This is a genomic window from [Clostridium] clostridioforme AGR2157 (assembly GCF_000424325.1).
GTDB classification, from domain to species: domain Bacteria; phylum Bacillota; class Clostridia; order Lachnospirales; family Lachnospiraceae; genus Enterocloster; species Enterocloster clostridioformis_A.
Map to the genome: position 1 here is coordinate 1 of NZ_AUJR01000038.1, position 55,156 is coordinate 55,156.

Annotated in this window: 58 protein-coding genes, 2 tRNA genes and 1 pseudogene; 51 read left to right on the plus strand and 10 right to left on the minus strand. The window is 49.7% G+C overall.

Annotated features, from left to right (window positions below; genetic code table 11):
• The 5 genes and pseudogenes from G614_RS34490 to G614_RS30140 all read left to right on the plus strand — a co-directional run.
• Positions 1 to 306 (plus strand): annotated as a pseudogene (locus tag G614_RS34490) (IS630 family transposase); the annotation flags it as partial.
• A 269-nt stretch (positions 307 to 575) separates the two neighbouring features.
• Positions 576 to 863: a hypothetical protein gene (locus G614_RS31350; protein WP_155245063.1), complete on the plus strand. Its 288-nt coding sequence runs from the start codon at positions 576 to 578 to the stop codon at positions 861 to 863.
• Between the two features lie 209 nt (positions 864 to 1,072).
• Complete coding sequence (locus G614_RS27690) at positions 1,073 to 1,288, plus strand: hypothetical protein (protein ID WP_049948068.1); 216 nt, start codon at positions 1,073 to 1,075, stop codon at positions 1,286 to 1,288.
• A gap of 254 nt (positions 1,289 to 1,542) precedes the next feature.
• The gene (locus G614_RS0116010; protein ID WP_027642764.1) at positions 1,543 to 1,824 is read left to right on the plus strand and encodes a DUF503 domain-containing protein; all 282 of its coding nucleotides are present in this window, start codon (positions 1,543 to 1,545) and stop codon (positions 1,822 to 1,824) included.
• A 348-nt stretch (positions 1,825 to 2,172) separates the two neighbouring features.
• The gene (locus tag G614_RS30140; protein WP_080664523.1) at positions 2,173 to 2,382 is read left to right on the plus strand and encodes a DUF2442 domain-containing protein; all 210 of its coding nucleotides are present in this window, start codon (positions 2,173 to 2,175) and stop codon (positions 2,380 to 2,382) included.
• A 78-nt stretch (positions 2,383 to 2,460) separates the two neighbouring features.
• Here the strand turns inward: G614_RS30140 and G614_RS0116015 are convergent.
• Positions 2,461 to 2,533: transfer RNA gene (locus G614_RS0116015), tRNA-Val, on the minus strand.
• Positions 2,534 to 2,693: 160 nt separating this feature from the next.
• Here G614_RS0116015 and G614_RS0116020 point away from each other — a divergent pair.
• Positions 2,694 to 3,041: a hypothetical protein gene (locus tag G614_RS0116020; RefSeq protein WP_027642765.1), complete on the plus strand. Its 348-nt coding sequence runs from the start codon at positions 2,694 to 2,696 to the stop codon at positions 3,039 to 3,041.
• Between the two features lie 141 nt (positions 3,042 to 3,182).
• On the opposite strand, the gene G614_RS0116025 is transcribed toward G614_RS0116020, so the two are convergent.
• Positions 3,183 to 3,255: transfer RNA gene (locus tag G614_RS0116025), tRNA-Ala, on the minus strand.
• 136 nt (positions 3,256 to 3,391) lie between these two features.
• On the opposite strand from G614_RS0116025, the gene G614_RS31970 reads away from it, so the two are divergent.
• Positions 3,392 to 3,544, plus strand: coding sequence for a hypothetical protein (locus G614_RS31970; protein ID WP_002584761.1), 153 nt, complete (start codon positions 3,392 to 3,394; stop codon positions 3,542 to 3,544).
• A 222-nt stretch (positions 3,545 to 3,766) separates the two neighbouring features.
• On the opposite strand, the gene G614_RS30145 is transcribed toward G614_RS31970, so the two are convergent.
• A complete protein-coding gene (locus tag G614_RS30145; protein ID WP_080664524.1) occupies positions 3,767 to 3,940 on the minus strand; it encodes a DUF1540 domain-containing protein in 174 nt (57 codons plus the stop codon).
• Between the two features lie 300 nt (positions 3,941 to 4,240).
• Between G614_RS30145 and G614_RS0116040 the strand changes: the two genes are divergently transcribed.
• The 3 genes from G614_RS0116040 to hslO all read left to right on the plus strand — a co-directional run bounded on the left by G614_RS0116040 (position 4,241) and on the right by hslO (position 6,516).
• Positions 4,241 to 4,750, plus strand: coding sequence for an SEC-C metal-binding domain-containing protein (locus tag G614_RS0116040; protein WP_002569708.1), 510 nt, complete (start codon positions 4,241 to 4,243; stop codon positions 4,748 to 4,750).
• A 114-nt stretch (positions 4,751 to 4,864) separates the two neighbouring features.
• The gene (locus G614_RS0116045) at positions 4,865 to 5,632 is read left to right on the plus strand and encodes a class I SAM-dependent DNA methyltransferase (protein WP_027642766.1); all 768 of its coding nucleotides are present in this window, start codon (positions 4,865 to 4,867) and stop codon (positions 5,630 to 5,632) included.
• Positions 5,633 to 5,637: 5 nt separating this feature from the next.
• Positions 5,638 to 6,516 (plus strand): Hsp33 family molecular chaperone HslO, encoded by an 879-nt coding sequence (gene hslO / locus G614_RS0116050; protein ID WP_027642767.1) that lies wholly within the window; start codon positions 5,638 to 5,640, stop codon positions 6,514 to 6,516.
• Between the two features lie 172 nt (positions 6,517 to 6,688).
• Here the strand turns inward: hslO and G614_RS0116055 are convergent, their stop codons facing one another.
• Positions 6,689 to 6,886 carry a cold shock domain-containing protein gene (locus G614_RS0116055; RefSeq protein ID WP_002569705.1) on the minus strand — a complete coding sequence of 66 codons (198 nt, stop codon included), beginning with the start codon at positions 6,884 to 6,886 and terminating at the stop codon, positions 6,689 to 6,691.
• 262 nt (positions 6,887 to 7,148) lie between these two features.
• Here G614_RS0116055 and G614_RS0116060 point away from each other — a divergent pair, with 262 nt between their 5' ends.
• Positions 7,149 to 7,694: a DUF5662 family protein gene (locus G614_RS0116060; protein ID WP_002569704.1), complete on the plus strand. Its 546-nt coding sequence runs from the start codon at positions 7,149 to 7,151 to the stop codon at positions 7,692 to 7,694.
• Positions 7,695 to 7,799: 105 nt separating this feature from the next.
• Here the strand turns inward: G614_RS0116060 and G614_RS0116065 are convergent, their stop codons facing one another.
• Positions 7,800 to 8,582 carry a YwaF family protein gene (locus G614_RS0116065; protein ID WP_027642768.1) on the minus strand — a complete coding sequence of 261 codons (783 nt, stop codon included), beginning with the start codon at positions 8,580 to 8,582 and terminating at the stop codon, positions 7,800 to 7,802.
• A 120-nt stretch (positions 8,583 to 8,702) separates the two neighbouring features.
• On the opposite strand from G614_RS0116065, the gene G614_RS0116070 reads away from it, so the two are divergent.
• From G614_RS0116070 to rlmH, 5 genes are all read left to right on the plus strand, one after another.
• A complete protein-coding gene (locus G614_RS0116070) occupies positions 8,703 to 9,128 on the plus strand; it encodes a DMT family transporter (RefSeq protein WP_027642769.1) in 426 nt (141 codons plus the stop codon).
• Between the two features lie 96 nt (positions 9,129 to 9,224).
• Entirely contained in the window at positions 9,225 to 10,052 is an 828-nt protein-coding gene (locus G614_RS0116075; RefSeq protein WP_027642770.1) for a helix-hairpin-helix domain-containing protein, read from the plus strand.
• Between the two features lie 61 nt (positions 10,053 to 10,113).
• Positions 10,114 to 10,821, plus strand: coding sequence for a response regulator transcription factor (locus tag G614_RS0116080; protein ID WP_002584753.1), 708 nt, complete (start codon positions 10,114 to 10,116; stop codon positions 10,819 to 10,821).
• A gap of 32 nt (positions 10,822 to 10,853) precedes the next feature.
• Positions 10,854 to 11,345, plus strand: coding sequence for a GNAT family N-acetyltransferase (locus G614_RS0116085; protein WP_027642771.1), 492 nt, complete (start codon positions 10,854 to 10,856; stop codon positions 11,343 to 11,345).
• A gap of 3 nt (positions 11,346 to 11,348) precedes the next feature.
• Positions 11,349 to 11,828, plus strand: a complete 480-nt coding sequence (gene rlmH, locus G614_RS0116090) for a 23S rRNA (pseudouridine(1915)-N(3))-methyltransferase RlmH (protein WP_027642772.1) — start codon at positions 11,349 to 11,351, stop codon at positions 11,826 to 11,828.
• A 161-nt stretch (positions 11,829 to 11,989) separates the two neighbouring features.
• Here rlmH and G614_RS27695 read toward each other — a convergent pair whose 3' ends face one another.
• Positions 11,990 to 12,571, minus strand: coding sequence for an Nramp family divalent metal transporter (locus tag G614_RS27695; RefSeq protein ID WP_080664525.1), 582 nt, complete (start codon positions 12,569 to 12,571; stop codon positions 11,990 to 11,992).
• 96 nt (positions 12,572 to 12,667) lie between these two features.
• Positions 12,668 to 13,639, minus strand: a complete 972-nt coding sequence (locus G614_RS0116100; RefSeq protein ID WP_027642773.1) for a dihydrodipicolinate synthase family protein — start codon at positions 13,637 to 13,639, stop codon at positions 12,668 to 12,670.
• A 357-nt stretch (positions 13,640 to 13,996) separates the two neighbouring features.
• Between G614_RS0116100 and G614_RS0116105 the strand changes: the two genes are divergently transcribed.
• The 11 genes from G614_RS0116105 (at position 13,997) to G614_RS0116155 (ending at position 24,392) form a co-directional block, all read left to right on the plus strand.
• Positions 13,997 to 14,989 (plus strand): LacI family DNA-binding transcriptional regulator, encoded by a 993-nt coding sequence (locus G614_RS0116105; protein WP_027642774.1) that lies wholly within the window; start codon positions 13,997 to 13,999, stop codon positions 14,987 to 14,989.
• Positions 14,990 to 15,129: 140 nt separating this feature from the next.
• Positions 15,130 to 16,977: a DUF6320 domain-containing protein gene (locus G614_RS0116110; protein ID WP_027642775.1), complete on the plus strand. Its 1,848-nt coding sequence runs from the start codon at positions 15,130 to 15,132 to the stop codon at positions 16,975 to 16,977.
• Between the two features lie 42 nt (positions 16,978 to 17,019).
• A complete protein-coding gene (locus G614_RS0116115; protein ID WP_027642776.1) occupies positions 17,020 to 17,985 on the plus strand; it encodes an alpha/beta hydrolase in 966 nt (321 codons plus the stop codon).
• Positions 17,986 to 18,150: 165 nt separating this feature from the next.
• Complete coding sequence (spoIIIAA, locus tag G614_RS0116120) at positions 18,151 to 19,224, plus strand: stage III sporulation protein AA (protein WP_027642777.1); 1,074 nt, start codon at positions 18,151 to 18,153, stop codon at positions 19,222 to 19,224.
• Complete coding sequence (locus G614_RS0116125) at positions 19,211 to 19,744, plus strand: stage III sporulation protein AB (protein ID WP_027642778.1); 534 nt, start codon at positions 19,211 to 19,213, stop codon at positions 19,742 to 19,744. Before spoIIIAA ends, G614_RS0116125 begins: the two co-directional genes overlap by 14 nt.
• 94 nt (positions 19,745 to 19,838) lie before the next feature.
• Positions 19,839 to 20,033, plus strand: a complete 195-nt coding sequence (gene spoIIIAC / locus G614_RS0116130) for a stage III sporulation protein AC (RefSeq protein ID WP_002569682.1) — start codon at positions 19,839 to 19,841, stop codon at positions 20,031 to 20,033.
• Between the two features lie 27 nt (positions 20,034 to 20,060).
• Complete coding sequence (locus tag G614_RS0116135; protein ID WP_027642779.1) at positions 20,061 to 20,447, plus strand: SpoIIIAC/SpoIIIAD family protein; 387 nt, start codon at positions 20,061 to 20,063, stop codon at positions 20,445 to 20,447.
• Positions 20,444 to 21,967: a stage III sporulation protein AE gene (locus tag G614_RS0116140; protein WP_027642780.1), complete on the plus strand. Its 1,524-nt coding sequence runs from the start codon at positions 20,444 to 20,446 to the stop codon at positions 21,965 to 21,967. The genes G614_RS0116135 and G614_RS0116140 overlap by 4 nt, the downstream gene beginning before the upstream one ends.
• A gap of 100 nt (positions 21,968 to 22,067) precedes the next feature.
• Positions 22,068 to 22,811: a stage III sporulation protein AF gene (locus G614_RS0116145; RefSeq protein ID WP_027642781.1), complete on the plus strand. Its 744-nt coding sequence runs from the start codon at positions 22,068 to 22,070 to the stop codon at positions 22,809 to 22,811.
• Positions 22,765 to 23,517 (plus strand): stage III sporulation protein AG, encoded by a 753-nt coding sequence (locus tag G614_RS0116150; RefSeq protein ID WP_027642782.1) that lies wholly within the window; start codon positions 22,765 to 22,767, stop codon positions 23,515 to 23,517. The genes G614_RS0116145 and G614_RS0116150 overlap by 47 nt, the downstream gene beginning before the upstream one ends.
• A 17-nt stretch (positions 23,518 to 23,534) precedes the next feature.
• Positions 23,535 to 24,392 carry a SpoIIIAH-like family protein gene (locus tag G614_RS0116155; protein ID WP_027642783.1) on the plus strand — a complete coding sequence of 286 codons (858 nt, stop codon included), beginning with the start codon at positions 23,535 to 23,537 and terminating at the stop codon, positions 24,390 to 24,392.
• A 967-nt stretch (positions 24,393 to 25,359) separates the two neighbouring features.
• Here the strand turns inward: G614_RS0116155 and G614_RS30150 are convergent.
• The 3 genes from G614_RS30150 to G614_RS0116175 all read right to left on the minus strand — a co-directional run bounded on the left by G614_RS30150 (position 25,360) and on the right by G614_RS0116175 (position 28,017).
• Positions 25,360 to 25,476 (minus strand): hypothetical protein, encoded by a 117-nt coding sequence (locus tag G614_RS30150; RefSeq protein ID WP_080664526.1) that lies wholly within the window; start codon positions 25,474 to 25,476, stop codon positions 25,360 to 25,362.
• Positions 25,428 to 25,991 (minus strand): hypothetical protein, encoded by a 564-nt coding sequence (locus G614_RS32830; protein ID WP_027642785.1) that lies wholly within the window; start codon positions 25,989 to 25,991, stop codon positions 25,428 to 25,430. Before G614_RS32830 ends, G614_RS30150 begins: the two co-directional genes overlap by 49 nt.
• Before the next feature lie 88 nt (positions 25,992 to 26,079).
• Positions 26,080 to 28,017 (minus strand): LysR family transcriptional regulator, encoded by a 1,938-nt coding sequence (locus tag G614_RS0116175; RefSeq protein WP_027642786.1) that lies wholly within the window; start codon positions 28,015 to 28,017, stop codon positions 26,080 to 26,082.
• 320 nt (positions 28,018 to 28,337) lie between these two features.
• On the opposite strand from G614_RS0116175, the gene G614_RS0116180 reads away from it, so the two are divergent.
• The 24 genes from G614_RS0116180 to G614_RS30155 all read left to right on the plus strand — a co-directional run.
• The gene (locus G614_RS0116180; RefSeq protein ID WP_027642787.1) at positions 28,338 to 29,414 is read left to right on the plus strand and encodes a tripartite tricarboxylate transporter substrate binding protein; all 1,077 of its coding nucleotides are present in this window, start codon (positions 28,338 to 28,340) and stop codon (positions 29,412 to 29,414) included.
• 96 nt (positions 29,415 to 29,510) lie between these two features.
• Complete coding sequence (locus G614_RS0116185) at positions 29,511 to 29,975, plus strand: tripartite tricarboxylate transporter TctB family protein (protein ID WP_027642788.1); 465 nt, start codon at positions 29,511 to 29,513, stop codon at positions 29,973 to 29,975.
• 21 nt (positions 29,976 to 29,996) lie between these two features.
• Positions 29,997 to 31,526 (plus strand): tripartite tricarboxylate transporter permease, encoded by a 1,530-nt coding sequence (locus tag G614_RS0116190; protein ID WP_027642789.1) that lies wholly within the window; start codon positions 29,997 to 29,999, stop codon positions 31,524 to 31,526.
• Entirely contained in the window at positions 31,519 to 32,649 is a 1,131-nt protein-coding gene (locus G614_RS27700) for a dienelactone hydrolase family protein (RefSeq protein ID WP_080664527.1), read from the plus strand. The genes G614_RS0116190 and G614_RS27700 overlap by 8 nt, the downstream gene beginning before the upstream one ends.
• Positions 32,642 to 34,738, plus strand: a complete 2,097-nt coding sequence (locus tag G614_RS32835; RefSeq protein ID WP_242828109.1) for a glycoside hydrolase family 28 protein — start codon at positions 32,642 to 32,644, stop codon at positions 34,736 to 34,738. The genes G614_RS27700 and G614_RS32835 overlap by 8 nt, the downstream gene beginning before the upstream one ends.
• 55 nt (positions 34,739 to 34,793) lie before the next feature.
• Positions 34,794 to 35,915, plus strand: coding sequence for a glycoside hydrolase family 88/105 protein (locus tag G614_RS0116205; RefSeq protein WP_027642791.1), 1,122 nt, complete (start codon positions 34,794 to 34,796; stop codon positions 35,913 to 35,915).
• Entirely contained in the window at positions 35,903 to 36,748 is an 846-nt protein-coding gene (locus G614_RS0116210) for a sugar phosphate isomerase/epimerase family protein (RefSeq protein ID WP_027642792.1), read from the plus strand. Before G614_RS0116205 ends, G614_RS0116210 begins: the two co-directional genes overlap by 13 nt.
• A 951-nt stretch (positions 36,749 to 37,699) precedes the next feature.
• Positions 37,700 to 38,083, plus strand: a complete 384-nt coding sequence (locus tag G614_RS0116225) for an Asp23/Gls24 family envelope stress response protein (protein ID WP_002584729.1) — start codon at positions 37,700 to 37,702, stop codon at positions 38,081 to 38,083.
• Positions 38,084 to 38,302: 219 nt separating this feature from the next.
• Positions 38,303 to 38,920: a transcription antitermination factor NusB gene (gene nusB / locus G614_RS27705; RefSeq protein ID WP_080664528.1), complete on the plus strand. Its 618-nt coding sequence runs from the start codon at positions 38,303 to 38,305 to the stop codon at positions 38,918 to 38,920.
• Between the two features lie 9 nt (positions 38,921 to 38,929).
• Positions 38,930 to 40,216: an exodeoxyribonuclease VII large subunit gene (gene xseA / locus G614_RS0116235; RefSeq protein ID WP_027642793.1), complete on the plus strand. Its 1,287-nt coding sequence runs from the start codon at positions 38,930 to 38,932 to the stop codon at positions 40,214 to 40,216.
• 3 nt (positions 40,217 to 40,219) lie between these two features.
• Positions 40,220 to 40,453 (plus strand): exodeoxyribonuclease VII small subunit, encoded by a 234-nt coding sequence (gene xseB, locus G614_RS0116240; RefSeq protein ID WP_027642794.1) that lies wholly within the window; start codon positions 40,220 to 40,222, stop codon positions 40,451 to 40,453.
• Positions 40,446 to 41,357, plus strand: coding sequence for a polyprenyl synthetase family protein (locus G614_RS0116245; RefSeq protein ID WP_027642795.1), 912 nt, complete (start codon positions 40,446 to 40,448; stop codon positions 41,355 to 41,357). The genes xseB and G614_RS0116245 overlap by 8 nt, the downstream gene beginning before the upstream one ends.
• Positions 41,358 to 41,376: 19 nt before the next feature.
• A complete protein-coding gene (gene dxs / locus G614_RS0116250) occupies positions 41,377 to 43,287 on the plus strand; it encodes a 1-deoxy-D-xylulose-5-phosphate synthase (protein WP_027642796.1) in 1,911 nt (636 codons plus the stop codon).
• Between the two features lie 139 nt (positions 43,288 to 43,426).
• Entirely contained in the window at positions 43,427 to 44,314 is an 888-nt protein-coding gene (locus G614_RS0116255) for a TlyA family RNA methyltransferase (protein ID WP_027642797.1), read from the plus strand.
• Between the two features lie 61 nt (positions 44,315 to 44,375).
• On the plus strand, positions 44,376 to 45,218 hold the full coding sequence (locus tag G614_RS0116260; protein WP_027642798.1) for an NAD(+)/NADH kinase: 843 nt from the start codon (positions 44,376 to 44,378) through the stop codon (positions 45,216 to 45,218).
• Between the two features lie 51 nt (positions 45,219 to 45,269).
• Positions 45,270 to 45,722: an arginine repressor gene (argR, locus tag G614_RS0116265; RefSeq protein WP_002569663.1), complete on the plus strand. Its 453-nt coding sequence runs from the start codon at positions 45,270 to 45,272 to the stop codon at positions 45,720 to 45,722.
• Positions 45,723 to 45,739: 17 nt separating this feature from the next.
• Entirely contained in the window at positions 45,740 to 47,398 is a 1,659-nt protein-coding gene (gene recN, locus G614_RS0116270; RefSeq protein WP_027642799.1) for a DNA repair protein RecN, read from the plus strand.
• Between the two features lie 149 nt (positions 47,399 to 47,547).
• Positions 47,548 to 48,825, plus strand: coding sequence for a SpoIVB peptidase (gene spoIVB, locus G614_RS0116275; RefSeq protein WP_027642800.1), 1,278 nt, complete (start codon positions 47,548 to 47,550; stop codon positions 48,823 to 48,825).
• A 185-nt stretch (positions 48,826 to 49,010) separates the two neighbouring features.
• Entirely contained in the window at positions 49,011 to 51,281 is a 2,271-nt protein-coding gene (locus tag G614_RS0116280) for a CRISPR-associated helicase/endonuclease Cas3 (RefSeq protein ID WP_027642801.1), read from the plus strand.
• A 40-nt stretch (positions 51,282 to 51,321) separates the two neighbouring features.
• Positions 51,322 to 52,029, plus strand: coding sequence for a type I-C CRISPR-associated protein Cas5c (gene cas5c, locus G614_RS0116285; RefSeq protein ID WP_027642802.1), 708 nt, complete (start codon positions 51,322 to 51,324; stop codon positions 52,027 to 52,029).
• Positions 52,016 to 53,824, plus strand: coding sequence for a type I-C CRISPR-associated protein Cas8c/Csd1 (gene cas8c, locus G614_RS0116290; protein WP_027642803.1), 1,809 nt, complete (start codon positions 52,016 to 52,018; stop codon positions 53,822 to 53,824). Before cas5c ends, cas8c begins: the two co-directional genes overlap by 14 nt.
• Complete coding sequence (gene cas7c / locus G614_RS0116295; protein WP_002594036.1) at positions 53,814 to 54,647, plus strand: type I-C CRISPR-associated protein Cas7/Csd2; 834 nt, start codon at positions 53,814 to 53,816, stop codon at positions 54,645 to 54,647. The genes cas8c and cas7c overlap by 11 nt, the downstream gene beginning before the upstream one ends.
• A gap of 27 nt (positions 54,648 to 54,674) precedes the next feature.
• Positions 54,675 to 54,884, plus strand: a complete 210-nt coding sequence (locus tag G614_RS0116300; RefSeq protein WP_207637850.1) for a hypothetical protein — start codon at positions 54,675 to 54,677, stop codon at positions 54,882 to 54,884.
• Positions 54,885 to 54,970: 86 nt separating this feature from the next.
• On the plus strand, positions 54,971 to 55,156 hold a 186-nt coding region (locus tag G614_RS30155; protein ID WP_027642806.1), incomplete at its 3' end, for a transposase.

Here is a 55,156-nt window from a genome sequence, read left to right on the forward strand (position 1 = left end):
TCCTGGCTGAATATGGTGGAAGGCTTTTTCAGCAAAATGACCCGCCAGATGTTGTCCGGGATTCGTGTAGGCTCGAAAGAGGAACTAAAGGAACGGATTTTGAAATACTTTGAAGAAATCAATGAGGTTCCCGTCCCCTACAAATGGAAATACCGCTTGGACACGATTGATCTTTCGGAAGAGGATGTGGGCACAATCGTCTATGAAGTTGTAAATGCGAAAGCAGCAAGTCCTGAAAACCAAGGGAAACGTGCGCCCAAAGCACGGACACGTAAGCCAAGAAATCAGATTACTACCAATGCTTAAATTGTAAGCTTATTTAAATCGAGTTGTACTAGATAATATATCCTAATCATGCTACATTATAAATCATGAGGCAATATTTTGTGGTGATAAATAAAATGCAGCAGATAAATTAAATATGGATGGAAGAATCGTAAAAAAGGAAACAGTTTGCATCCACATTCAATCCACGGGTTATCAACATGCTTATCCACAATATCCACTAGAAACACAAGATAATCATGATTAATATTGTGTTTATCTATATATAGTGGTATTATAATTGTGGATAAGTGGCAGAGAGGGGAGTTTATTCTCAAATAAAACCTGTGCTTGCAGCTAATTCTTATGTAAAGGATATCACAGACAGTGTCTGCAAATCAATAACTCCAGCGTGTATAGGGGAGTGGAATGCTCTTGCTAAATGCATCCGTACATTTCCATATGACCAGCTTGATTATAATAAAATGTTTGGCATTGCATCTCAAATATCACCAGTTATAGATAATTTGAATATAGCAGGGCTAACATCCAATATTGAGCGAATCTATGACCATGGAAAACATCAGAGGAAGAAATAAACGCCCGCAGTCATGCCAAGGGCTGGGACAAAATGTTTAATACCTATTGGGTAAAATTTGAGTATATGATACCAGATGGGCAGACAGTGGAAGCCTGGGTGGCTACATGCAATCTTATCTGTTATGATAAGCTGCAGAACAATCATATGGCACTGTTGGAAGATGATTAATAAGATTTATGCTGTCAATTATAGAGAGGTTTAACAGTTATGGCCGTCAGGACGAAGAATCCTGCTTCCTATGCAGTCAGCAAGGGGCATGTATTCCAGGGAAAAATTACGGATGGATGCTGGAAGCGATATCTGTCGCCTGGTTTGAATCAAGCTGCTGTCACTCCGGCATTTGTGTCAGAGCTAATCGCATGGGCAGTGGATGGAAGTGACGCTGTAGAAATAAAGTGGGATGGTAATAATATTTGGCTTTAAGGTATAAAGGGGATATATAATCACGACGCAAGAAATTTCTTTCCATGTATCTTCTCAAATTCGGCAGCATGGTTTTTATTAATGTATAGACGGTATAATGCTGGCTGGACTGGAGATGAAGTTTAAAGAGGAATGTGTTGCTATGATGGGATGAGAAATTGAAAAGTGATGTATCAGATGTATGGTGAACTGTTTTCTTACCGGAGGGCGGTTCTTTATTCGGTTCTAAAAATACTATTATCGAGGTAAATACAATGCTAATATTATCATTAAAAATCAAGCTCCACGCGCCCTGGGTTCATTCATTAAAAGAAAAACGTATGGTTGTTAAAAGCTTACTATCTAAAATGCGGAACAAATTTAATGTGGCTGTGGCAGAGGTGGGAGAGCAGGATATACACCAGACGATTGTCATTGGTGTGGCTGCTATCGTACCGCATAGCGCCCAAGCTGATAGTGTTATGGAAGAGATACGATATTTTATTGAAGAGAGTACGGAAGCGGAGATTACAGATATTGAAAGAGAGATATTTTAGTCAGCATATTTGGGACTAAAGACAAATAAGAATGGCTAAATCTGTTTATCGGATATAAATGATTGGAACGAAGGTCATAGAATTGCTGGACAGCGAACATTTGGTAAAAACCGGAAAAGGAATGTTTTTAATGAAACACACCTTTAATAATCTGGAAACGGCAATTAGTCCCATGAGGCTAACGGCTGAATCCCGTCACCTTCTTTATTGGAACTGTTCTCCCACAGATAATCTATATCCATAGCTGTTGTGTGGTATCTGGATGGATGGCAATACATGAAGATGAATTATATGCGGCCTGGAATAATTCAGTAAGACAAATTCCGTTTAGTAAAATAGAACCTTGATATGATGATGATAATCACATTTTCTACGGGTGAGCAAAGGTTATTTGATGCATCTATATTAGATGGACCAGTATTTGAACCGCTAAAAAATACGGATGTATTCAAATGTGCAGAAGTTGAACATGGTGTTGTGACTTGGCAGGATGGCGAGATTGATTGCGCGCCAGAATTTATGTATGAAAATAGCTACGAATATTCAATGGTGTCTTGATTAGAGGGGGAAGTTTATGCCGTCATAAAAATGTGCCAAAACCCCTGTAAAATCAAAGGTTCCAGCACAAATATCCAGTGGAGACAACAGGACTCGAACCTGCGACCCTCTACACGTCAAGCAGATGCTCTCCCAGCTGAGCTATGTCTCCAACGAGACTAATTATACCATATAGACAGGGAAGATGGCAAGCAGTTCTTGCAATGAACCATAAAATGTACCATAAACAATAATATATCAAAAAAGCATACTGACCGAACAAAGGGAATTATTATACACTTCTCCGTTCTATAGGTAATGGAGGGGGAGAAATGAAAAAAATATGGAAATATTTAGCCGCAGTAGGCCTGATGATAGTATTATTGGTTCTGGCGGCCTATTATATTCGGCTGCCTGATTACAGCGTCTATACAGTATTCTCCTATGGTGGTTCGGATTTCAGGGAAACGGACCTGTATGTTATCGTATATAAACCGTGGAAGATTGACCATAAGGTTCAGGACATTGTTTCCCGGCATAATGAGATGAATGGAACACCTGACAGATTGACTGTGTGGCTCTATTACAGTAAATATAATCTGGACCAGGGGAAGGATTTTTATAAGGTGATATTCGAGTATGGTAAAAGTCAGGTGACGGATCCGCCTGAGGCATGGTAGGAAATTGGAATATACCAGGTTTTAGAATATACTGGATGCCATGGGTGCGCTGCGGATTGCGGAGGAGTGCGACATGGTAAATCACAATCAAAAACCCACGCTATTACGTTGTTTCTCGCAATTACGTGGGTTTGAAAATAATGGAGACAACGGGATTCGAACCCGCGGTCTCTGCGTTGCGAACGCAGCGCTCTCCCAGCTGAGCTATGTCCCCATTGATTTGATTATAGCACGGCTGGAAAAAAATACAAGTTAAGTTTGAAACTTTTTACATATTTTTCTTCTTTTCAGGACATACTGTTGTCAGAGAAAACAGAGCCGTGTAAACAGGCGGCGGATGGGAGATGGATATGGACAGATATGAAGAAGAAAAGCAGGCCAGAAAGAAGTCAAATGAAATGTTTAACAGCATTACAGAAAAGGTGAAGCCGGAAAACCAGAACCAGACCCATAATTCCAGGCGGGAAGGAATGGGACCAAATACAAAGAGAAAACCATGTTAACATATTTAGCATCCACTGTGATTGATAATATCATATCACTGCGGATGCTTTTCTTTTTGACTTTTTTCAAAGACTTGTGGATGATTCTTCGAGTTTACCTGGTTATCCACAATGTTGTGGAAAAGATTGCGGGTAATGTATTATTATCTGATAAATGGAAGAAAAAAGGGACTGTGACAGACAGCGGTATGTCCTGTCTGAGCACAGTCCCTGGGAATGGAATTACTGAGCCTTATTTACAAAAGACTCGCAGTCTGTACATTCCTTCTTGGTTGGGTTCATTTCATGAGTCCCGACCTTGATGGTGTCAAGGGTACAGTAATCCTCAGACTGTGCATTGTAAGCACAATTCTTGATGGTACATTTGATGCTCTCGTTTTTTCCATTTACTTTCATGGTAAAACCTCCTTTTGAATTGATTCAGGTATATTATTTGCAGAAAAGCAGAAAAAATACCCTTTATCCGCAGGGGAAACAAAAACAGCGGAATTGGGATATAAGGGAAATGGTTTAAGATTCAGGTGTATTTGGCTGTATAAAATAAAATATGTTTGAAAAATCTTATGTTTTGTTATATACTAAAGGTTATGGGCGGCCATGGACAGGCAGCGGAGCGGTCCGGCAGACAAGATGAGGCATGGCGCCCGGGACAGGAAGCCCCTGGAACATAAATAATACAAAAAGGATGGTTTTACTATGGCACTGTTAGAGACATGGAGAAATCTGGCTTACGGCGACGGCCTGGATGATAAAAAGAAAGAAGAATTGTGGGCTGGATATTTTCAGATTGAGAAGGGAATCTATGAGCAGATTCTCTCTAACCCAACAGAGGTTATCACAGGCACTGTAAAGGACCTGGCAGAGAAGTACAATACGGAAATCCTCATCATGACCGGTTTCCTGGATGGAATCAATGAGAGCCTGAAGGGCTATGAGAACCCCATTGATACCATGGAAGAGGACACCGAGGTTAAGATTGAGATTGACCCGGAGAAGCTGTACTACAATATGGTAGAGGCAAAGGCTAACTGGCTGTATGAGCTTCCCCAGTGGGATGAGATTCTTACACCGGATAAGCGCAAGGAACTGTACAAGTCCCAGAAAGCTTCCGGTACAGTACGCAAGGGCAAGAAGATTTTCCCAAATGATCCCTGTCCATGCGGAAGCGGCAAGAAATATAAGAAGTGCTGCGGAAAGAACGCATAAAGCCCATGATTTTACCCGCCTGCCCGGAATTGTTCCGGACAGGCGCTTTTGTAGTTTGATGATTCAGTGATGGCTGCGGGAATGAGACGCAGTGCCATTGGGAAGGATGAGGACATGGAAGCTTACAGCAGTTTTGCGGAGGTCTACGACATTTTCCAGGACAATGTGCCTTATGAGGAGTGGTGTTCCTATGTAACCGGACTGCTCCGGGAGCAGGGGGTGGAGAACGGTCTGGTGCTGGACCTGGGCTGCGGCACGGGAAGCCTTACCGGGCTCCTTGCAGAGGCCGGGTATGATATGATTGGAATTGATAATTCCGGGGAAATGCTTCAGATGGCAATGGATAAACGGGCGGCCTCGGGACAGGACATTCTTTATCTCCTTCAGGACATGCGGGAGTTTGAGCTTTACGGCACGGTGCGGGCGGTTGTCAGCATATGCGATTCCGTGAACTATATTTTGGAGTACCAGGATCTGGTGCAGGTGTTCCGGCTGGTCAATAATTATCTGGACCCAAAGGGGGTATTTATATTTGACCTGAACACGGAGTATAAATATCGGGAATTGCTGGCAGATAATACCTTTGCGGAGGCCAGGGAGGAGAGCAGCTTTATCTGGGACAATCTCTACGATGAAAGTTCCGGAATAAACGAGTATGACCTTACCCTGTTTATCCGTGAGGGCGAGCTGTACCGCAAGTATGAGGAGACACATTTCCAGAGGGCCTACAGCCTGGATGAGGTGAAAAGGGCAGCAGAGGAGGCCGGCATGGAGTTTGTTGCCGCTTACGACGCATGCACCCGCAATCCGGTGCGGGAGGACAGCGAACGCATCTATATAATCATGAGGGAACATGGAAAGACAATGAGAGACGAGGAGTAAATCGTATGGCAGATTATGTAATCAGAGCAACTGCGGCACAAGGGCAGATCAGGGCCTTTGCCGCCACCACCAGAGACCTGGTGGAACAGGCCAGAATATCCCATAACACCAGCCCTGTGGCAACGGCTGCCCTGGGCAGGCTGCTGACGGCCGGTGTGATGATGGGCTGTGACATGAAGGAGGAAAATGACCTTCTCACCCTTAAGATACAGGGGGACGGACCCATCGGCGGCCTGACCGTGACAGCGGATTCCAGGGGCAATGTGAAGGGATATGCATTTAATCCCATGGTGATGCTTCCTCCCAATGAAAAGGGAAAATTGGACGTGGGCGGAGCGCTGGGCGTGGGCGTCTTAAGCGTTATCAAGGACATCGGGCTTAAGGAGCCGTATGTGGGGCAGACCATTTTGGTGACTGGAGAGATTGCGGAGGACCTGACGTATTATTACGCCACCTCTGAGCAGACGCCGTCCTCCGTGGCGCTGGGGGTCCTGATGAATAAGGACAACACGGTGCGCCAGTCCGGCGGTTTCATCATTCAGCTGATGCCGGGGGCTTCCGAGGATATCATCGGCAGACTGGAGAACAAGCTGAAGGAGATATCGTCCATCACCACCCTGCTGGATGTGGGAAACACGCCGGAGATGATACTGGAGTATGTGCTGGGCGAATTCGGCCTGGAAATCGGCGGAAGGCTTCCCGCTGTATTTTACTGCAACTGCACAAAGGTCCGGGTGGAGAAGGCATTGATCAGCGTGGGCAGAAAGGATATCCGGGAAATGATAGAGGATGGCAAGCCCATTGAGGTGAACTGCCATTTCTGCAATAAGAATTACACGTTTTCCGTGGATGAACTGAAGGATATGCTGGAGAAGGCCAGATAGGGAAGCAGGGCAGGAATATTGTGCAGATACTGCAGAATATTTTTTAGAGATAACAATAAGAGCCAGTCGCAGGACTGGCTCTTACTTGTAATCATTTGAAATCAGATATAACTTACTTCAACCTCTATCAGTGATGATATATGTTTGAAAAAGGTACACTGTTGTTCATTGATTATAATTTGGTTACGTTTGTAGCCTGAGGACCCTTAGCTCCGTTTACTACATCGAACTCAACTTCTGCGCCCTCATCTAAGGACTTGAAGCCATCCATGTTCAGACCTGAGTAGTGAACGAATACATCGTTTCCCTGCTCGTCGGAAATAAATCCGTAACCCTTCTGGTTGTTGAACCACTTAACTGTACCTTTCATTACGATACCTCCAAAAAATATAAAAAATAAAAAATGTGATATGTTGCAAGCCATTTCGCAACTGTCCTAAGGATATCATAAATGTTGAAAAGTGTCAAACGTTTTTGGGCATTAAGTATAAACAATTTATATAAACCTCAGATTCTGTTGTTCAAAGGTTAAAATATGAAGAAATACAGGCAAAGAGGTGAATTTTATGATATACTAAAGCATATTTCAATACAATGCATTATGCGTATTAATGTGTAAAGAAGGGATTTGAATGAAAATCTGTAATATATGGAACCATTTTTCTACCATTACAAGGCACAGAAACCTGGTCAGGAAGCATTGCTTCCAGATTGGCCTTTACTGGCAGGGGCTTACCCATGATCTTTCCAAGTACAGCCCGGAAGAGTTCTGGACCGGGGTCAGGTATTATCAGGGAAACCGCAGTCCCAATGCGGCTGAGCGTGAGACCGTGGGGTATTCCAGGGCCTGGCTCCACCATAAGGGCAGGAATAAGCATCATTATGAGTATTGGATTGACATTTCCAACCATAAGGAGGAGGGCCTGGTGGGCAATAAGATGCCGCTGCGGTATGTGGCCGAGATGGTCTGCGACCGGATAGCTGCATGTGAGGTGTATAAGGGCAAAGCCTATACCAGCGCGGCCCCGCTGGAATACTACGAGTATACAAAGAATTACATCACCATCCATCCCCGGACCAGAGCGCTTTTGGAAAAGCTTCTCCATATGCTGAAGGACCAGGGGGAGGAAGCTACCTTTGCCTATCTGCGCAAACTTTTGAAAAAGGGAACGTATTAAGGAAAGGTAAGAGGGCATGGCAGAAGCCGCCTTCCGTCTGGCTGGATACCGGAGGAAGGAGGCTTTTTAAATGTCTGATGGACAGGAATGGGCGGCGGGGAACAGTCAGCCCTGCCGCCGGGGAAACAGCCGCCCCAGGGACAGATGGCAGATAAAACCTCCCAGAACCATGGCTGCCAGGTACAGAAGGTTTCCGGCGGCAGTACCTATGGTGAGGGCAATCTGGTGGAAAACAATCTGTCCGTTTGGATAATAGGGGCTGATATAAAACATATCGGCGTTGCCGTAGGGATGAGAAGCCACATTTATGAACGTGGCTATGCACACGCAGGCCAAAAACAGGGGCAGCATGGATACAAAGTCGCCGGGGGTCCTGCCTCCCAGGCCGGTCATGGCGCAGTACAGGCCGATGAAGATGAGCATAAAATGCCACAGGAATCCATGAAGCGTCAAAAGCAGATAGGGATGCATGAGGCCGCTGGGTTCCGCCAGTGCCATGACGCCTCCCAAAAGGGCAAAATCCTGCATGAAGGTGCATATGCATTTTTCCGTCCGGAGATGGGACTGATGCCTGAATAACGGAAGAATCAGACACAGGTACATGGGGATGCTGCACAGCTGGAAGGGAAAATACCACCAGTTATACCGGCCCTGGTTGACGATAAAATATAGGAAGCCCTGCTTATAAAGTTCACTGACAGCTAAAACCAGGCCGCAGATAAACAGCACACCACGAGGGTGCAGGCATTTGCGTGCCAGGCGCCGGGCCAGAAAGACGGCAAGCGGTATGCCGGCAGCACAGAGCAGGATGTGAAAGGCGGAATATGGTTCAGGCGCCTGGATGGGCCATGCGGCAGCCTGTAGTAATGTTTTTATGAATGATAGCATAGCTGTGCCTCCTGACGGAACGATTATACATCATATGCAGAAAGAATGCCAGAATAAAATAGAAACCTGTGGGAATGCTAAGATAACGGTAAAATAAGTGGAAGGGCAGGAAAATAATACATGGGATTTATCATAGCATTGCTGTCAGGCGCCTTAATGAGCATACAGGGCGTATTTAACACGGAAGTGACAAAGCAGACCAGCGTCTGGGTGGCTGCGGGATGGGTACAGCTCACGGCCTTCATTACCTGCGTGGTCATATGGATGTTTACAGGCAGGGAGCCCGTGGCCGGCATCATACAGGTTACGCCCAAATATATGCTTGTGGGCGGTATCATGGGAGCCATCATCACCTATACGGTCATCCGAAGCATGGGAAGCCTGGGACCGGCCAAGGCGGCTCTTCTGATTGTGGTCTCGCAGATTATCATTGCATATATCATTGAGCTGTTCGGGCTGTTCGGCGTGGAGAAGGCTCCCTTTGCATGGAACAAGATAATCGGGGCAGTCATTGCCATAGGCGGAATTGTAATTTTTGAAAGATAAAATTTGGAAATTAACGCTTGTAATTGCAGGGGGTTTCCGATAGAATAGGAGTACAGGCTGGGACGGTGCTCTCTGGAAGGAGGGATACCGCCCAAGATGAAACTTACATCTTTCAAAGCATTGAAACTGGCAGTGATTGTCATATGTATGTTGGCTGCAGGCATATGCTATAGCTGCAGTGTGAAGAACCGGGATATTGGACCGGAAAATATGGTCATGGCATTGGAACCTGACGGTGGTACTGTTGTTGAGGAAAGTGCGGGGATTGAAAGCCCGCGGCAGCGGGACGAACCGGAAGGCGGGGCCGGGACCATGTCCGCGGGCGCAGATGGAGAGCATCTGCGGGGACAAGATTGTATGCCGGGACAGGAGGACGTGCCGTCCCAGACAGGCAGGCTGTCCGAAGGCGATATGCCGCCCCGGGAAGATATGCCTCTGGTATATATCCATGTATGCGGTCTGGTGTGTACGCCGGGCGTATATGGACTTCCCGCAGGCAGCAGGGTATATGAGGCCATTGAGGCAGCGGGAGGATTCTCGGAAGCAGCAGTGCCGGATTATCTGAATCTGGCCCAGGTGTTAGAGGACGGCATGAAGATACAGGTGCCGGACCGTGAGCAGGCAGAGGAATGGAAGGCCCGGGGGCTGACCCAATCAGGCATATCCGCGGGTGGTGTGTCAGGGGGCGTTCAGACATCCGGCAGGACAGGGACCGGCGATGGCGGCTCTAAGGCCAGGGTGAATCTTAACACGGCTTCCAGGGAGGAACTGATGACCCTTAGGGGAATCGGAGAATCCAGGGCAGAGGACATCATCCATTACCGCGAAGAGTTTGGCGGATTTAAGTCCATTGAGGATATTATGAATGTATCCGGTATCAAGGATGCTGCATTTGAAAAGATTAAGGACAGTATTACAGTGTAAATAACGGCAGGCGGCCTTGGTTATCAGGCCGCCGTTTAATGATAGATAAGGGGAATGGAACATGGCAAGAGTATTAGTGGTTGACGATGAGAAATTAATTGTGAAAGGAATCCGCTTCAGTCTGGAACAGGACGGGATGGAAGTGGACTGTGCATATGACGGCGAGGAGGCCATTGAACTGGCAAAAAAGACAGAGTACGATATCGTGCTCCTGGACGTGATGCTGCCCAAGTATGACGGCTATGAGGTGTGCCAGGCCATACGTGAGTTTTCGGATATGCCCATCATTATGCTGACGGCCAAGGGCGGCGATATGGATAAGATTCTGGGGCTGGAGTATGGCGCCGATGATTATATCAGCAAGCCCTTCAACATACTGGAGGTCAAGGCCAGAATCAAGGCCATCATACGAAGAAGCGGGAAGAGCAAACGACAGAAGCGGGAAGAGCCGCAGTCCGGCGTGATTGGCGCAGGGGACCTTAAGATGGATACAGAGAGCCGCAGGGTGTTTATCGGCGAGCGGGAAATCAATCTCACGGCCAAGGAATTTGACCTTCTGGAGCTGCTGGTTCGCAACCCCAACAAGGTATACAGCAGGGAAGCACTTCTGACCTATGTATGGGGAAATAAGGCCATGGATAGCGGGGATGTTCGTACCGTGGATGTCCATGTGAGAAGGCTCCGTGAGAAAATCGAACCCAGTCCCAGCGACCCAAGGTATGTACATACGAAGTGGGGCGTGGGATACTATTTCAGGGTAAAGGCTTAAGAACAGCGAAGGATGCGAAAAGAGGACAGAAGATGGATGGCATTACCATAAGGACAGCGGTAGCGGCTGATTTGGACGCAGTGGTACAGGTGGAGGCAGCCTGTTTCCCGGCAGCGGAGGCAGCAGACAGAAAAAGTTTAAAGGAGCGTCTGTATGTATTTCCTCAGAGCTTCCTGGTGGCTGAGGATGGAAACCGAATCATCGGGTTTATCAATGGCGCTGTCACAAATGAGAGAACCATTGGGGATGAGATGTTTGAGGATACTTCACTTCATGAGCCGGAGGGCACCTACCAGAGCATATTCGGCCTGGATGTGATTGAGGAATACAGGCACCAGGGTGTGGCTTCCCGTCTGATGGAGGCCATGATTGAAAGGGCCAGGAGCCAGGGGCGCAGGGGACTTATTCTTACCTGTAAGGACAGACTGATTGGGTATTATGAAACCTTCGGATATGTGAATATGGGCATTTCCAAATCCGTTCACGGCGGGGCTGTGTGGTACGATATGATACTGGAGTTTTAGCAGATGAAGATCACCCTTGTTACAGTTGGAAAGATTAAGGAACGATATTTTGAGGATGCCATCAGGGAGTATGCCAAGCGCCTGAGCCGCTACTGTAAACTGGACATTATCCAGGTGGCGGATGAGAAGACTCCGGATGGGGCCGGCGAGGCCATTGTAAGGCAGATCAAGGAAAAAGAAGGACAGCGTATCCTTTCTAATCTTAAAGATGGGGCTTACGTCATTGCCCTGGCCATTGAAGGGAAGATGCTGACCAGCGAGGAACTGGCCGGCAGGATTCAGAGGCTGGGAGTGGATGGGGTAGGCCATATTGTATTTGTCATAGGGGGTTCGCTGGGCCTGTCCGAGGACGTCATGAAGCGGGCGGACTATGCCCTGAGCTTCTCTAAGATGACATTTCCCCATCAGCTGATGCGGGTGGTGCTGTTAGAGCAGGTTTATAGGAGTTACAGAATTATTTCGGGGGAGCCGTATCATAAGTAGCCTTGGAAGCAAAAGTGGTTAGCCGAATGGATGAACAGCCATGCAGCACCCGCCAGTCTTGCCTAATCGGTGGGTGCTGTTTCCTCTGAAAGATATTCTTTACAATCCCAATGCGGCAAGAAGCTTGGGAATTTGTGTGGACAGTGCAGAGAAAGTCATAATCAGTACAAAAACATAACTGATAGTTCCTCCTCACTGGGGCCTCCGACACCAATCAGTGTAATGTAAAAAGAGAGGATCATTACCAAAATGCAAGCTGTAATAAGTTTTTCTACTCTAGAATAGACATTCTTGGCAAAGTAGCAATAAAGGACAATGACAATCATAATCAAAGAGCCTATTTTCCAGTTGATCCCAAAGAGCAGGTTCATGCCCGCGCCGGTACCTGAAATATTGCCCATGGTAAAAAAGAGACATGCCATAAAGACAGCGATACCAACAACCGCTGATGCTACAGGTCCATAGTACTTGCGAATAGCGTGAATAGTAGGCAGCCCAGTGGTGATTGCCAAACGATTCGTGACCATCATAAATGTGATACCCATAAAAATGATGGGGAAAATCAACCAAATCAAGGCATAGCCATAGTTCGCTCCCAACATTGCTGAAGTTGTAACCGCACCGGGGCCAATAACAATACCTGTTGCGATCAGGCCCGGACCGATGCGTTTAATTAAATCTTTAAAAGGAAGCCGCTTGATATCGGAACCAAATACAGCTTCGGAATTCGTACTTTCGCTCATATAAGGGTCTCCTTGTTCTCAGAGAAATGCAATTTTAGTCAAAGAGGGAACGCTGCGCTAGGCAACGCCCCCTTGTTGTTAAATTAAAATTTGCAATTACTTGTATTGCTCCATGTCAACCTTGGGAAGCCGGCTGCGTTCCAGTCCCAGAGCAACCCAATCCTTTTCCTCCTGGTTCAGAGGCAGAACAGGCTTGCGCATAAGGGCATTAGAGAAGATACCGCGCTGATAGAGAGCTTCTTTCAGACGGGCATGAGCCTCGCCAGAAGGCTGTCCACCACCATATATAGCCTGGGAGATATGATAAATCCGGTCAGACCAGTCCTGAGCTTCCTTTAAGGTGTGCTTGTCAGGATTTGCAAACACTTCGCGAGCAGGGCAAATCAGCTCCGGCACACATCCGGCGAAGCCGATGAGGGCGCCATCCATTCCCGGGAACCAGGAGACACAGAGCGTCTCATCATGGCAGGTGATAAGAGAGATGTCCGGGCACTCCTGACGGAGGAGACGTACGTCATGCTCATAAATGGAGGTAACACGGGTACCCATTTTGATACACTTTACATGGTCAATCTCCTTACACATCTTGATCAGAGTCTCTACTGGATAGAATGCCTTGGAAGTTGCGGGATACAGATGGATAATGATGTCGATGTCAGCACCCTCTGCCACATCCTTGACATACTGGAATGGAGCATCCGGATTCATTCCGAAGCGAAGCCACATGTGAGGAGGCATAAGCAGAATTCCATCTGCTCCGGCTGCCTTGGCCTCTGCTGCCATCTCGATGGATTCGGTGGTGTTCTCACAATTGATACCGGAGATAATGGTCATGCAATCGCCACACTCTTCTGAGCAAATTTCCACGACACGTTTACGTTCTGCACGAGACAGACCGGTAATCTCGCCCGTATGTCCATTGCAGACCAGGCCTTCGATTCCCTTACCATAGAAACTCTTGATCCAACGGAGATATGTACGGAATTCTGCTTCATTGATGCTGAAATCATCGTTCAGAGGAACAGAAACAGCGGGGAAAATCGTTTTGAAATTTTTTACTTTTGCCATAATAAACGCTCCTTTTTGATTTGGTATATTGTAGTTGTTTTCATACGTTCTTTCACCCGCATCGCGCGCCTGCGGCTGCTGCTTTCTGCAAACGTTTGTCTTTGCATGTCTAGGTTATATCATGCCGCTATTTCAATGTCAATGCATTTGCTTTGACCTGCAACGTTTTGCATGTCCTCTGCAATATTTTGCATAATGTGGCGTTTTAGCGCTGCTTTAGAGCGAAAAATGTACAATGTGCTGAAAAAACAGCATTGATTGAATACACATATCATTCTTGTAAATTGAGGTTATTGAGGGTATAATAAATAATCGAAGGTGTCTTTTTTACAAACGATTGCATATAGGAGTATAATAATGGCAACTTTAAAGGATGTAGCCCGTCTGGCTTGTGTGGATGTCAGCACGGTTTCACGGGCACTCAACAACACCTCGTATGTTCATCCCGATACAAAGGAGCGGATCTATGCTGCTGCTCAGGAACTGGGATATCACCCTAATGTTATGGCACAAGCTCTCCGTCAGGGAAAACGGCATACAATCGGCGTGGTGATGCCTCGCCTGCATATGACTATTTTTTCTCAGATTTTGCAAGGAATTGAACAGGAGGCTCGAAACAGAGGGTACGCTACCCTCATTTGCGTCACAGAGGACGAAGCAAAGGCGGAGCGTGAGTGCTTGACGCGTCTGCGAAATGGTTTCGTAGATGGTCTAATCATTGCCGCCACCGGCAAAAACGGACGAGTATTGCGGGATATTCAGGCTAGCGGACTGCCAGTGGTTCAGATTCTCCGCGAACAGGAACGGCGATTAAGCAGTGTGACGCTGGAATTCGAGACTTGTGGCTATGATGCAGTGAAATATCTCTATGATAAAGGATGCAGGGAGATTGGTCTCATTAATGGCACTACGAGTCTGGCTCCCTATCGGGATAGATATAGGGGCTATCAGCGGGCGCTTGCTCAGTATGGTTTGACTGAGTATAGCTGTGCCTGTACCCAGCCTGCTAACAGCTATGAATATGGTTATGACTGCACTAATCAGCTTCTGGATGATAATCCCAACATAGATGCCATTATGGCTGCAGTGGATGTACAGGGACTGGGGGCAATCCGATCAATTGTAGATAGAGGGATGAGCTTGGAACAAGTAAAAGTTATCAGCCTGACTGGTCATGCTGTGGGAGGTATGCTCCAAACATCCATGACTTCCATGGAAATGCCGGCTTTTGATATGGGTAAAGAAGCAGCTGGCTTATGTATTGCAGAGGTAGAAGCTCCGGCCGGGCAAAAACCAGCTTCCCGCCATGTTACATTTTCAGCTACGTTGGCAGAGCGGGAAAGTACTTGAGCAGAATTTCATGCGTTGTCTGGGTTTATGGGTCAAATATATCATATAGTTGTGATTGCAGGATGACAGAGATATTATGGCAGAAAAGTTTGCGCCGGACCCGCAGGAAATCTGCGGGACGGCCGGCAGAAAGGGGCGCTATGAAGAAGAATCCCCAGGGAAAACGGTGGCACAGGCTGGATAACACAGGTAAGATATTCCCTATGATAGCCAATGAAAATCTGAGCAACGTATTCCGTATTTCCGTAACATTGAAAGAAGAGATAGACCCCGGACTGCTGGGCCAGGCGCTGGAAGAGGTCCTGCCCTGGTTTGGCGGGTTTAAGGTGAAGCTTAAGAGAGGCTTTTTCTGGTATTACTTCGAGGAGAACAAACGCCAGCCCTTTGTTGAGCAGGAGAGCAGCTGGCCCTGCCGCTATATTGACCCCAAGAGCAACCAGCTCTACCTGTTCCGCGTAAGCTATTATGGAACCAGAATCAATCTGGAGGTATTCCATGCGGTGACGGACGGCATGGGGGCCGTGAATTTCCTGAAGGAACTGACCGCAGGCTACCTGGAGTTAAAGCGGGGAGGGAGAAGGAACGGCGCGCGGCCGGGGGAAGGCGTATCCACCCAGACAGAGGACAGCTACCTTAAGCATTACCGGAAAATGCGGACCAGACGCTACAGCTCCCGTCCGGCGCTGCGCCTTACAGGGAGATATATTCCCTTTGGGGGAGAGAGTGTGGTTCACGGTTACGCGGACACAGGGGAGCTGAAGGCAGTAAGCCGTAAAATGGGGGTCAGCATCACGAAGTACCTGACGGCCTGCCTGATCTGGTCCATTTCCAGGGTATATCAGGAGGAAGGCCAGGAGGGACGCCACATCGGGGTGAACCTTCCCATTAACCTGAGGGCCTTTTTTGGCTCCAACACAGCCTCCAACTTTTTCGCGGTGACAACAATTGACCACGAACCGGGTCAGGGCAGGGATAATTTTGGGGAAATTCTTGCATCCGTATGCAGGCAGATGGACGAGAAGATAGTGAAGATAAAGCTGGAGGAGACCATATCCTACAATGTCTCAAATGAGAAGAAGTGGTATGTCCGCATCCTTCCGCTGTTTGTCAAGTGGCTGGCCCTTGGCTTCATTTTCCGCCGCAATGACAGGGCCCATACCATTACCTTATCCAATATCGGTCTTATCTCCATGGACCGGGAGTATCAGGATGATATTGAAGGGTTCCGTATGCTGATTGGCGTTTCAAAGCGCCAGCCCGCCAAATGCGGCGTGTGTTCCTTTGGTGACAGGACAGTCATCACCTTCACCAAGGTATTCCAGGATTCCAGGCTGGAGGAATGCTTTTTCGGCCGCCTGAGGGCAGACGGCATTCCGGTGGAGCTGGAGAGCAACGGCGTTATCATGCCGGAGGCGGATAAGGGAAATTATCCGGTGATTCAGCATGACGAGAGCATATGGAAAAAACTGGTGCTGGCATGCTACGGGGTGCTGGCTGTGTTGGCCCTGCTTCTGGGCCTGGTGAATATCGCTACCTATGACGGGCTCTGGTGGTCCGGGATTGCCATACCGGGAATTGCCTATGCAGGGCTGACCCTCCGGTATTCCATCCTGCGCCATGCCAACCTGGGAAAATCACTGCTGATACAAACCATTGGCATGCAGATTCTGCTTGTGATGATAGACCGGGTCCTTGGATTTGGGGGCTGGTCCGTCAACTATGCTGTGCCGGGAACCATACTGTTTGCGGATGCAGCCGTGGTGCTGCTCATTGTTGTGAACCGTTTGAACTGGCAGAGCTATTTCATGTACCAGATCGCCATTACGGTTTTCAGCTTCATCCCGCTGATTTTGTGGGCCGCAGGGCTGGTCACCCATCCTGCCATGGCAATTACAACAGTAATACTGACCGTGGGAATTCTGGCTTTAACCATATTCCTGGGTGACCGGAGATTTAAGAACGAACTCATCAGACGGTTTCATCTGTGATAACGGAGGGACCCTGCATTTACAGAGAGGATACAGATAAGCATGCGTAATAAAAATGTGAGTATACGGGGGGCGCTGGTGCGGGATATGATTCACGACATCATGGAGACGTCCCTGGGAAAACCCATCCAGACAGGGGAATTCAGGAAAAATCCCGTGGAGCCGGCCTGGGTATGCCCATCTGGCTATGAGTATGAAATCATTGACAGAGAGCCCTTTAAAATGGAATATCTTAAGCCGGAGGGAGTGGTCACCGGCAGGGTGGTGCTTCAGCTTCACGGAGGCGGATATATAGGCCCCATGAAGAATATTTACCGGAAGTTTTCCGTGCGCTACAGCCGTCTCAGCTATGGCGGGGACGTGCTGACCGTGGATTACAGGGTGGCGCCGGAGCACCCTTATCCGGCGGCCCTGGAGGATGTAATTCACGCCTACCAGTGGCTGATTAAGGAAAAACACTACAGGCCGGGCCAGGTGGTGGTTGCAGGTGATTCGGCGGGAGGCGGCCTGGCCCTGGCCCTGTGCCTTTACCTCAGGGACCATGGGATGCCTCAGCCCGCAGGTCTGGTTCTCATGTCCCCCTGGGCTGATTTGACATGCAGCGGGGACAGTTATGAGTTCAACTTTGAAAATGATCCTCTCTTTGGCAATTCGCGGGAGAGCATGCTGTATAATTCCTCATACATCGGCGGGGCTGATCCCAGGGATCCTTATATGTCGCCGGTATTCGGCGAATTCAGGGGCCTGCCGCCCATGCTCCTTCAGGCAGGAGGCCATGAGATGCTTTTAAGCGATACGCTGGAGGTGGCCCAAAATGCCCGGAGGGCCGGGGTGAAGCGCCGGGTATCCGTGTATGAGGGTATGTTTCATGTGTTCCAGATGAGCATGGACCTGGTTCCTGAGAGCCGGGAGGCCTGGGACGAGGTGGCCAGGTTCATGCAGATTGTATACAAGATTGACAGGAGGCCTGCGGGGCAGATTGTTAAGAAGGTAAAGAGAAGAAGATAGAAGGAAACAGATAAAACAGACACAGATAAAACAGACACAGATAAAACAGACACAGATAAAACAACATTGGCAGCACAGCCCCAGCCGGGCCGGTGCTGCCTTTTTTTTGGCTCCAGTCATATTTTTGGACACGTTTCATATATTGAGGTAAAAGGGGTGAAGATTATGGATGGCAGGGAAGAAGTCCTGAAAATATTTCCAAGGGACCTGCGAACAATACTTGGACAGGTTACTGTGGATTTCGACAGGGTACAGGAGATACGGTTGAGGACCCAGAAACCGCTGCTGCTTATCTGCGGCGGCCGGGAATATGCGGTTAAAACAGATGGAAGCCTGGCGGTGGGGGTTCCCGATCCGCCGGTAAGGGATATCCGGGGAAGCGGCCGCTGCCAGGAACAGGAACGGTACTGGGCCAGGGCCGGAATCGTCACGGTCAGCCAGGCTCAGATGAAGGAAACCGTGGAATATATGTGCAGCTTTTCCGTCTATGCAGCGGAAGAAGAGCTGCGTCAGGGATTCATCACCATACAGGGCGGACACCGGATTGGGGTGGCGGGCAGGACCATGGCTCTTGGACAGGATATACGGCTCATGAAATCCATTTCCTTCATCAATATACGGGTAGCCCATCAGATTCAGGGCTGTGCCAACCAGGTGATGGATTATCTGTATTCGGATGACGGCCGCTTCCTGAATACATTGGTAATATCGCCGCCCAGGTGCGGCAAGACGACTCTGCTCCGGGACATTATCCGCCAGGTCTCGGACGGACCCAGGACCCAGCGCACCGGCAGAAGGATACCGGGGGTGTCTGTGGGGGTGGTGGATGAGCGGTCAGAGTTAGGAGCCTGCTACCAGGGGGTGCCTCAGAATGATTTGGGCATGAGAACCGATGTGCTGGACTGCTGTCCCAAAAGCCAGGGCATGATGATGTTGGTAAGGTCCATGGCGCCCCAGGTCATAGCTGTGGATGAGATTGGAAGCAGGGAGGACGTACAGGCCATTGAATATGTGAGAAACTGCGGCTGTTCTCTGGCAGCCACCATCCACGGCAGTTCGCTGGAGGATATCATGCAGAAGCCGGCTGTGGGTGAGCTGATTCACCAGGGGGCCTTTGAGCGGATGATTCTGCTGGACTGCCGGGGAGCGGCAGGCCATGTGGCGACTATATGGGACGGCAGGGGAAATGTCCTGTATGCGGATGGGAGCGGAAAGGAGTCGCAAAGTGGGAGCATTTAAGTGGACAGGGGCAATTCTGGTGCTGTTTTCCGCGGGCGGACTGGGAATCTGGTCTGCCATGCAGTGGAAAGGGCGGCTGAGGATGCTGGAGACCCTAAGGCAGATGATATATTTCTTAAAAGGTGAGATTACATACAGCCGGGCGCCGCTGGCAGAAGCCCTGGAGCGGGTGGGAAAACGGGAGCCCGGACCTTTGGGCGGCCTGTTCGAGGCCGCGGCAGAAGGAATTTATATGCAGGAGGGAGAATCCCTTCAGGAGATATGGAGGCGCCAGGTGATGGCCTTGAATACAGACACGGGCCGGATTCCCCTGGAACAGGAGGATTTAGAACAGCTGGCCCGTCTGGGGGAACATCTGGGGTATCTGGATGTGGACATGCAGGAACGGACCCTTAAGCTGTATCTGGAACAGCTGGATTTGACCATTGATTATCTCAGGCAGAACCAGAGGGAGAAATGCCGGCTGTACACAAGCCTGGGAATCATGGGAGGGGTGTTTCTTGTGATTGTGATGTTCTGAGACAAGTCGGGGACACATGTTTTGTGATTGTATGTGCCTGTGATACACAGGACACATTTATAAATATATATTTAAGAAGATTGAGGAGACGGCAATGGGTGTAAATCTGATATTTCGCATAGCGGCAGTAGGAATCCTGGTATCTGTCATCTGCCAGGTATTAAAGCACAGCGGCCGGGATGAGCAGGCTTTCCTTACGAGTCTGGCCGGATTGGTGCTGGTATTATTCTGGATGATACCTTACATATACGACCTGTTTGAGACAATGAAGAATCTGTTTGCGCTGTAAAACGCGCCTTTTCAGGGAGGAAACCATATGACAATTATTACTATTGCGGCTGCAGGGATTGCCACGGTCCTGCTGGCGGTGCAGTTAAAGGGATTAAAGGGAGAATACGCAGCATATATGGTCATGGCGGCAGGTGCCTTTATCTTCTTTTACGGTACTGTAAAGTTAAAGGACATACTGGAGGCCTTGGAACGGATTCAGGGCTATATCAAGGTAAACAGCGTATATCTGGTGACGCTGCTTAAGATGGTGGGCATTACCTATGTGGCCGAATTTGCATCCGGAATCTGCAAGGACGCAGGGTACGGTTCCCTGGGAAACCAGATTGAAATATTCGGGAAGCTGTCCATTCTGGGTATCAGTATGCCCATTCTGCTGGCACTTTTTGGGACATTGGAGACATTTTTGGGATGAAGAGATGGAAGAAATGGGGAGTCAGGAGCGCAGCCCTATGGGGGCTGGCGGTGCTGTTTGCCGGAGTCCTGGGCTGGGCAGGCAGCCCTGTTTACGGCGCTTCGGTGAGAGGGCAGATGGAAGGGCAGCTGGAAGAACAGCGGCAGGGGCAGTGGCGGGGACAACCGGGTGGACAGGGGACAGGCACCGGCGGGGGGCAGGGCGCAGGCCAGGGATGGGATACCGGCGGGGGACAGTCCACAGGCCAGGGACAGGATACCGGCGGGGGCCAGGGCGCAGGCCAGGGACAGGATACCGGCGGGGAACAGGATACCGGCGGGGAACAGGATACCGGCGGGGGCCAGGGCACAGGCCAGGGACAGGATACCGGCGGGGAACAGGGCACAGGCCAGGGACAGGATACCGGCGGGGAACAGGGCACAGAGGCAGGGGTGGACCAGGCATTGCAGGACATGGGGCTTCAGGATGAGATGGAGGGGCTTCAGCAGTTTCTGGATGATGTCATGGGACAGCAGGACGGGGGAATGGGAGGACTTTCCTTCTGGGGACTGATGAAGGAGCTGATGAAAGGAAACCTGAAGGGCATCCTGGGCCAGACCGGAATGGGCCTTAAGAACGCTCTGTTTTCGCAGGTGGACAGGGGAGGCCAGATGCTGTTTCAGGTGGCTGCCATTGGTATGATTGGAGCTGTGTTTACCAATGTTTCTTCAGTATTTAAGGGCGGCCAGATTTCAGACACGGGTTTTTTCGTTACATATCTCCTGATGTTTACATTTCTGGCAGCCAGTTTTTCCGCCAGCCTGCAGGTGGCGGCCCAGGTGATGGAACAAATACTGGAATTCATGAAGCTGCTCATGCCGGCCTACTATATGGCAGTGGCGTTTTCCGGGGGCAGCATGAGCGCCCTGTCACTGTATGAGTGTATGCTGGGCGCGGTGACCGGGGTACAATGGCTGTGCAGCACAGTCCTGCTGTCCATGGTCAGGATTTATGTGCTCATGGTACTGGGCAGCCATGTGGCAAAGGAGGCGTTGCTGTCAAAGCTGACTGAGCTGCTGGAGCAGGCCGTAGTGTGGAGTCTGCGGACCTTGACCGGGCTTGTGGTGGGATTCCATCTCATACAGGCCATGATACTCCCCTATGCCGATGCGGCAGGCCAGACAGGAATGAAACGGCTCATGGAAATGATTCCGGGGCTGGGCCAGGGGGCGGGAGCCATGGCCCAGATGGTCCTGGGGTCAGGGGTGCTGATTAAGAATACCATGGGAGCTGCGGCAGTGGTTGTATTGGCTGTCATATCCGTTGTTCCGGTGATGAAACTGACGGTCCTCATGGTTATGTACCAGTGCGTGGCTGCCGTGATGCAGCCTGTGTGTGACAAGCGGGTGGTGTCCTGCGTGTCGGGAGTGTCCAAAGGACATAAGCTGCTGCTGCAGATTGTGCTTTACTCCATGTTTCTGTTCATGATAGCCATAGCTATCACATGTGCGTCCACCAATGTAAATTATTTTGCCTCGTAGCGGAGCGGACGGGGCAGGCGGCGGAATATAAAAAACGGACTGTAAGATACCGAACTGCAAAATACCGGAACGCTATAGTGTTATATAAAAGGAGATGCCTATGGAAGCTGTCTATGGATGGGTGAAGAACATCATATACTACATGATTTTCCTTTCAGTGGTAAATAATCTTCTGGCGGACTCCAAATATGGCAAATACATCCGCTTTTTTTCAGGCATGGTCCTGATTCTTCTGGTAGTGAGCCCATTTACAGGAGGGCTGCACCTGGATGAGCAGATATCGTCCATGTTTAAATCCATTTCCTTTCAGAATGACACGGATGACTTGAAACAGGATCTTTGGGGGATGGAAGAACGTCGCCTGGACCAGGTCATCCGTAAGTATGAGCAGGCGGTGGCAGCTGATGTGGAGGCCATGGCCAGGGAGGAGGGCCTGGAATGTACCGGAGCCAGCGTACAGATTGACGGTGACCGGAACAGCAGCCGCTATGGGCGGATTGAAGGAATCGGTCTGGTCATCAGCGGGGAGAAGACGAAGGCAGAGCCGGACAGCTGGGATTATATGGGGAGCAGGCCCGTGAATGTGGACGCAGGGAGGATTGACAGTGTGAAGGTTGAGGATGTGGAACTGGGAGAACCGCCGGAAACCGGAGGAATGGAGGAAAACGGGGACACACCGGAACGGGGAGAGACAGGCAATTCCGGGGAGACGGACAGTCCGGGGAAGACACCGGAGGCCGGAGGCATGGCGGCGGACAGAAAAATAAACCATTTAACAGGAAAGGTGGCGCAGTACTATGGACTGGAAGAATCGGATATCGAAATTCAGTGGAAAAATGACTAAGGAAAAGTGGTTGTTATTGCTTCTTATAGGTGTTCTTCTCATGATTCTCTCCTTTCCCCTGCCCGGAGGAAGCAAGAAGGACAAGAATGCCGGTGAGCAGACCGTGGGGGCCGGGACAGATGGCACCGGGGCGGTTCCGCTGTGGACAAAGGACAATACCAATGGAAGCGGAGAGGGCAGCGGCTTTGGCCAGGGCTCCTCCAAAAACGGGATGGCCCAGGGGCCGGACGGAAACGGGGCAGGCGCGTCAGACGGGAAGGAGGATTCCTACCCGGCGGCAGCCCGCACATCCGAGGACGGGTCCTATGAAGCACAGATGGAAAACAGAATCAGGAATATATTAAAGTCTGTGGACGGCGTGGGAAAGGTGGATGTCATGGTGGTGCTTAAATCCTCCAGCGAAAAGGTGCTTCGGGTGGATCGCTCCACGAATACCAGCACCACCCAGGAAAAGGATTCAGGGGGAGGCACCAGGAATGTGACAAACAACCAGATACAGGAGAGTACCATACTATCGGGAAGCGGTTCCGGCAGCAGCACAAACGCGCCCATTGTTGAAAAAGAACTGAGTCCGGAGATATCGGGAATCATTATCAGCGCAGAGGGCGGAGGCAGCCCAACCGTAAAAGCTGAAATTTCTGAGGCCATGGAAGCATTATTTGGCCTGCCGGCACATAAAATAAAAGTATTAAAGAGGGTGGAATAAATAAAGGAGTGCAGGATATGAAAATCAAGAATATGAAACAGGTAAAAGAGCACATGAAAGACATGAGCATGAAACGTCTCTTCCGCAGGAACCAAATCATCATCACGACACTGGCTGTCATGATTGCGGCAGCCGGATATCTCAACTATGCGGGAAAGAAGGATTTGGCAAGCGGCAACCGGGTGTATGAGGCAGGTGCCATGGACATTTCGGATGAAGATATCCTGGCAGAGAACCAGGCAGCCTCCTTAAACGGCCAGGCCGGACTACAGGAGATTCCCAGCCTGGACCAGGACCCTTCTGACCTGGATGCGTTAAGCGACGCAGACGGCGCCCAGGCAGCAGCAGACACCGGAACAGACCAGGGACAGCTGGCTCAGGCCGGAGACGGCACAGGAGTCGAGGAGGCTACCCAGGCAGCAGATCCGGGGCAGATGGCAGCGGCAGATACGGACAGCTCCGCCCAGGCGGGATTGGAAAATCCTGGGGAAGCCGTGCTGACCAGCGGCATGAACGTGGCTGATTACATAGCAAACGTGCAGCTCAGCAGGGAGCAGGTGCGCGCCAAGAACAAAGAGACACTGATGAGCCTGATTAACAGTGACAGCATTGATGAAGCAGCCAAACAGCAGGCCATCCAGGACATGATTGACCTGACAGAGGTTTCCGAGAAGGAAAATGCCGCAGAAACCCTCCTGATGGCAAAAGGCTTCTCAGACCCTGTTGTCAGCATTACCAAGGATAAGGTGGATGTGGTCATCAATGCGCCTTCCATTACGGATCCGCAGCGGGCCCAGATTGAGGATATCGTGAAACGCAAGGCAGAGGTGGGAGCAGACCAGATTATCATTACACTGCTCAATATGGCAGAATAGGCCGGAGGTATAAAGAAGGCCGGGCTGCCGCTTTAACGGTTGAAGAACCGTAAAGGCGGCAGCCTTTTGACGCCTTGCTGTAAATTACTGCAGTCAGCCCTCTGCCTTGTCCGTGACTGCAGGATATGGGAGACCTTCCAAATTTCCCATTGAATCCCTTTCGAATTTCCGTATCAGGGCCGCCATTGGGATAGTGGAGCGCTGCGGTTTAAAGCAGCTTCAGAATCATGGCCTTTGATACAAAGATCACGGACCTGACGGATAATGCGAAGACCCTGTGGCTCTGCTGTTTTGATTCCAGTTGGGCGGCGGTACGGACATTGAGAAATCCGTGGCCTCTTTCTGTGGGGTAAATACGCTGTCTGAACTGCTGCGGCTGAGAAAAAGCTGAAAAAAAGCTGAAAAAAAGCTGAAAAAAAGCTGAAAGAAAAAGCCGAGAAAGGTTAATGGCCTTTGGTATGTTCATTCTCGCATTACTGACCTTTATCTTAAAGATTAGTCAGTAACGTTTTCTAAGTCCCGGAAACGGGTACAGAAAAACCACCCTTGTAAACTTGGCGGTTGAAAGGGTGGCAATTCTGTCATTTGAGTATTCGGCCAACCTCTTGTGTGAGGTGGTTGTTCCTTTTTTACACCTCTATTATAATCAATCCACTCTATAAATTCAAGTGATTTCACACAAAATCCCTGAAAACCCTCCCGCCGGCGTCGCAAATCCGTCCATTTTCACCTCAAACCGCCCTCTTTTCAGGCCGCTGCCCACCGAGCAGCCCTTGAACAAATAATCTGTTGACTTTAAGATTTTTCTTCCAATGTCAGATAATAAGCACTTCCTTAATATGTGTCTGATGTTGGCAGATGTTCACAGATTTTCACTCAATGTATGATGAATGCAAAAAACAGGTTCGTCAAAATCAATGGCTCCCTCACTGAAAGATTCTTTTATATAGAAGAAAGTCCTCTGTTTTCAAGCAAATTCGCCCATGGCAATCTCCATGGCAATGCCGGCCTCATCTAACAGGTCCCGAAGTTCCCTTAAGGCATCCATGTCATAGGCGTGGACCGGCTCCTCCAGCCATGCCACGCCGAAGGGGGCTGCTTCTTTTGCAAAGGCAAAGGCTGTTTTGGTGTCCCAGGCAGGGAGAAGTCAGCGCCGCTGCCGCCGATTTTGAATTTTGTTGTTTTGTACCCCTCGTCCTTAAAACGCTGCAGGTCCGAGATCAGCGCCTCGTCGCTTAAAAGGACGGAACCGCCTCCTTTATACACGGCGGCCCAATCCCGGTCAGCGCCCAGGAAGCGGTGGAGGGGCAGTACTGCGCGGTTTGCCAGAAGGTCTAAAAGCAGCCAGTCCAAGTTGGTCATTTCAGGAATATAGGGGCTTTGATAGCCGAAATTGCGGATTTCCCACCAGAAATATTCCATCCATTCCCCGTTGGATTTTCCGGGGGCATCTAACATCCGGGGAAGGAAGAAGTCGGTCATCAAAGGGCTGGCCGGTCCCTGTCCGCAGAAGCCGTCCTCATCATAAATCTTCATCCAGCCTTTGAAAAAGGATGCATACCGGATGCCGCCGATGCCGTCCTTAAATGGTGTGGGCAAGGGGATGGGGCAATGTCGTAGTACACTGCTTTTTTGATTGCAATGGTTTCGGGGTGACAGAATAATTGGTTCATTATGGGCCTCCTTGTTATGATTCGTTATGGTTGGAAAAATATGTTTCAAATGTATCATTCAGCAGCCGGATCAGGTCCTTTACAAAGGCCGGGAGGTTGCGTCCCGGGTGATGGACCAGCAGCAGATAGTAATTCTGAGGTTCCTCAAAGAACCTGCACCGGGATAATGTTTCCTGATTCAGGGAACGGGCGGGAAGTATGGTGCTGGCAGCCCCGCACATGGACAGGGTCCGCAGGATATCCGGCCGGGCCTCGCATACAACCGCGGCAGGCAGTCCGGGCCATTCCCCCAGAAGACGGTCCTGCTCCAGGCGCAGGGCGCTGCTTTGTGGAGCGAGCATGATACGGCGGGGATGCATGGCTGTGGAAACCGGAACGGGAATACGGATATCCTGCTTCGGGTCCGGGCAATCCTCTGTCCCGAAACAGTACACCAGCTCATCCTCATCCAGGATCCGGCTGTCCAGGATTGGATGCTCCTCCTCGCAGGAAAAGTAAAGGCCGAAGTCCGCCGATGCATTGAGCAGGGCTTCCTGGGCGGTTTCGCGGCCGCTTTCTATTATATTCAGGTTGACATCCGGGTGGAGCCGGCTGAAACTGCCCGTGACCTGCCTGTGCAGGATACCGGACAGCCCTGGGTCGCAGTGCAGGTAAATACCGCCTCCATGTCCGGTCTGATATGCATGGATATGGGCAGTCATCTCAGCTTCAATCTGAAGGATGTTACGGGCGAAGTTGACAAACACCTTACCTGCATTGGTGGGCTTAAGACGGTTATGTACCCGGGTGAATAACTGGGCGCACAGCATGCCCTCCACGTTGTGCAGATGGCGGGACAGGGCTGGCTGGGTAAGGAAATATTTTTCCGCTGCCTTTGTCAGGCTCTTCTCGTCCACAATGGCGATGACGTATTTTAGCAGCTGGGTATTCAGGTTGAGTTCAGGGGCCGTATAGTGGGCTGCGTGGGCACGGATGGCTGCCTGGGATGGGGAAATGGCATCGGTCGCAGGCTGGCTGTCCTGGTCCACAATCCTAAGTAGCTCCTCTGTTTCGGCAGAGGGGATGGCCTTGTAGCGGGAATCGGATAAACGCTCATGAATCAGAAGGCCTGCAAGATAGCGTTCCGGTTCTGTCAGGGTATGCCCCAGGGGATAGCGGATATGAAGGGTCTGGTGGATGGGAGGGTCCAGGGAGCGGTAAACCAGCTCCTCACAGGGAAACACATGGGCCTGGGACACCAGTCCCACCCCCACGGCCTGGTGCAGCATGGAGTCCACCAGGATGACGTCGTTGGATTCAAAGGTTACCACCGGATTAAATCCGGCTTCCTGAAAAAGCTCCTCTGCCAGAATACGGATACTGTGCCTGGGCCCCTGGAGTACAAAAGGGGTATCCCTGAGATCGGACAGGCGGATTTTCTCCGCTGTTGCCAGGGGATGGGAGACTGGAAGGGATACCAGCAGCTCCTCATAGGCAATGGGCAGGTCCGTCACCTTGTCGGAATTCCTGCCTGAACCGATGGCCAGGTCAATCTGTCCATGGAGGATGGCGCCCGGCTGGTCCCGGGCATAAAGCTCGGTCAGCGTCAGGGAGATGTCCGGATAACGGTGTGAGAACTGGTTATAGATACGGCTGTAGATAATGGCTCCCCGGTTGGGCGCGGTGGCCAGACGTATGCGGGCGTGATTGCTGTCCGTCACGGCCCGTAGCATCTGCAGCATGCGGGTCTGCTCGTCCAGGATTTTCTGGGCGCAGTCAATCACGTACCTGCCCACGGAAGTAGGGGTCAGCTGGCGGTGATACCGGAGGAATATAAGAAAGCCCAGGGATGCTTCATACTCGGTCAGGAACTTGCTCAGCGCAGGCTGTGAGATTCCCAGCACCTGGGCTGCGCTTGAAAGACTGCCCAGGTCGGAAATGGTAACAAGGTAATAAAGCTGGCGTGTGGTCATGGCTGCCTCCTATCGGTCCATAACTGCAGGCATTTGCAGTTCAGGATTTATTTCCATCATATATGATTTTGGCGGACTGTCAAGAAGAAAAACTTTTACTATAACTAAAGTGGTATGAAAGCTATAATTAAATCTGCTTTGTAAATTCTTTATAAATACTATATAATACAAAATGTAAACACACGAAGGGTTAAAATTAGACAGATTATACAATATTTCCCTATATATCCAGTCTCTTCCAGGTGGTGTGTTGAGAATCAGTTCTTAAAATCAGGCGGAATAAGTCTGCCTAAAAAGTGGAATAAAAGGAGAAAAACGTTATGAAAAAGAGTATGTATCGTTTCTTAATGACAGGGGTTATGGCGGCAGCGGTACTGGGAATGACTGCCTGCGGCAGCAAAACCGGGACAGGTGATACCACAGCGGCAGCCACCGCGGCAGACGGCGGCTCTGCAGATGAAGCAGCATCAGGAGATGACATCGGATTTCCTAAAAAGGAGACCATTACCCTTGTGGTGCCTGGCAAGGCAGGCGGCGGCTCCGATCTGGGCATCCGTTATTACAGTGAAGGGCTGAACCGGATTTACGGCCTGAAGACAACCGTTACCAACTATGACAGCAATACCATCGGCCATCAGACCGTTGCCACGGCTAAACCGGATGGCACTACCCTTACCGTTGCCACCTCAGCCCTGAACATCCAGTACATAACGGGCAATGCTGAGGTCAACCCGATGAAGGACTTCACCCTGATTGCCTGCCTGCAGGACAATGGCTTCTCAACCCTGGCAGTACCGGCCGATGCCTCATATGATGACTTCGCGGGATTTGTTGAGTATGCAAAGGCCCATCCGGGCGAGCTGAACGCAGGTATGCCTGCGGCTGGCGCCAACACCTTCCTCTTTGGTATGCTGACCTCCACAACTGGCATTGAGCTTAACTCAGTTGAGTGTGCATCCGAGTCCGACCGTCTGACCAACCTGGCAGGAGGATTCATTGATATCGGTGTTGTAGGCGTTGGTAATGCCCAGGAATATGAAAAAGCGGGCAAGCTGAAGGTAATCGGCACCGTATCCTCTGACGGGACCACCATTTCCAAGTATCCGGAAGCGCTGCCGGACAACTACAAGACCCTTCAGGAACAGGGCTTTGATGACTGCGTAATGTCCATTTACCACTACCTCCTGGGACCGGCCGGCATGGACGAGACCATGGTTGCAAACATGAACGCCGCCATGAAGGCTGTTTGTGAGGATGAGACTGTAAGCGCTGGTATTGCTGGTATTGGTAATATCCCAGGCTGGCATGACCTTGCTGAATCCAAGGAAATCCACGATGGGGAGTATGCCCAGTTTGTGGAGATTGCCAAAGAGCTGGATATGTTTGTCCAGGAGTAGGCCTGTCATATTCAGGCAATACATATACACGTAACGATGTACCGGATGTCCTGGGAGAAATCTCCCGGGACATTTTAAAAGAAAGGGGAATTATTTATGAAAATGCGCAGAGATACAGTTACCGGCATTGCGGGCCTTCTGGGGTGTGCGTTCTTCCTGTCTGCAGCCCAGTCCATCAAGCAGCCAGCCAAGCTTCTGGAGCCGGGCCCGCGCCTTCTGCCCTATGTGGCAATCGTACTGATTGCAATGAGTTCAATTGCACTAATCATCAAGGGCATTAAGGAACGCGCAAAAGAGAAACCGTATTTTCCAAAGGGCGGCGCCCTTAAGATTACTAAGAGCTACCTGCTGCTGATTGTCTATGCCTTTGCCATGACCTGGCTTGGATTCCTTATGACAACGCCCTTTGCCGCCTTTGCCCTGATTTATGATTTAAAGGGTGTCAGCAAGGTGAAACCCGTTGCCGCAGTCATCATTTCCGTGCTGGTAACCGCAGGCCTTTATGCCATGTTCGTGTTTGGCTTCCAGGTAAAGCTTCCGGCCGGGCGGCTGTTTGAATAAGGATAAGGAGGAACAGGATAAATGACAGAATATATAAGTGCGTTAATGGTCTGCCTGCAGCCAGTCAATCTGCTGCTGATTGTTGCCATGGTTTCCCTGGGAATCGTGTTCGGGGCCATTCCGGGACTTTCCGCAACCCTGGGCATTGCCCTTTTGCTGCCGGTTACCTTTGGCCTTTCCACTGAGACATCCTTTGTGCTGCTGCTTGCCATCTGGATTGGCGGTGTGTCCGGCACATTCATTTCCGCTGTGCTCATTGGTATTCCAGGGTCGTCTTCCGCAATCGCCACCTGCTTTGACGGCTTTCCCATGACCAAGAACGGACAGGCCAGCAAAGCACTGGGAATCGGTATGACGGCTTCCTTTATCGGAACGGTGGGGTCCGCGGCCCTGGCTACCGTACTTTCTCCGGTGATTGCCGAATTTGCCCTGCATCTTGGGCCGTGGGAATATTTCTCCCTGTGTTTCTGCGCCATCACCCTGGTTGCCTCATTGTCAAAGGGAAATATCTTCAAGGGCATCATGGCAGCCGGTATCGGTCTTCTGATGGGGTGTATCGGCATGGACCCAATTAATGGTTCCAACCGTTTTACCTTTGGCAATGTATACTTAAGCTCCGGCATCAGTACGGTTGCCCAGATGTTAGGAATGTTTGCAATGTGCCAGATCATCCGTGACTCCGCCAGGGGCGAGGCAATGTTGCCGGAAGCTGACATGGTGAACATGAAGGGGCTGGGAATCGGCATAAGGGATATCCTGCAGAATATCAAGACCATTGCCTTTGCATTTGTATCCGGCCTGTGGATTGGATTCCTTCCGGGTATGGGCTCCGGTATCTCCAACATGGTTGCCTATGGTTATGCAAAAAGCATCAGCAAGGACCCGGAGAGTTTTGGAAAAGGAAATCCGGCCGGTGTGTGGGCTTCTGAGACAGCTAACAACGCCTCCCTGGGCGGTGCCCTTATCCCCATGATGGCCCTGGGAATCCCCGGCGACGGCATTACCGCAATGCTGATTGCGGGACTGACCATCCACGGACTTCAGGCAGGCCCCCTGTTCATGACCGAACAGCCTGACCTGGCAATGCTTATCTTTGCCTGCGTCATGGTGGCTGCAATCGTGACTTACATCGTACAGATTATTGGAAAACGCTGGTTCCCTTATATACTGAAGGTTCCTTACCATTACCTGTACACGGTGATTCTGGTCATCTGCTACATCGGCGGATACGGGATTTCCAATACCATGTTTAACATCTACGTGATGCTTGCCCTGTGCCTGCTGGCAATTTTCATGAGCATGTCAGGACTTCCCACCTCCCCTCTGGTGCTGGCCTTCATCCTGTCCAGCAAGCTGGAGCGTTATTTCCGTCAGGGTATCAGCTATGCCCACGGCAGCTATAAGGAGTTTTTCACCCGTCCGCTTTCCTGCGCCCTGCTGCTGGTTTCCGTATTCTGTGTTGTCTGGCCGCTTTTGCCAGAGCATCTGAAGAAGAAAAAAGCAGAGGCCGCGGTGCCTGCTGCCGGCGGGAGCGAAGCAAAGGATGACTGATTCAAATAACAGCCTGCCCAGGATGGAACAATGCTATGGCATTCTTCCCTCCATGCTCAGGAAGTTTGACCGGTATGCACGCAGGGATTCCTTCCGGGGAGACACCAGAGGAGAGTTTGAGCAGTGGCGGTCAGAGACAAGGTCCCTTCTTCACGGGCTTTTGGGGCTTGATAAGATGGAGGACTGCGGTCTGTCCCCGGTTCTGGAGGATGTCCTCCTGCTGCCCGGAGGAATCAGGAGGGAACACATAAGAATCCAGGTGGAACCGGATGTATGGATGCCTATGTTCGTGCTGGTTCCTCCGGGAGCCGGATGCTCCTCCCGCCCCTTCATATGCCCGCCCGGACATAATGGGGCTGGAAAATATTCAGTGGCCGGACTGGATGGTTATGGGCCGGTCCGGGATAAAATCCGGCAGTACCACTATGACTACGGCTATCAGCTTGCCAAGCTTGGGTATGTGGCGGTCTGCCCGGACTGCCGTGGCTTCGGGGAGCGGCGTGAGGACCTGGAGGACACTAAGGATGCGGCAACCGCCATGAAGGGTGACTGTTACCGCCTGGCCCATATGGGGGAGCCCCTGGGCATCCCTGTGGCCGGAATGCTGGCCTGGGATTTGATGCGCGTTGTGGATTACCTTATGGAACGTGGGGAATGGGATATGGAGGCTGTCAGCTGCCTGGGATTTTCAGGCGGCGGGATGCAGACCCTCTGGCTGTCCGCACTGGATGAGCGGATCAGGCTGGCTGTAATCAGCGGCTACATGTACGGATTTCGGGATGCGCTGCTGGCCCTGAACCAGAACTGTTCCTGCAACTATGTACCTCATCTTTGGGAACACCTGGATATGGGGGATATTGCCAGCCTGATTGCCCCAAGGCCCCTTCTTATCCAGTCCTGCCGGGGCGACAGGCTGAACGGGCCGCGCGGGATTGTCAATGCCGCGGAGCAGGTGGACATTATCCGGAATGCATACAGGCTGACAGATGCGCCCGGCCTTGTGATTCATGAAATATGCGAAGGGCCCCACCAATGGCATGGGGAGAATCTGGCTGTCCATCTTGGACAGTTAATAGACAGTTATGAAGAAATCAAAACCAATCAGGAGGTTTTCCATGGATAAATTACAGTTGAGGGAGACAATCCTGAAACAGATAGAAAGACCGGATATTCCTGACCGGGAGTTCCCTGCCTGTTTGTTTGGCGTGGTTCCTGACAGCGGGGCTGTCCAGACACAGGCCCTGCAGCAGGCTATAGATGCAATCAGCAGGGAAGGCGGAGGCAGGCTCATGCTTCCCGGCGGCATAATCCGCACCGGTGCATTGGAACTGAAAAGCAGGGTGGAGCTTCATCTTCAGGACAGGGAGTCCGTGCTGTCATTTGTCAATGAAAATCCGCAGATTCACTATCCGGTGGTTTTCTCACACTGGGAGGCCGCGCCCTGTTATAACTTCAGCCCATTGATTTATGCCTGCGATGCCCATGATATCGCTGTTACCGGGGAAGGAACCCTGGACGGGGGAGCGGATTCCGGCCACTGGTGGAACTGGCACCATCAGGTGGAGGACGCATGGTCCGATGATAAGCCGGACCTTCAGCTGGAGGACCGCAAGGCCCTGCGCCGGATGAATATGGACGGCGTGCCTGTTGAGCAGAGGGTCTTTGGCCCGGGCCATTACCTGAGGCCAAATTTCATACAGCCCATCCGCTGCAGCCGGGTGCTCCTTCAGGGATTTACCCTGAAAAACAGCCCCATGTGGCAGCTGAACCCGGTGATGTGCCGCAGCCTGCTGGTGGACGGCGTCACATTGTATAGCCATGGCGCCAACAATGACGGCTGCGACCCGGAGAGCTGCAATGGCGTACATATCTGCAATTGCCGGTTCGACACCGGAGACGACTGTATCAGCCTGAAATCCGGCCGGGACAGGGACGGCCGCATGGCCAACATACCCTGTGAGAATGTACTGATAGAAAATAATGAGTTTGCAGACGGCCATGGCGGGATTGCCCTTGGCAGTGAGATGAGCGGCGGGATCCGCCGTGTGCTGGCCGTCAATAACCGGTTCAGCAGCCCTAACCTGACCTATGCGCTCCGCTTAAAGACCAATGCCCGCCGTGGAGGCAGGGTGGAGGATATCATACTGGCGGACAGTGTGATGGACCATGTCCACGGGGCGGCGGTCCACGGCACCATGCTTTATGAAGATGGGAGAAATGGCAGTGACCTGCCGGTATTCCACAATATAACCATTGAAAACATCATTGCCCACGGAGGCGATTACGGGATTTTCCTGGAGGCATTTGACGAAGTTCCTGTTACCGGCCTGACCTTGAGGAACATCCGCATAGACGGGGTGGCCCGGCCCATGCGCAGCATGAACTGGAAGGAGCCTGTGGTTGACGATGTGATAATCAACGGAAAAAGCTTTCCGCGTCCTGGCGGTGTCCGTATCCTTGGCGTTCCCGTAAATGGGGAAACCGTAAAGGCCGAAGCAAGGACCTGCGGCGGGGATATGGACTTTATGTATAGGTGGCAGACATCCACTGACGGCGCTGCCTGGAAGCAGGCCGGGCAAGGGGAGCAGTTCCCCGTTCCTGGGACAGCAGATTTCATACGGGTGACGGTCACAGACCATAAGGGAAATGCCGAAACCAGCCATGAGTACCGGGTTTTTCCCAAGGGGCTGTCCGGCAGTGATTGGGGTTATGAGTGGCAGCGGCTGTACTGCCGGGGAATGTGGGAGTTCCCGGGAGCCATACCGGCAGACGCAGTCATAACCCGGGAACAGCTTGCAGGGATGCTGCTGCCACTGGCAGACCCGGCGCTGCGCTGGGGAGGAGAGGACGGTGAGGCGTGCAGTGAGGCGCTGAGGATTGCGGTGGGGAATGGGTTCCTTGCACTGGAGAGGCGGCCTTGGCCGGACGGTCATGTGTCTCTGCTTCAGCCGGACGGCCATGTCACCCGCCAGGAGATGGCCACGGTAGCCATGCAGGCCTGCGGCGTGAATTACCGCAATGCCTCCTGTACCATGCCTGTCTGTGCCGATGCGGCATTGGTAAACAATAATTACGGCACCAATGTGGCCCGCGCTTTGTATTTTGGCTTCATGAGTCTGGAACCGGACGGATGTTTTAAGCCCCGGCGCCCTGTTACCATTGGAGAGGCCGCCGGGATTTTAAACCGGGTTGCTGATTTTGCTGGTATCTGAGCGGCAGTTTGACGGTTCAGTGAATTTTATAGAGTGTGAAGGAGATTGAAGCGATATGTGGTTAGAGTATTTTTCACAGTACATGGAAACGGCATTTCCCCGTTTCCTCAGTGAAAGGCCCTGGAATTATAAGAATGACCTCTGTGTAACCGGAGCAGCCTTCCTGGCGGATGTTACCGGCAACCCGCGCTGGAACCGTTACATCCTTGATGCCGGTAAGTGGCTGGTGGATGAGGACGGCAGGGTTGCCAACTGGAAAGAGGATGAAAATAATATTGATAAGGTCAGTTTTGGCAAATCCCTGCGGATCCTCCGGGACCTGACCGGGGATGGGCGGTATGGCCGCGGGGTTGAGAAGGCATATGCTTTTCTGGAACATTATCCCCGGACAGCCACCGGCAACTTCTGGCATAAGGACATTTACCCCAACCAGGTGTGGCTGGACGGCCTTTACATGGCCATGCCATTTTACGCAAAATGCCTGGCGGAAAACGGTGAGGACCGGTGGGATGATATCATGGACCAGTTTCAAAGCACACACTGCCTGCTGTGGAACGAAAAGACAGGGCTGTACCTGCATGGATGCGATGTAAGCCGTAAGGCGGACTGGGCGGATCCGGTAACCGGCCGCAGCCCCGGGGTATGGCTCAGGGCAGAAGGATGGTTCCTTATGGCGCTGGCGGATGTATACGGTCTGGCAAAGGATTATACGCCCCGGGCAGAGGAACTGGTGTTGCTTCTTAAAAACGGTCTGGATGGCCTTTTGCAGTATCAGGACAGGGAATCCCATATGTTCCTCCAGGTTGTGGACCATGCTGACCTTCCAGGCAATTATCCCGAGACATCGGGAAGCGCCATGACAGCCTATGCCCTGATGAAGGGCGCCCGCCTTGGGATGCTTGGCGATTCCTATTGGGATAAAGGAAATGAGGTCCTTGAAGGCATCCGCCGTACCTGGCTTAAAAAAGAGGAGGATGGCTGGCACCTCCACGGAATCTGCGCAAGCGCGGGCCTGGGCGCCGGACCGGACCCCCATAACCGGAAGGACCGCAACGGAACCCCGGAGTACTACATCAGTGAGGCACAGATGACCGACAACCAGCATGGCGCGGCTGCCTGCATGATGGCGGTAAGTGAACAGCTGAGAAGAAAGGGGAATCATTCATGCTCCAATTAGGACTGCGCCTCCATGACGCGGAAAAGCTGCCCATTGAAGAACTTCTCCCCATTGTGCGGGAAAAAGGCTATGCCTGTGTCCACCTGGCCCTTAGCAAGGCAATGAAGGAATACCCCTGCGGCCCTTCTGCCCTGACACCCGGCTATGCCCATTATCTGAAGCATCTGTTTGAACAGAACCAGATGGATGTGGCTGTTCTTGGCAATTACCTGAATCTGGCCCACCCGGACCCGGAGGTAATCCGTGTGTCCCTGGAGAAATACTACGCCCATATCCGCTTCGCATCCCTCCTGGGCTGCGGTATGGTGGGAACAGAAACAGGAGCCCCAAACCCGGAGTATAAATACTGCCCTGAATGCAGGACGGACGCGGCCCTGTCCACCTTCATAAAGAATGTTAAGCCGGTGGTGCGATGTGCGGAACAGTTTGGGGTAATCCTTGCGCTGGAGCCGGTGGCCCGGCACATTGTATGGAATTCCAGGCGTGCGCGCACCGTTCTGGATGAGATCGGTTCCCCCAACCTTCAGATTCTGTTCGACCCGGTGAATATGCTGGATTTGGATAATGTGGACCGCAGGGAAGAGGTATTTGCAGAGGCAATGGAGCTTCTGGGTCCGGATATTGCCATGGTGCATTTTAAGGATTTCATCCGCGTGCCCGAAGGCCATGGGCTGAAGGCAGTGGGCGCAGGAACAGGTGAGATGGATTATACATCAATCATGAAGTTCATAAAACAGGAGAAGCCGTTCCTATACGGCACCCTGGAGAACACAATCCCGGAAAATGCCGCCTTGTGCGGGGCAAGGATGAAAGCGCTTTATGATGAAGCTTAAGTGCGGTTGAAGCAGGGAAACTGGTTCCTAAAAATGCACCCGGTTACCAGGCAGGAACTGGCACATATTGCCATCAAGAGCTGCGGGCACCCTATGATGAGACTACCTTCTGGGCAACGTCTGCCTGTGATGACACAGATGATATTGATGTGTATTACCATACTAATGCGGCAACCTGCGATGACTTTGGATTAGGACTTCTGGCCGCGGCTGGGAACAGGGGAACAGATCCACGACCCGGTATTCCCGATTCTGCGCCGTGCACCAATGTTATCCGGTTCCCATGGGATAAAATGAACGTCTTGTTTTGCAATCCCTGCCGTGATAGAATAAAAGGAGGCGCGCGCAGCGGCCTGCTGCGCCAGGCAAGGAGATTGTATACAAATGATGGATAACCAGAAGACGGTTTTATTTGAGCAGACACCGGTGCCAAAGGCGGTCATGCACGGCCTTGCCTATGCCCGGTTCACGTAAGAATTGGTGCTGGCAGCTGCGGCCGTTATCATGCTGACCCGCGTTTTCAGGAAAAAGCAGAAGGAAGACAGGAAAAAGCAGTCTGCTGGACAAACCGGACAGAATTTGTTAAAGGAAAAATGCGAAGACCCTGTGGCTCTGCTGTTTTGATTCCAGTTGGGCGGCGGTTCGGACATTGAGAAATCCGTGGCCTCTTTCTGTGGGGTAAATACGCTGTCTGAACTGTTGCGGCTGAGAAAAAGCTGAAAAAAAGCTGAAAGAAAAAGCCGAGAAAGGGCGTCAAAATTAATCCTATACATATCCTCCCGAATTTGTTATAATACTAATAAATAACTCAAACTATCCATAGCTAAAATGGGATTGTTCCTTGAAAACTCAATACTTTAGCATACACGAAAGTATTGAGTTTTCAAGGTTCTCCACACTATCGGGTGTGAGAAGTTTGAGTAATTAAGTCTTGACAGGAGGTAAGTTGTGATGTCTGAGGAAAATCGCAGTACCCATAAATTATACGAGAAAGAGAAGATAGGCGAGGTGCAGATTGCGGACGAGGTAGTGGCCATTATTGCCGGGCTGGCTGCCACAGAGGTGGAGGGCGTCGATTCCATGGCCGGCAACATCACCAATGAGCTGGTAGGCAAGCTGGGCATGAAGAATCTGAGCAAGGGCGTCAAGGTGGATGTGACGGAGGAGCATGTGTCGGCAGACCTGTCCCTCAATATCCGCTACGGATACAACATCCCGTCCGTAAGCGAGCAGGTCCAGGAAAAGGTAAGCACGGCCATTGAGAATATGACAGGCCTGACAGTGCTGGATGTAAATGTAAAGATTGCCGGAGTCAATATGGATGAAGGCAGATAAAACCACGGTTTAATATAATATCTGTAAACACTCCCCGGAGCGTTGCCTGGGGAGTGTTTTATACATTTTTTATTGTTTTTATGCACTGGGTTTGCTATAATATCTAGAGCGGCTTCATCCCCGGGCTATTTAGGACATGCCCGGGCCAGGGAAGGAGCGGACATCACGAAGAAAGGAAAATGTACGGAAAGCCACCGCTTTTTAGTACAAGCAGAGAAAATGACCAGAAGAGAATTGCGGGAGCATTGCTTTAAGATGCTGTTCTCGGCTGACTTCTACCCGACGCAGGAAGAGGCCATAGCCCAGCTGGGCCAGTATTTCCAGTCCCCGGAAGAAGACGATGTAGATGAGTCGGGTATTCTCCAGGTATTGCATAAAGTAGAATTAAAAGAGGCAGACAGTGAATATCTTCAGGCAAGAACAGCAAACATAATGGAGAAGATTCCTGAGATAGATGGGAAGCTGAACCAGGCAGCTGCCGGATGGAAGACCAAGCGCATGGGAAAGGTGGAACTGACCATTCTGCGCCTGGCCCTGTATGAAATGTTCTACGATGACGCGATTCCTGAGAAGGTATCCATCAACGAGGCAGTGGAGCTGGCTAAAAAGTTTGGAGGAAATGATTCACCGTCCTTTGTAAACGGAATACTGGCCAAGTTTGTAGTCAAGGGAGCCAGGGCTGCCGGAGAGGCCAAGGCGCCGGAAGAAAACAGGGCTTCCGGGGAAAATCAGGATTCCCAGGAAACCAGGGGTTCCCAGGAAATTCAGGCATCCCAGGAAACTCATGTTTCCCAGGAGCCCCAGGATACACCGGAGAATAAGGAAAGCGAAGCGTAGGCAGGACTTATGGCAAGTGTTTACACCGTATCTCAGGTAACTGCATATATCCGGAACATGTTTACACAGGACTTTGCCCTGAACCGGATTTCAATTCGGGGGGAAGTGTCCAACTGTAAGTACCACACATCAGGCCATATCTATTTTACATTGAAGGACGGCGGCGCGCAGATTGCTGCCGTCATGTTTGCAGGACAGAGGAAGGGGCTGGACTTTGAGCTCAGGGAGGGCCAGGAGGTTACGGTGTCAGGCACCGTGGATGTATACGAGAGGGACGGAAGATACCAGCTCTATGCAAAGGAGATTACCAGGGAAGGAAAGGGAGACCTGTTCCGCCAGTTTGAAAAGCTGCGGAATGAGCTGGAGGAGATGGGAATGTTTGACAGCAGTTACAAGCAGCCCATTCCCAAGTATGCCAGAAAGGTGGGAATCGTCACGGCCGGCACAGGAGCGGCCATCCGTGACATCATGAATATATCCGCCAGAAGGAATCCCTATGTCCAGCTCATATTATACCCGGCCCTGGTCCAGGGAGAGCAGGCAAAGTACAGCATCGCAAAGGGCATTGAGACTCTGGACCGTATGGGGTTAGATGTCCTGATTGTGGGAAGAGGAGGAGGTTCCATCGAAGACCTCTGGGCTTTTAACGAGGAAATGGTGGCCAGGGCCATCTTTAACTGCACTACTCCGGTTATCTCAGCCGTGGGGCATGAGACGGACGTGACCATAGCGGATTACGTGGCGGATTTAAGGGCGCCCACGCCGTCGGCGGCAGCGGAACTGGCTGTGTTTGATTATGGTCAGTTTGTGGAGCAGGTGAATCTGTACAGACAGGTGTTAGAGCGCTCCATGGAGCGCAGGCTGGAAAAGCTGCATTTCCGGCTGGACCAGTGCGGTATGCGCTTAAAACTTTTAAGTCCGGAACGGCAGCTCAACGACAGGCGGCAGCGCCTTGCGGATATGGAGAGCCGCCTGGAACGGATGATGGAGGAGGAGCTGGGAGCATCCCGGCTTAAGCTGGAGGACAGGAAACGGCGCCTTGAGGCGCAGATGGCTTTCGGACTGACAGAGGGAAAGCACAGGCTGGCCCTGTTGTCAGGAAGGCTGGACGGATTGTCGCCCCTTAAGAAGCTGGGGGGCGGATACGGATTTGTGACAGACGCCAGAGGCAGGGCGTTTACCTCCATTGCACAGGCAGAGCCTGGAGACATAATACGCATCAGCGTAAAGGACGGGCGTGCAGACGCCCGGGTCGTGGAGACAGAATCCATGAAACTGCCGGGAAGTGAGGGATAGAGGATGCCGCGTAAGAAGACGGATATACAGGAAAAAGAAGAGAATAACGCCAGCATTGAGGAGAATTTCGCCCAGCTGGAAGATATTATAAAGAAACTGGAAGCCGGGGACAGTACGCTGGAGGAATCATTCACCTGCTATGAAGCGGGGATGAAGCTGGTGAAGTACCTGAGCGGTCAGATAGACAATGTAGAAAAACAGATTCAGATATTGAGTGAGGGTGATGAAAATGAGTGATAAGGAAACATTTAAACAGGAACTTGATGCGCGTACGGCAGAGATTGAGCAGTTAATTGGAACTTATCTTCCGGAGGAAACAGGCCATCAGAAGACAATCTTCGAGGCAATGAATTACAGCATGAAGGCAGGCGGAAAGCGCCTCCGCCCCATGCTCATGCAGGAGATGTGCCGGCTTTTCACAGGTACCCTTCTGGATGCTGTGATTCCCTTCATGGCGGCAGTGGAGATGATACACACATCCTCTCTGGTGCACGACGACCTTCCCTGTATGGATGACGACATGATGCGCAGGGGCAAGGCCAGCACATGGGCTGAGTACGGCGAGGACATCGGTGTGCTTACCGGGGATGCGCTCATGATGTTTGCCTTTGAGACTGCCGCCAATGCCTTTGAGACAAGCATTGACCCGGACGAATTGTCCAGGATTGGACGGGCTATGGGGATTCTAGCCCATAAGACCGGCGTGTACGGCATGATAGGAGGCCAGACCGTGGATGTGGAGCTGGCCGGAGGTCCTATACCGGGGGACAAGCTGGATTTTATCTACCGTCTGAAGACGGGAGCGCTGATTGAGGCTTCCATGCTGATTGGCGCTGTCCTGGGCGGCGCTGCTGAGGAGGACTGCAAGATTGTGGAATCTCTTGCAGCCAAAATCGGCATGGCATTCCAGATTCAGGACGATATCCTGGATGTGACGGGAAGCCAGGATGTGACCGGCAAACCATCAGGAAGCGATGAAAAGAATAAGAAGACGACCTATGTAACCCTGGAAGGCCTGGAGAAGGCAAAGAAGGATGTGGAACAGATTTCTACAGAAGCCATTGAGGAGTTAAACAAGCTGCCGGGGAACAATGAATTTCTGGAGCGGTTAATACGCGCGTTGGTGGGCCGTCAGAAGTAAGACTGGAGATACCGCTATTATGATACTGGAACAAATTAATGGGCCGGAGGAGCTGAAAGCCCTCCCGCCCGAGGATTTAAAGATACTGGCCCAGGAGATACGGACCTTCCTGATTGAGAAAATCAGCCATACCGGAGGCCATCTGGCCTCCAATCTGGGCGTGGTGGAACTGACCATCGCCCTTTTTAAGACCTTAAATCTTCCGGAGGACAAGGTTATCTGGGATGTGGGGCACCAGTCCTATACCCATAAGATATTAAGCGGGCGTATGGCGGAATTTGACGAGCTCCGTCAGTACGGAGGCCTGAGCGGATTTCCTAAGCGCAAGGAGAGTCCCTACGATTCCTTTGACACAGGCCACAGCTCCACCTCTATATCCGCAGGACTGGGAATTGCCCTGGGGCGTGATATCAGGGGGGAGGACTACCGTGTAGTATCCGTCATTGGAGACGGGGCCCTTACCGGCGGCATGGCTTATGAGGCCCTGAACAATGCCGCCAGGATGAAGAAGAATTTCATCATTGTGCTGAATGACAATAAGATGTCCATTTCGGAAAATGTAGGGGGCATGTCCCGCTACTTAAACGGACTGCGCACAGGCAGCGGCTACAACGACCTGAAAAAGAGCGTGGCAGACGCCCTGGACCGGATTCCGGTGGTGGGCACTGTCATGATAGACAAAATCAAACGCACCAAGAACAGCATAAAACAGCTGTTCATACCCGGCATGCTGTTTGAAAATATGGGCATTACCTATCTGGGCCCGGTGGACGGCCATAATATCCAGGCCCTCTGCAAGGTGCTGAGGGAGGCCCAGAAGCTGGACCACGCAGTCCTGGTCCATGTGATAACGAAAAAGGGAAAGGGATACCGTCCGGCGGAGAAGAATCCATCCTATTTTCATGGGGTGGGCCCATTTGACATAAAGACGGGAAAATCCCTGTCAGCCCAGAAGAATCCTTCCTATACGGATGTGTTCTCCAGGAAGCTCTGTCAGCTGGGGGAGGAGCATCCGGAATTGGTGGCGGTTACTGCCGCCATGCCTGACGGTACGGGGCTGGCTGCCTTTGGAAAGAAGTTTCCGGACCGCTTTTTTGACGTGGGAATCGCGGAGGCCCATGCAGTCACGTCCGCGGCAGGCATGGCTGCGGCCGGGCTCAGGCCCGTGGTGGCTGTCTATTCCTCCTTCCTGCAGAGAGCCTATGACCAGGTCCTGCACGATGTCTGTATCCAGAACCTGCCGGTGCTCTTTGCGGTGGACCGGGCAGGGCTTGTGGGAAGCGACGGGGAGACCCATCAGGGAATCTTTGATTATTCCTTCCTGACCTCCATCCCTAATATGAGCGTCATGGCCCCCAAGAATCTGTGGGAGCTGCGGGCCATGCTGGACTTTGCCATGGATTACGGCAGTCCTCTGGCCATACGTTATCCGAGAGGTGAGGCGTACCGGGGACTGAAGGAATTCAGACAGCCCATTTCATACGGCGTGGGGGAAATGCTTTACGAGGAAGAGGATATTGCCCTTCTCGCTGTGGGCAGCATGGTCAGCACAGGAGAACATGTGCGGCAGAAACTGAAAGTGGAAGGATACAGATGCAGCCTTGTCAACGGCAGGTTTGTGAAGCCCTTTGACAGGAAAATGGTATCCCGTCTGGCAGAGAGGCACCGCCTGATTGTTACCATGGAGGAAAATGTGCTCCAGGGCGGTTACGGCCTGGCGGTCACCGCATTCATACATGAAAACTATCCGGAAGTAAAGGTACTTAATATTGCCATTCCTGACGCATATGTGGAGCACGGAAATGTGTCCATATTAAGGGAAGGATTGGGAATCGACAGTGATTCCATCATACGGACCATGAAAGCCGGCGGCTATATCGGCCAGGAAACATTAGGAATCCGCCCTGTTCCGGACAGGAAGGAAGCGTGAATTTACGCTCACGGACAGATGACAGCCGGACAAAATGGCGGCAGAAAAGGTTTGACAGGCATTAGATAACACAGGCGGCATTGCACCCTTAAGCCGGAAGGCAGCGGGGAAATGCCGCTTCGGTATAAGGAGAACGGTAATGAAGAAAGAGCGGTTGGACGTGCTTATGGTCCAGAGAAGCCTGGCAGAGTCCAGGGAAAAGGCCAAGGCCCTGATTATGTCAGGGATAGTCTATGTCAATGGACAGAAGGAAGATAAGGCGGGCACGTCCTTTGAGGAGACAGTACAGATTAAGGTCAGGGGAAGCACCCTTAAATATGTCAGCCGCGGAGGGCTTAAGCTGGAAAAGGCCATGAGCCACTTCGGCGTGGAGCTGGCCGGCAGGGTATGTATGGACGTAGGGGCTTCCACCGGCGGATTTACGGACTGTATGCTCCAGAACGGTGCGGTGAAGGTATATGCCGTGGACGTGGGCCATGGACAGCTTGCCTGGAAGCTGCGCAATGACGACCGGGTCATCTGTATGGAAAAAACCAACATTCGGTACGTGACCCCGGAGGATATCGGGGACCACATTGAATTCGCCAGTATTGATGTTTCATTCATATCCCTGACCAAAGTGCTGGGACCGGTAAAACAGCTTCTGACCGATGACGGCCAGGTGGTGTGCCTGATAAAGCCCCAGTTTGAGGCTGGACGGGAAAAGGTGGGAAAGAAGGGCGTTGTCAGGGAAAAGAGCGTTCATCTTGAGGTCATAGAGATGGTCATGGGGTATGCCGGGAGCATTGGTTTTGGCATACTGGGCCTGGAATTCTCGCCCATCAAGGGGCCTGAGGGAAACATAGAATATCTTCTGTACCTCCAGAATTATCCGCAGGAAGAGGCGGGGCAGGAAGAAAACGGACAGGAAGTAACCGGGCAGGGAGAAATTAAGCAGCCGGAAAACAATCAGGCAAAAAGAAATCAGGCGGAATATGAATTATGGGCCCGGGCCATTGTGGAGCAGGCCCATGGCTGCTTGGATTAAACAGCCCGCGGCCTGCACAAATGGATAAATAACGTATAAAAACGTCAGGAGCCCCATAACCATGAAACATTTTTATATTATTGCCAATATTGACAAAGAATATGTACAGGAGGCCCAGGTATTCATCAAGGGGTACCTGGAGGCAAAGGGAGCAGAGTGCCTTCTGCACCAAACACCTGAGAGAACCAGGGGGGGAGCCCACATTGACGGGGCCCAGGTGCCGGAGGATACGGAGTGCGTCATAACGATCGGAGGGGACGGTACCCTCATACAGGCTGCCAGGGATTTGGCGGGCCGCAACATTCCCATGCTGGGGGTGAACCGGGGCCATCTGGGATATCTCAATCAGGTGAGCCGCCAGGAGGACATTGCGCCGGTCCTAGAGTCTCTGTTAAATGAGCGCTACCAGCTGGAACGGCGGATGATGATACACGGGACAGCGCGGCGGAAGGAAGAGACCCTTTTAAAGGATATTGCACTCAATGAGATTGCCATTACCAGAAAGGATCCTCTGAAGGTGCTTCGCTACAGCGTCTATGTAAATGACGAGTATCTCAATGAATACGCGGCAGACGGTGTCCTGGTAGCCACGCCTACCGGTTCCACGGCGTATAATCTTTCGGCGGGAGGCCCGGTCATAGCGCCGGGAGCCAGGATGATGGTGCTGACACCTATCTGTTCCCACTCCCTCAATGCCAGGAGCATTGTGCTGGCACCGGAGGACAGGGTTCGGATTAAGGTCCTTAACAGCGGTCAGGTCGTATCCTTTGACGGGGATACGTCCATGGAATTAAAGGCAGGAGACTGTATAGACATACGGTGTTCCGAACTGCAGACAGTGATGATAAAGTTAAAGCAAATATCATTTATGCAGAACCTCAGCAACCATCTGGGAGGAATATAGACAGCAGGGTCCGCAGTTCATTATAAATCAACAAGGAGGGAAGCGTCTCACATGAAGGTAGAGCGCCACAGCAAGATTGTCGAATTAATTGGAAAATATGAGATAGAGACACAGGAGGAGCTGGCTGAAAGGCTGAATGAGGCTGGTTTCAATGTGACCCAGGCAACTGTTTCCAGGGATATCCGCGAGCTGAAGCTGACCAAGATGCAGTCAGAGAGCGGCAGACAGCGCTACATGGTATTGGAGAGCCCCAGAGGGACATCCGCCATCAAATATATCCGCATCCTTAAGGACGGATACATGTCCATGGACATGGCGCAGAATATCCTGGTAATCAAGACCGTATCCGGCATGGCCATGGCTGTGGCTGCTGCCCTGGACGCCATCCAGTTTCACGAAATTGTGGGCTGTATAGCAGGTGATGATACCATCATGTGCGCCATACGCAGTGTGGATGACACTATCATTGTCATGGAGAAAATCAAGAAAATGGTGGAAGACTAATGGAAAAGGGGTGTAATATGTTACTGGAACTGCATGTAAAGAACCTGGCCCTTATTGAGAAAGCGGATGTGGAATTCGGTGAGGGTCTCAATATCCTCACCGGTGAAACCGGAGCCGGAAAATCCATCATCATCGGTTCCGTAACCATGGCCCTGGGCGGCAAGGCGCCCAAAGGCAGTATACGTCCAGGGGCTGACTACGCCTATATTGAGCTGGTGTTTTCCGTCACAGGGGAAGAGAAGCGGAAGGCTCTCAGGGAGCTGGAGGTGGAACCCACGGAGGACGGACTGGTAATCATATCCAGGAAGCTGACCCCTGCCAGGAGTATCAGCCGTATCAACGATGAGACAGTGACCATGGCCAGACTGAGCCAGATTACAGGCCTGCTGCTGGACATACACGGGCAGCATGAGCATCAGTCCCTTCTTTACAAATCCAAGCATCTTGAAATTCTGGACGCCTATGTCAAGGCCGCGACCCAGCCTGTAAAACAGACAATAGCAGACAGGTACCGTATATACCGCTCCCTTGAAGAAAAGCTGAGGGGGTTTGATATGGATGCTGAAAGCCGTATCCGCGAGGCTGACTTCCTTCGGTTTGAGATAGAGGAGATAGAGGCATCAGCCCTGAAGGAAGGGGAGGAGGAGGAGCTCACCTCAATTTACCGCCGTTATTCCCATTCCAGGCGCATTGCAGAGTGTCTGGGAGCCGCCTACGAGGCAGTGGAGGGAGAATGGCTTTCAAGGGCCTTAAAAGAGGTGGAGCAGGCGGCAGAGTACGATGAGACCCTGGGCGGCATCCGGGACCAGCTCTATGATGCGGATTCCATACTGAGGGACGCGGGAAGAGAGATGTCCACCTACCTGGATTCCATGGAGATGGACGAGGAAACATTCAGGAAAACCGAGGAACGCCTGGACCTGATACATAACCTTCAGGCAAAATACGGGGCAACCGTGGAAGCCATCCGCCAGAAGCTGGAACAAAAAAAGAAAAGGCTGGAAGAACTGGAAGATTATGACGCCCACAGAAAGCGTATGGAGCAGGAATTAGAGGAATGCAGGAATGGTTTGGAGAAACTCTGCACACAATTAACAGGGATACGTAAAAAGGCGTCCAGGACGCTTGTAAAGAAAATCAAGCAGGGTCTGGTGGATTTAAATTTCCTGGATGTGGGATTTGATATGGAATTTGAAAAACTGGATCATTTTACCCCATCCGGCTGGGACGGGGCGCAATTCCTTATTTCAACCAATCCCGGACAGCCCATGCGCCCTCTTAAGGATGTGGCGTCAGGAGGAGAGCTTTCCAGAATCATGCTGGCCATCAAGACCGTGCTGGCGGATTCCGATAATATACCCACACTGATTTTTGATGAGATAGACACTGGAATCAGCGGGCGTACCGCCCAAAAGGTTTCGGAGAAGCTCATGCTCATAGCAAAGAGCCACCAGGTCATCTGCATCACCCACCTGCCGCAGATAGCGGCCATGGCGGATTCACATTTTGAAATTGCAAAATCTGCCAGCCATGGCAGGACGATTACCACCATCCGTCTGCTGGACAGAAAGGCTTCCGTAGAAGAGCTGGCCAGGCTGTTAGGCGGCGCCAGGATTACTGAGGCAGTGCTTAAAAACGCAGGTGAAATGAAGGAATTGGCAGACAGAACAAAATAAAACAGATTGAAATCCTAAGGATGGATAATACTAAGAAAGAGGCAGTGAACGTTGCTTCTTTCTTTTTTGTTATGGTCCATCCGCAACAGATGCACCATGACTTTGTATTGACCCATTTTAAATGAATGACTATATAAGGAGGCAGGGCGATGAAGGGGAAATCAATCTTTTACCGGTGGCTGGGGCGCATCTTCTGGCTGTCCGTTGTGGCTGTTACGGGGTATACGTGGTATTACATGGACCAGGCAGTGCCGGACCGGGTGAGCATTATAGAAAATGAAGAGGAGGAATTTTCCTTCGGCCTGCCTTTAAAGGCAACCATATCCAGCGACAGCCAGGAAGTGGCCCTGGCAAATGAAAGCAACATACCGGCGGACCAGATTACCATAAGCGGCAGGGACCATTTTTCCATGTTCGGGGGAGAAAAGGGAAGCTACCAGGTAGGTCTTAAGCTGTTTGGAGTGATAAAATTAAAGGACATACAGGTGGATGTGGTGGACACCAGGTATGCCATTCCCTGCGGCTCTCCCATCGGAATCTATCTGAAATCGGACGGCGTCATGGTCATAGGAACCGGGCGCATAACGGGAAGCGACGGCATGGAGGTGGAACCGGCATACGGAATACTGAAATCAGGTGACTATATCGAGGCATTTAACGGAAAGCCCATGAACACAAAGGAGGATCTGATACGGGCTGTCAGCGAGTCAGGCGGACAGGACTGCGTGCTCCAGGTGCGCAGGGAAGGCGAGGACGTGGATGTAAGCCTGAAACCGGTCCAGAGCGCTGACGGGCAGTACAAGCTGGGAGCATGGGTCAGGGACGATACCCAGGGTATCGGTACCATTACTTATGTGGATATGAATGGCAGGTTCGGCGCGCTGGGCCATGGAATCAGCGACAGCGATACGGGAGATTTGGTGGAATCCTCTGAGGGAGCCCTGTATTCCACTGAAATCATGGGGATTGAAAAAGGCTCCATGGGCAAACCCGGACTGCTGTCCGGCGTGATTTACTACGGACCCCAGTCCCATATGGGGGATATAGAAAAGAATACAAATGAAGGCATATTCGGCACCGTTAACCAGCAGTTCAAAAAGCAGATAGTGGGAGAGCCTCTGGAAATCGCCTGCCGCCAGGATGTGAAGCAGGGACCGGCCTATATCCGAAGCAGTATTTCCGGCGAATTAAAGGATTATGCCATCGAGATTCAGAAGGTGGATTATAATTCCAGCCATAAGAACAAAAGCATGGTCATCAAGGTAACGGACCCGGAACTGCTGGAGCTGACAGGGGGAATCGTGCAGGGGATGAGCGGGTCGCCAATTATACAGGATGGGAAACTGGCAGGGGCGGTGACACATGTGTTTGTGCAGGATGCCAGCAGGGGGTATGGGATTTTGATTGAGAATATGATGGAGCAATGAGGCTGGGTAGCCCTCGTCTTCCGTCTGCTATGCGGCGAAAGCCGCGCAACCGCTGGTACGCGGAGCATGCCAGCGGTTGTGGCCTGGACGGAGTAGCGGGGCGCGACAGGAGCTTACTAATAGATACTGCTTGTTGTAAGAATGTGGATATGTTATTATAGAGATGTTAGAGTGCAGGAGGTAAGATGAACGAGCAGATTAATTTTTCGCCATTAGTTGAGGACGAAAAAGAAGCCTTTAAACAGAAATTATTTACTACAGAATTGTGGGATACAGCATTGGCTCGCCGGAATCAGCTTTTAAAAGTACATTCGACTAATGTCTCAAAACTGGCTCGCGAATTTGCAGGAAAATTCGGCATGGAAGCTCTCTTAGATGTTGCAGGATATTTACACGATTATGGTAAAGCCACACTGGAATGGCAGGAATATTTTAAGAAGAAGCTGTTGCACGAGGATGTAGCAATCGTTCCTCACAGTATCCATGGTGCAAAATATGGTTTTGCTAAAGCTAATTCATACCATTATATCGCTGAATTACTCGGAAACGTTATTATGTCTCATCACGGCATGTTGTATGATAGTATTTCGCCTGACGGAGAAACATTACTGAATGATATTTTAACGTCTAATACAGCATTTATAGTACCAAGAGAATGCTCCATTGATTTTAGCATGCTTAATGATGAATTTATGAAAATTATAAATGCTGATAAAAATGCGGACAAACCATTTTACCTGTCTATGCTCATAAAACTGATTTATTCATGTCTTATTGATGCAGACAGATTAGATGCTTATCTGGTCGAAAGCGGTAACGTATTTTCACCTGCATCGCCTAATTGGGATTACTTGATTTCAAAGCTTGAAGAAAAGCTCTCCAAATTGCAGGCAAAAGAACAATCGAAAATTTCTGTGTTAAGAAAAACGGTTTCGGAGAATTGTAAAAAAGCAGGATTGCGCGATATCGGAATATATAAGCTAGAAGTTGCTACTGGTGGCGGAAAGACATTTGCGAGCCTGCGTTTTGCACTTGAACACGCAAAGCACCATAAATTAGACAGAATTATATATGTAATTCCATACCTTTCAATCATAAGCCAGTCAGCAAAAGAGATTCGCACCGCGCTTAATTTAGATGAAGATACGGTTTTGGAGCATCATTCCGATTTTTTACCTGATGATGAACAGTATTATAAGTTGCATACAAATCGTTGGGATGCCACTATTATTCTGACTACGCAGGTTCAATTTCTGGAAAGCATTTTTTCTGCAAAAGGTTCAGAACTAAGAAAATTTCATAGTATGGCAAACAGCGTATTGATATTTGATGAAGCGCAAAGTATACCTATAAAGTGTATTCACTTATTTAATTCTGCAATGAACTTTATAAATAAGGTTTGTAAAAGTACCATTTTACTTTGTACGGCAACACAGCCACCCTATGAAGAGGCTTTACGAAGGTTAAATTTTTCTGATAACCCATCATTAACTGATTATATAGAACCTCCAAAAAGATATGAAATAAAAAACGAATTAAGGGCTTGTGGATATACATACCCGGAATTAGCAGACTTTGTTACAAAAAAACTTCAAAAAGCTACTCTGGTGATTCTTAATACAAAAAAAGCTGTAAGATTATTGTATCAAGAACTAAGTAAAAGAAATATTTCAGCGATACATTTAAGTAATAGTATGTGCCCAGCCCACCTTCATGACAAAATAGAAGAAATAATCAAATGTTTGGAAGAAGGAAAGCCGGTTTTATGCATATCCAGTCAGTTAATAGAGGCCGGCGTTGATATTTCATTTGACTGTGTCATCCGCGATTTGGCAGGTCTTGATAGTATTTATCAAGCGGCAGGCCGATGTAATCGTCACGGTAAATCCGACAGTAAGAATGTATACGTAATAAATATAAAAGATGAGGATTTAAGCAAATTACCGGATATTAGAGCAGGCGCCAATATAACAAGAAGGCTTTTTGATGAGAAGAGGAATGATGATATAAATTTATATTACAAATATTATTTTTATTCACAGAAAAATGAGATGGATTATAATATTGATGGGGGATCGATTTATGATTTGCTGTCCGGCAATGAACAGGGGCAACGGGCTTACCAAAATCGAAAAGATAAACAGGGAATTGAGCCACCGAAAATACGTTCAGCGATACGTTCGGCGGCTGATGAATTCTTTGTTATTGATAAAGGACATACGGAGGTTGTTGTTCATTATGGGAAAAGTACAGAACTTTTAGAAAGCTATAATACAACAAAGGATATTGTAGAAAAGCGCAAAATATTAAAACAACTTGGTCGATACAGCATTTCATTATACTCATATCAACTGGATAAGTTGAAAAAGAATCATGCAATCGATGATGAAAGTTATAAAGGCCTGACAATTATTAAAAATAGCTTTTATGATGAAATAATTGGGTTAAATATTTAGGCCAGCCAGGGATTTTGAGATTTGCAAGGGAGGTAAATAAGTGGAAAAGCGAAATACAGTACAATTTAAGGTATACGGAAAATATGCATTATTTTCTGATCCTATAACCCGACCGGGAGGTGAAAAGATTAGCTATCAGGTGCCAACCTATCAAGCGATTAAAGGTATTACCGAGAGTATATATTGGAAACCGACATTTATTTGGTATGTTGATAAAATACGTATAATGAAACGGATTCAAACCGAAAGCAAAGGAGTCAGGCCAATTAAAATAAATGGTGGAAATGAGCTGGCTTATTATACTTATCTTAAAGATGTGGAATATCAAGTGTCAGCACACTTTGAATGGAACAAACAGCGCCCGGAATTAGAATCAGACCGTGACGAGAACAAACACCACAATATCGCAAAACGCTGCATCAGGCAGGGAGGACGGCGGGATGTGTTTTTAGGCACTCGTGAATGTCAGGCATACGTTGAACCCTGTACTTTCGGAGAGGGAAAAAGTGCTTATGACAATTATGGTGAAATTGATTTTGGTATCATGTTTCACGGTTTTGATTATCCGGACGAAACAGGAAATCAGGAGCTTGGAGTTCGGCTTTGGCAGCAAAAAATGAAAGATGGGGTTATAAATTTTTGTGACCCCAGAGAAATCCGAAGCCGTCGTGTTGTCAGCGCATATGACAGCCATTATTCTTTTAAACACTTTGAAGAGGGGGTCAATTTTAAAATTGAGCTGGTTTAAAATTTTAGCTGATACATACGATAGTGTTTCAGATATTGTAGGCACACCTGACGAAAAAGGAAATATTCTGCTGCCACTGAATCATACGACAAAAAGTAATTCCGATGTAGGTATTATAATTGATTGTGATGGGAGATTTCGTGGCGCTGACCCAAGTAAATTGACAATTCTAATTCCGTGTACAGAGGATTCAGAGTCGCGTTCAGGAAAAGCAAATTTTCCACATCCCTTACACGATCAGATTGAATATCTTTCAACAGATGAAACAAAACGGGAGAAATATCTTTTACAGCTTAGCAGATGGAGTGATTTGCATCCAAAAGTAGAAGCGGTGCGCAGATATCTTTTAAAAAACACTCTGATTGAGGATTTACAGGGTTGTAATATTAAAATATACGACAAAATGTTTGTTCGATTTTCAGTCGAAATGCCAGGGGACCTTATACCAAATTTGTGGGAAGACAAAACTGTATCAGAGGCATGGCAAAGATATGTAAAACAAGAGCAATCGGGAGTAAAAGCATTATGTTATGTTACAGGACAGCTGTTGCCAGTTGCTGAAAAACACCCTAAAAATATAAATCCTTTGTCTGCAAATGCAAAGCTTATAAGCTGCAACGATGAGGCAAATTTTACATATCGGGGGCGATTTGATAAATCAAAACCAGCGAATGTGATTAGTATTGAGGCCAGTGGAAAAGCACACGCAATGCTGAAATATTTAATTGCCACACAAGCCTACCAGTGTGATTCGCAGGCCATTGCTGCGTGGGCTGTTGACAGCGGGGCGGCACAACCTGGAATATTTGAAGATAGTTTGGGGATATATGCAAATGCCATAAAAACAGAAAGAGATATATTAATTGAAGCACAAAGTGAACTTGATTTAGATTATGCCAAAAAGTTAAGCACAGCAATTAGAGGATATGGCAATTCTGAAAACCTCAAAAATGATAATAGACATATAGCCGTTATTGCTGTTGATGCCGCAACTACAGGGCGGATGGCGGTGACGTTTTATAAAGAATTTCAGGAGAACGAATATATTGAGCGAATTATAAACTGGCATGAAACCTGTCGCTGGTATTTTCATAGCAAGGGGAAAACTTATATATCTGCGCCAGGTGCTGACAAGATAATCGCGGCAGTACATGGAGAGCCAAAAGGAGAGGGATATTCAAAAATAAAGAAACAGTCCCGGGAAAGAATTTTAAGCTTTATATTAAATGGAGAAAAGTTTAGCAAAGCATGGCTGAATGCGGCGGTGAACCGCGTATCCAATCCGTTTTCTTATGATAAAACTGATGGCGGATGGGATTTTTATAAATGGGAGACTGTGGTAAATACCACATGTGCCATAGCTAAAAAATATTATTCAGACGCAGAGGAGGAATTCAAATTGGAACTTGAGAGAAAACGTACTGACCGGGACTATCTCTATGGCAGAATGCTTGCAATTGCCGATAGAATAGAAGGCCATGCAAGATATTTACAGGACAAAAAAAGTGATATTGAAAAACGGCCTACCAATGCTGTTAGATATATGTCGGCATTTGCCACTAAACCATTCAGGACGTGGGAAGTGATTTACCGTCAATTGAATCCCTATATTCAGCGGCTTAATGGTGCTGAGTGGTATCAGAGAGAGCTTGATGAAATCATGTCTCTTTTTACAGAAGGCCAGTATGAGAATGATAAGCCTTTAAATGGAAAATATCTTATGGGGTATTCATTACAGCGCAGAGCATTAATGAATAGAGAAAATAACGGGGAGGAAGCTGAAAATGTTGAGTAAAAAAATTGATTTTGCAATTATTATAGGGGTTAAAAATGCGAATCCAAATGGAGACCCATTAAATGGAAACCGTCCAAGAGTAAATTATGATGGATTGGGCGAAATAAGTGACGTATGTTTAAAACGAAAAATAAGAAATAGACTATTGGATGACGGAGCAAACATATTGGTTCAATCGGATGATTATCGCAATGATAAGTATCGAAGTATTAAGGATAGATATGACAGTAATGAAAATATAACTGCTCTTGGCAAAAAAGCTTCCAGTGATGACGTTGCTGAAGCTGCCTGCAAAGAATGGTTTGACGTTAGAGCATTCGGACAGGTGCTGGCATTTAAGGGGAAAAATGATAAAGAGGCAGGTGTATCAATTGCTATAAGAGGTCCTGTAAGCATTCAAAGTGCGTTTAGTCTTGATACGGTAGATGTGGAAAGCCTGCAGATTACAAAAAGTGTCAATCTTGAAACAAATGAAAAAAATCCATCTAAAAAGATGGGTGATACAATCGGGCAAAAGCACCGAGTCAGCAAAGGTGTTTATGTTACTTATGGAAGCATTAACAGGCAGCTTGCTGAAAAGACAGGTTTTTCTGACGAAGATGCTGAGCTGCTTAAACAGGCAATCTTAAAAATGTTTGAAAATGATGAGTCTTCAGCGCGTCCAAGCGGAAGTATGGAAGTCTTAAAAGTCATTTGGTGGACTCATACCGATAAAGTAATTGCATCTGCTAAAGTTCATCGAAGTCTAAATGTTAATAAAGATGGAACCTATATACTTACTGCTCTCGATGGGCTAAAGATAGAAGAACTTGATGGTCAATAGACATATGATTCAGGACTAAAACGTATTTTGATTGATGGAGAATATATGAATATTAACTCAATTTTAAATAAAAGCTTTAATGAATTAACACCGGATGACTGCGTTGCGATAAATAATTATCTGTTGGACAGGATGTTAATCGAATTACAGAAAAAGGATCGAAGCGGTATCTATGGAATTACCCAGAGAGAATCTGCCTTTAATCAAAAAGAGGGTTTAATCAAAAAGAGGGTTTAATTCCCCGCAGCTTGCTGCGTAACAAACTTTTTCAAGACATGGAGGAAGTGATATACTAGAGGAAAAAGGAAAGGAGAAATTGTGCGATGAGTGAAACAATACGCAAGTCACACAATGTATCAGTACTCATGTATCATTTCGTATGTCCAGCAAAATATAGAAGAGTAGTAATAGATGAAGATGTAGATAGGGTAATCAAAGAAACGTGTGAGGGAATTCAGGAAAGGTATGAAATAAGATTTTTGGAAGTAGGTACAGATAAAGACCATGTA

What these genes read in the sequence shown, in the direction of transcription:
- G614_RS27690 (WP_049948068.1), top strand. Translation starts at nt 1,073, where the DNA reads ATGGCCGTCAGGACGAAGAATCCTGCTTCCTATGCAGTCAGCAAGGGG.
- G614_RS0116010 (WP_027642764.1), top strand. Translation starts at nt 1,543, where the DNA reads ATGCTAATATTATCATTAAAAATCAAGCTCCACGCGCCCTGGGTTCAT.
- G614_RS30140 (WP_080664523.1), top strand. Translation starts at nt 2,173, where the DNA reads ATGATGATGATAATCACATTTTCTACGGGTGAGCAAAGGTTATTTGAT.
- G614_RS0116020 (WP_027642765.1), top strand. Translation starts at nt 2,694, where the DNA reads ATGAAAAAAATATGGAAATATTTAGCCGCAGTAGGCCTGATGATAGTA.
- G614_RS31970 (WP_002584761.1), top strand. Translation starts at nt 3,392, where the DNA reads ATGGACAGATATGAAGAAGAAAAGCAGGCCAGAAAGAAGTCAAATGAA.
- G614_RS30145 (WP_080664524.1), bottom strand. Translation starts at nt 3,940, where the DNA reads ATGAAAGTAAATGGAAAAAACGAGAGCATCAAATGTACCATCAAGAAT.
- G614_RS0116040 (WP_002569708.1), top strand. Translation starts at nt 4,241, where the DNA reads ATGGCACTGTTAGAGACATGGAGAAATCTGGCTTACGGCGACGGCCTG.
- G614_RS0116045 (WP_027642766.1), top strand. Translation starts at nt 4,865, where the DNA reads ATGGAAGCTTACAGCAGTTTTGCGGAGGTCTACGACATTTTCCAGGAC.
- hslO (WP_027642767.1), top strand. Translation starts at nt 5,638, where the DNA reads ATGGCAGATTATGTAATCAGAGCAACTGCGGCACAAGGGCAGATCAGG.
- G614_RS0116055 (WP_002569705.1), bottom strand. Translation starts at nt 6,886, where the DNA reads ATGAAAGGTACAGTTAAGTGGTTCAACAACCAGAAGGGTTACGGATTT.
- G614_RS0116060 (WP_002569704.1), top strand. Translation starts at nt 7,149, where the DNA reads ATGAAAATCTGTAATATATGGAACCATTTTTCTACCATTACAAGGCAC.
- G614_RS0116065 (WP_027642768.1), bottom strand. Translation starts at nt 8,582, where the DNA reads ATGCTATCATTCATAAAAACATTACTACAGGCTGCCGCATGGCCCATC.
- G614_RS0116070 (WP_027642769.1), top strand. Translation starts at nt 8,703, where the DNA reads ATGGGATTTATCATAGCATTGCTGTCAGGCGCCTTAATGAGCATACAG.
- G614_RS0116075 (WP_027642770.1), top strand. Translation starts at nt 9,225, where the DNA reads ATGAAACTTACATCTTTCAAAGCATTGAAACTGGCAGTGATTGTCATA.
- G614_RS0116080 (WP_002584753.1), top strand. Translation starts at nt 10,114, where the DNA reads ATGGCAAGAGTATTAGTGGTTGACGATGAGAAATTAATTGTGAAAGGA.
- G614_RS0116085 (WP_027642771.1), top strand. Translation starts at nt 10,854, where the DNA reads ATGGATGGCATTACCATAAGGACAGCGGTAGCGGCTGATTTGGACGCA.
- rlmH (WP_027642772.1), top strand. Translation starts at nt 11,349, where the DNA reads ATGAAGATCACCCTTGTTACAGTTGGAAAGATTAAGGAACGATATTTT.
- G614_RS27695 (WP_080664525.1), bottom strand. Translation starts at nt 12,571, where the DNA reads ATGAGCGAAAGTACGAATTCCGAAGCTGTATTTGGTTCCGATATCAAG.
- G614_RS0116100 (WP_027642773.1), bottom strand. Translation starts at nt 13,639, where the DNA reads ATGGCAAAAGTAAAAAATTTCAAAACGATTTTCCCCGCTGTTTCTGTT.
- G614_RS0116105 (WP_027642774.1), top strand. Translation starts at nt 13,997, where the DNA reads ATGGCAACTTTAAAGGATGTAGCCCGTCTGGCTTGTGTGGATGTCAGC.
- G614_RS0116110 (WP_027642775.1), top strand. Translation starts at nt 15,130, where the DNA reads ATGAAGAAGAATCCCCAGGGAAAACGGTGGCACAGGCTGGATAACACA.
- G614_RS0116115 (WP_027642776.1), top strand. Translation starts at nt 17,020, where the DNA reads ATGCGTAATAAAAATGTGAGTATACGGGGGGCGCTGGTGCGGGATATG.
- spoIIIAA (WP_027642777.1), top strand. Translation starts at nt 18,151, where the DNA reads ATGGATGGCAGGGAAGAAGTCCTGAAAATATTTCCAAGGGACCTGCGA.
- spoIIIAC (WP_002569682.1), top strand. Translation starts at nt 19,839, where the DNA reads ATGGGTGTAAATCTGATATTTCGCATAGCGGCAGTAGGAATCCTGGTA.
- G614_RS0116135 (WP_027642779.1), top strand. Translation starts at nt 20,061, where the DNA reads ATGACAATTATTACTATTGCGGCTGCAGGGATTGCCACGGTCCTGCTG.
- G614_RS0116140 (WP_027642780.1), top strand. Translation starts at nt 20,444, where the DNA reads ATGAAGAGATGGAAGAAATGGGGAGTCAGGAGCGCAGCCCTATGGGGG.
- G614_RS0116145 (WP_027642781.1), top strand. Translation starts at nt 22,068, where the DNA reads ATGGAAGCTGTCTATGGATGGGTGAAGAACATCATATACTACATGATT.
- G614_RS0116150 (WP_027642782.1), top strand. Translation starts at nt 22,765, where the DNA reads ATGGACTGGAAGAATCGGATATCGAAATTCAGTGGAAAAATGACTAAG.
- G614_RS0116155 (WP_027642783.1), top strand. Translation starts at nt 23,535, where the DNA reads ATGAAAATCAAGAATATGAAACAGGTAAAAGAGCACATGAAAGACATG.
- G614_RS0116175 (WP_027642786.1), bottom strand. Translation starts at nt 28,017, where the DNA reads ATGACCACACGCCAGCTTTATTACCTTGTTACCATTTCCGACCTGGGC.
- G614_RS0116180 (WP_027642787.1), top strand. Translation starts at nt 28,338, where the DNA reads ATGAAAAAGAGTATGTATCGTTTCTTAATGACAGGGGTTATGGCGGCA.
- G614_RS0116185 (WP_027642788.1), top strand. Translation starts at nt 29,511, where the DNA reads ATGAAAATGCGCAGAGATACAGTTACCGGCATTGCGGGCCTTCTGGGG.
- G614_RS0116190 (WP_027642789.1), top strand. Translation starts at nt 29,997, where the DNA reads ATGACAGAATATATAAGTGCGTTAATGGTCTGCCTGCAGCCAGTCAAT.
- G614_RS27700 (WP_080664527.1), top strand. Translation starts at nt 31,519, where the DNA reads ATGACTGATTCAAATAACAGCCTGCCCAGGATGGAACAATGCTATGGC.
- G614_RS32835 (WP_242828109.1), top strand. Translation starts at nt 32,642, where the DNA reads ATGGATAAATTACAGTTGAGGGAGACAATCCTGAAACAGATAGAAAGA.
- G614_RS0116205 (WP_027642791.1), top strand. Translation starts at nt 34,794, where the DNA reads ATGTGGTTAGAGTATTTTTCACAGTACATGGAAACGGCATTTCCCCGT.
- G614_RS0116210 (WP_027642792.1), top strand. Translation starts at nt 35,903, where the DNA reads ATGCTCCAATTAGGACTGCGCCTCCATGACGCGGAAAAGCTGCCCATT.
- G614_RS0116225 (WP_002584729.1), top strand. Translation starts at nt 37,700, where the DNA reads ATGTCTGAGGAAAATCGCAGTACCCATAAATTATACGAGAAAGAGAAG.
- nusB (WP_080664528.1), top strand. Translation starts at nt 38,303, where the DNA reads ATGACCAGAAGAGAATTGCGGGAGCATTGCTTTAAGATGCTGTTCTCG.
- xseA (WP_027642793.1), top strand. Translation starts at nt 38,930, where the DNA reads ATGGCAAGTGTTTACACCGTATCTCAGGTAACTGCATATATCCGGAAC.
- xseB (WP_027642794.1), top strand. Translation starts at nt 40,220, where the DNA reads ATGCCGCGTAAGAAGACGGATATACAGGAAAAAGAAGAGAATAACGCC.
- G614_RS0116245 (WP_027642795.1), top strand. Translation starts at nt 40,446, where the DNA reads ATGAGTGATAAGGAAACATTTAAACAGGAACTTGATGCGCGTACGGCA.
- dxs (WP_027642796.1), top strand. Translation starts at nt 41,377, where the DNA reads ATGATACTGGAACAAATTAATGGGCCGGAGGAGCTGAAAGCCCTCCCG.
- G614_RS0116255 (WP_027642797.1), top strand. Translation starts at nt 43,427, where the DNA reads ATGAAGAAAGAGCGGTTGGACGTGCTTATGGTCCAGAGAAGCCTGGCA.
- G614_RS0116260 (WP_027642798.1), top strand. Translation starts at nt 44,376, where the DNA reads ATGAAACATTTTTATATTATTGCCAATATTGACAAAGAATATGTACAG.
- argR (WP_002569663.1), top strand. Translation starts at nt 45,270, where the DNA reads ATGAAGGTAGAGCGCCACAGCAAGATTGTCGAATTAATTGGAAAATAT.
- recN (WP_027642799.1), top strand. Translation starts at nt 45,740, where the DNA reads ATGTTACTGGAACTGCATGTAAAGAACCTGGCCCTTATTGAGAAAGCG.
- spoIVB (WP_027642800.1), top strand. Translation starts at nt 47,548, where the DNA reads ATGAAGGGGAAATCAATCTTTTACCGGTGGCTGGGGCGCATCTTCTGG.
- G614_RS0116280 (WP_027642801.1), top strand. Translation starts at nt 49,011, where the DNA reads ATGAACGAGCAGATTAATTTTTCGCCATTAGTTGAGGACGAAAAAGAA.
- cas7c (WP_002594036.1), top strand. Translation starts at nt 53,814, where the DNA reads ATGTTGAGTAAAAAAATTGATTTTGCAATTATTATAGGGGTTAAAAAT.